The sequence below is a fragment of the Terriglobales bacterium genome (assembly GCA_035651995.1).
Taxonomy (GTDB): domain Bacteria; phylum Acidobacteriota; class Terriglobia; order Terriglobales; family Acidobacteriaceae; genus DASRER01.
The window spans coordinates 57,672-115,342 of record DASRER010000038.1; the positions used below are offsets into that span (position 1 = coordinate 57,672).

Here is a 57,671-nt window from a genome sequence, read left to right on the forward strand (position 1 = left end):
CGGTCGTGTTCGGCTGCACGACCGGAATCGTGTTCGACCCCAGGCTCCGCGTTCCCAGGGGCCCGGTCAGGGAGCACGCGAACGTGTCAGCTGCGTTCGAGGGCACGTTCCCCGTGTTGTGGACCTGGAACGTCACCCCGCGGTTCTGACCCGCCAGGAACGGCGGACCGCCGGCGGCCGTGAAGGCCAGGTTCACCATCGAGAGGTCGATCTGCGCCGCCGTCAGCGTGAGGCTGGCGGTCAGCGTGTCGTTGGCGGCGTTGTTGTCGAATTGCGCCGCCGGAGTGATGCGCACCTGGAAGTTGTGCGTTCCCGAACCGTTCGGCCAGATCACCGGAATCGGCGCCACCACCGACTGGCCCGAAGGGATCGCCGGTATGCCGGCGCTGAATTGGAACCCGGGGAAGTCAGCGCTCGTCACCACCAGGTTGTTGCTCGAGGGCGACGATCCCGTGCTGCCAAGGTTCCGGATCGTGACGTTCACCACGCCCGCTAGCGTCCCGATCAGGTTCGTCGCCGTGAAGCTCTGCACCGCCAGGTCAACGTTGCCGATCACCACCGGCACCACGTCGGTGCTCGTGGTTCCGCAGCTCGCCGTCTGCACCACGCATCCCGGATTGCCGATTCCGACCAGCTGCCCGGGCGTGCCCGGCGTCAGGTTCGGCACGGTGATGCGTCCGCTCACCTGCACGCTTTGTCCAGGCGCGAGCGGCGGCGCAACATCCACGTCGGTCCCGCCAATCTCTGTGCCGGCGCTGTCGGTAAGAGACAATCGCACCTTGACGGTCTGCGTCAGCGGCGCTTTGCCCACATTCGTCACCGTCGCCGTCACCTGCACGCTGCCGGTCGGGATCGGCGTGGGATCGTTGCTTGTTGTCGCCGGGCCGCGGCTCGCCTGCGCGCGCGCTCCTTTCACCGGCACTGCCCCGCTCACCGACGTCACATTCGTGATCTGCACTTCAATGTCCGGCAGCGCGGCGTCGCTGGTCTGCGGTCCGGGCGGCAGGCCCTGCACCGTGCCGTTGTCGCCCTGGAAGTCCACAATGCGCCAGCCGTCGCCCGATTCCCGCGACATCCGTACCGAAAGCTGTTCCACCTGGTGGTAGACCAGGTTGGGATTGTTCTGGAACGAGTAGTTTTGCTCCCAGTCGGCGCGCACCGTGGCGTCGTTGCAGTTCACCTGCGCCTGCGAGATGCGCAGGTTGATGTTCATCGAGGCCAGCGTCTGGAACGTGCGCCGCACGTTCTCCTGCAGCTGCGTGTAGCCGGAGAACTGCGTCGCGTCGAAGTACCCGAGGAAGCGCGAAGACTGCAGGGCCACGTACGCGTCAGCCAGGTTGCGCAGCGTGGTCGGCGGATCGTCGTACGCCGTGGGCAGCACGTGCAGCGTCGTATCCGTGGTGTTCTTGTTGCCCGAAGCGTCCGTCGTCACCAGGCGCACGCGGTAGTCGCCCGGCTGCAGCGAGCAGGTCACCGCCGTGAAGTCCGGCGCGCTCGAGGTAAAGCCCGGCAGCGGATTGCACGATCCGCTCGCCGCGCACAGCGACCACTCATAGCTGGTGATGTTCGCGCCGCCGCCACTGGGCGCCGTGTATCGGAAGCTGTTCCCCACTTCCACCGACTGCTCGCCCAGCGCCCCGCCGCCCGCCGGGCTGCCGCGCAACTGGTCGAGCCAGTTCTGCGTGATCTGCGCAATGTTGCCGCTGGCATTGTTCGCGGCCCCGCCCAACCCTTCCCCGGCCGCTCGCAGCGCGCCCTGCAGCGTGCCGTTCACCTCGTTGAAAGCGCCGGCCAGGGCTTGGTTGAATGCCTCATCGGGCGCGCGCCCGTTGAGCGCCTGCTGCGCCGCGTCGAAGCGCGCCTTCAAGTCCGACTGCGCCGTGCCCGCCGCCTGCTCGATCGCCGAGCGCGCCCGCTCGGCCGCCGAGCGCACCGCGTCCACCTGCGCCTGCAGGTCGGAGTCGGCGCGGCTCACGTCGCGGTTCTGCTTGTTGGCGCTGTCAATTTCCGATTTCGATTGCGCTGCCTGGTTGGCAATCTGGTCGGCCACGCCGCCCAGCGCTGTCAGCGCCGACGTTCGCTCCTGCTCGATCAGGTCTTCGTAGCCCTTGCGCAAGGCCGCAGCGTCCCCGGTCGGCGCACCCTGGATGTTGATGACCGCCACCACGTCAGCGCCCTTGGAGCGGCTGAACGTGATCGTGCGCGGGCCCGGCGCCGCATTCGCATCCGCCGCGATGTGTACGTTCACCGCCGTGTTCGTGCCGCCCGGATTCAATCTCGCCTGCACGCCGCCGCCGGCAACCGTGACTTTGTTCACGCCGCCCAGGTTCGAACCCGTCGCGACCGCGTCCACCGCCGTGCCCACCAGCAGCGCTCCCGGCGCCAGCGCGCTTAGCACGCCCGCGGCGGTTTCCTGCAACGCCTCCTGCATCTCCTGCGGGGTGGCTTTGCGCTTCGACGGCGCCTTGCCGCCCGGCACGCTCACGAAGTCGCCCGCGCCGCAATGCTCTTCCCCGCCCACGCTCGGATCGGCGTTGCCGATCTTCGTATCGCCGTCAAAGCAGACGAAGTCGGTGTTCGACGCCGACGCGTTCGACGAAAAATGCGTTCCGATGACGCCGGCAACCGCCGTCGGCGTGCGCAACTGGAAGCTGCCGCCGTCGCGCGTGATCTTGGTGACCTCGGCCCGCATTCGCCCGTACGTCAGCGCCAGCGACGTCTGCTGCGAGCGCGCATCGTGCTGCACGATGCGCAGTTCGGCCTGCGACCCGACCGAGAGAATCGATTCATCCAGCAACTGGATGCGCGCCCGTCCGCCCTTCTCCGTGCGCACCAGGTCCTGCCATACCAGTTCCGAGCCCTTCTTGGCGTCCGTCGACGTCTGTGCCTTGCCGCTGCCGCGCACAATGTGCGCCACCGGGAGCAGCGCCGTGATGCTGCCCGCCTTCGTGTTCACCGTGGGCTTAGGGGGCGGAGCGGCTTCCAGTGGCTGGACTGCCGCCAACAACACGCCCAGAAGGCAACCGACGACCGGACGACGATTCATAGTTCCTCTGTTCCCCTCTTCAACAGTCCCGGTCCCGCCCGATTCGTCCCCCGCGTTCGCGTCGCGTCTTCGGCGACGCTGACGTGGGTTAAGCCCGTCTCGCGTTCAGCTCGCCAGCCCGCGGACACACTTCCGCCCGCGCCCGCCGTCAGCACTGAACTACGCCGGAAACCGGGTACAAGTACGCTGGCACCTTGCGCTTGGAACCCCCCACACGCCCGCTTTTGGCGTGTTGGGGACTGAGTTACGCCTGCTTTTCTCTGGGGAAGGCTTCGGCGCGAATTATTTGATTAAGAGTTTCACCTGTCAAGAAAATTGCGAGTTGCTGAAGCCCTCCCCGCCGATTTCCCTTGCGCTCGGGCGATTACCTTAAGTGCTTTTGCCATGAGCCTTTTGCCTCGAAAACTCACTTGACAGCGCCGCCCTATGACCGCACCATCTATGGACGCCAATCGGCGCGGCTTCTCGCGCCGAGTCTTCAGTCGCCCTGTCAACCAGTCACCCCGCCGGGCTGCCCCCGAATCCGGGCAGACCGTCTCGGACTGGCCGCGCCGTTTTCTGGCGCTGTGGAGGGCCTGAGGTAGATGCTTGTTTTTTCTGGAAGATGTCGCGCAGTTGGTGCTCTGGCTGCTCCTCGGCCTGACGTGGGTCAACCTCGTCTTCTTGTGTTTCGTCTTCTACCGCCGCCTTTCGCGCAAACGCTACTTCGCGGCCAAGGACGCCGCTCGTGAGCACTACCGCCCAATGATTTCGCAGTTTGCCGCCGGCCACATACCCGTCGAGGCCGCCGCCGCCGTGCTGCGCAACGCTCGCACCGTCCCCGAACAGGACGCCGTCCGCGACGCGCTCTTCCTCGAAGCCGCGCCCGCCGATCGCGAGCGCACTACCGAATTGCTCTTTGCCCTGGGAATGGTGGAAGCGTGGGCCAAGCAAGCCTACGGCAAGCGCCAGGCACAGGACGTGGTCCGGCGCGCCCTGCGCCACGAGGCGGCGCCGCTGGCGCCCGCCAACTCGACCGCCCGGCGCGCCACCAGAAGCAGCCTGCGCATGCTGGCCGTCCCCCGCGCTCTGGCCGTCAATCGCCTCGCTCACCTTCGCCCCGAGGTGGCCCAGGTCTTCGCCGCCGAAGCGCTGAAGGATCCCTCGCCCGAGGTTCGCCGCGTCGCCGTGCGCGCCCTTGGTCGCACCCGCCATCCCGCTGGCGTTCCCTTGCTCGCCGCCGAGATCGAGCGGTCCTTTGCCGCCGGCAACGACATTTCCCTGCGCACCGCCAAGGCGGCGCTGGTCGCCTACAACCTTGAGGACCTGCACCTGTTCGTCCCGCTGCTGCGCCACCCCAGCCGCCGCATGCGCTTCGTCGTTGTCGACACCGTCCGCCAGATCGCCGAGCGCGCCGCCCGCAAGGCCCCGCTCAACCGCAACGACTTCCCCATCGAGATGCACCAGCTCCTGCTCAACGAGCTGGCGCGCGACGAGTTCGCCGACGTGCGTGCCCGCACCGCCTCCGTCCTGCGCCACTTCCGCGACGCCGCCGCCGTCGAAGCCCTTCGCAAGCTCACCACCGACGAAGACGAGTTCGTGCGGCTGCACGCCGTGCGGGCCTGCGGCGACCCTTACCTGCCGCAGCTCCTGTCCGCCGTCACCGACCGCCTCGGCGACCCGCGCTGGCGTGTTCGCGAGGCCGCCGTGAAGTCCATCACCGCCTTCGGACAGGCCGGCGACCAGGAACTCTACCGCTACTTCATCCAGTCGCCCGACCGCTACGCCTGCGAGCAGCTCGCTGAGGAAATCCAGCGGCGCGGCCTGGTGCTGCAACTCATGGACCTGCTCCAGGCTTCCACTTCCGGCCGCGCCTCGCCGGGCAGCTCGGCGCATCACGGCGCGCAGCTCGCCACCGCCGTCTTCCAGAAGCTGGTCATGCTCGGCAAAGGATCGCTGCTGCTGCACGCCGCGCAGTCGCCCGAGCTCGATGCCAACACCCGGCTGAAGCTGCTCGACCTGGTGGCGGCCCAGCCCACCCAGCTGACCCTTTCCACCTTCGCCTATCTGGCCCAGACCGATCCCGGCCCGGTCGGCGAACACGCCGCCGAACTGCTGCGCCATATCAGCGAAGCGTCGCGCGCGGCCGCCGCGGGGAGCGACCATGCATAGCTTCATCCTCAAGCTCTTCGACTACGCCAACGCGATCATCCTGCTCTACTTCATCGCCGCCAACGTGATCTACACCATCCTCATGTTGGTCTCGCTCTACAGCGTCACCCTGCACTCGCGCCTGGCCGGCCACTACGGCCACGACCACCTCGCCGCCTCGCCGGTTACGCCGCCCGTCGCGCTCATCGTTCCCGCTTTCAACGAACAGGACGGCATCGTGCAGACCGTCATGTCGCTGTTCGACCTGAACTATCCGGAAAAAGAAATCATCGTCGTTGACGACGGCTCGACCGACAGCACGCTCAACCGCCTCATCGAGAGCTTCCAGCTCCTGCCGCTCGACCTCGTGTATCGCCCGGTGCTGCAGGCCAGGCACCCGTACGCGCTCTACTACAGCCGGCAGTATCCCGAGCTGCTTGTTGCCTCCAAGCAGAACGGCGGTAAGGCCGACGCCGTCAACGTCGGCATCAACCTCGCCCGCAGTCCCTACTTCTGCACCGTCGACGCCGACTCCATCATCGAGCGCGATGCCCTGCTGCGCCTGATGGCGCCGGTCTTCAACTCGCACGTGAACACCGTCGTCTCCGGCGGCATCGTCCGCATCTCCAACGGCTGCCGCATCGTGAACGGCCGCGTGCACGAGATTGACCTGCCGCAGGGCTGGCTGGAACGCTGCCAGATCGTCGAGTACATGCGCACTTTCCTCTTCGGACGCCCCGCCTGGAGCTTCCTCCATGCCACCTTCATCGCCTCGGGCGCTTTCTGCATGCTGCATCGCGAGACCGTGATCGCCTGCGGCGGCTTCAAGCTCGACACCGTCACCGAAGACATCGACATCATCGCCAGCATTCACCAGTACATGCGCGCCCGGAAGTGGAAGTACCAGATGGCCTTCACCACCGACCCGGTCTGCTGGACCGAGTGCCCGCGCACCGTCAGCATGCTTGCCCGCCAGCGCCGCCGCTGGCAGCTCGGCCTCATGCAGACGGTCATGAAGCACGAGAAGATGATCTTCAATCCCCGCTACGGCATGCTCGGCATGCTCAGCATGCCGTTCCACGCTTACGTGGAAGCCATCGGCTGCGTGATCGAAGCGGCCGGCACCATCCTGGTTCCCTTCTCCTTCCTGGTCGGCGCCATGCCTTTCTCGCTCTTCCTGCTGCTGGTGTTCCTCGCCATCGGATACGGCACATTGCTTTCGATCGCGTCGGTCTTGCTCGAAGAAACGACGGTCCGGCGCTATCCCACGATTCGCAACGTCATGACGCTGGTCGGCTACGCCATCCTTGAAAACCTCGGCTATCGCCAGATGGTGACCTTCTTCCGCGCGCAGGGCGTGCTGCGCTTCTTCACCTTCGGCAAAAAAACCTGGGAGGTGGTCACCAAGAAGGGCGTGGCCGCCGCGGGAGCGCGCTCGTGATCGGCTGGATCTGGCGCTGGATCAGCAATCGCGTGATCGCCGGCGTGATCATTCTGTTCGTCGCCGTCGGCGTGTACGAGTTCCGCTTCAAGCCGCAGTACAAGCCCATCTACGAGCAGGGCGTCGCCGACTACCGCGCCGGCCGCTACGCCGCCGCGCTCACCGAGCTGCAGCGCGCTTACGAGATCGCGCCCAACGCCGTAGACGTCATCATGATGATGGGCTGGACCGAGCTGAAGCTCCGCCACTTCGAAGAAGCGCGCTTCTACTTCGACCGCGTGCTCCGCATTGATCCGCGCCTCGAGGAAGCCCGCATCGGCGCCTCCTTCGTCGCTATGGAGACCGGCAAGGGCGAGCTCGACGCGCGCCTGCTCGCCAAGGTCCTCGACCGCCGCTCCGGCGATCCCAACGTGCGCATCCTCATCGCCGCCGCGCTGGTCAACGAAGGAAAGAATTTCGACGCCGCGCGCCTGTATCGCGACCTCTCCGGCGATCGCCATTACGGCAACGCCGCCCGCCTCGCCCTCGAGCAGATGTACGGCATGAAGGGCTTCACCGACAAGATGGCGGAAGAGCTCCCCCCCGCAAATCGCCCCGCGCAACTCCAGTTCCGCTATCGCGCCGATGCCGGCGGCTTCTTCGAGCAGCAGAAGGGCGACGCCTGGGCCCCCTTCTACATCGCCGGCGTGAACCTCGGCCCCGCCGCTCCCGGCTATTATCCCGGCTCGCCGCCCACCGACGGCGACTTCTACGCCGCCTGGATCAAGCAGGCCGACAATCTCTCCGGCAACGTGCTGCGCGCCTACACCCTGCTGCCTCCGGGCTTCTACCGCGCCTATCGCCACTATGTCGCCAACGGCGGAAAACTGAAGCTGTTCCAGCAGGTGTGGATCGGCGAGCCGCCCAACAACGATCTTTACGATCACGGCTTCGTGGAAGAAACGCGCGCCGAAATCCGCTACGTGGTTGACTCCATCCACGGACGCGGCGACGTGCCGCCGCGCCGCACCCGCGGCAGCGGCATCTATGACAGCGACATCTCCGGCCACGTCGCCGCCATCCTCTTCGGCCGCGAAATCGAGCCCTCGATCGCGATCCGCACCAACGTCATCAACCTCGGCCGGAGCTCCTACAACGGCCAGTACATTTCAATTTCCGGCGCAACCGCCACCGAGGTCTGGTGCGCCGAAATGCTCGACTACCTCGTCCGCTACGAGACCGACACCTACAACTGGCAGCATCCCGTCGCGATGGTGAACTGGCCGCCGCTCGATCCCATCGTCCATCCCACCGAGGCGCCCACCAGCGAAGAAGTCCGCTTCCGCATCCGCCGCGGCGAGCAGTTGGCCGCCCCCAAGGAACTCGAAGACGACACCGACGTCGTCTCCATCGACGAAGCCAGGTTCCGCGTTTCACCCGCTTTCCGCGCCGGACTCTTTGCCTCATACCACGTCTATCCGTTCTTTCCCGATTTCCTCCTCCTCGACCCCAAGTACCTGCGCGCTCGCGACTCCATCGGTCCCAACCCGGTGTTCGGCTACCTGCAGGAGCTGCGCGGCCGCATTCCCTATCCGCTGGTCATCACCGAGTTTGGTCTGCCCAACTCGATTGGCATCTCGCACTTCCATCCTTACGGCTGGCACCACGGCGGCCAGACCGAGCAGGACCAGGCCGCCGCCCTCGTCCATTTGTGGCGCGGCATTCGCGAGTCCGGATGCGCCGGGGGCGTGGTTTTCGAGCTGATGGACGAGTGGTTCAAGCACAACTGGCTCACCGTCGACTTCGAAAAGCCGCTCGAACGCGCCAATCTGTGGCTCAACGACCTCGATCCGGAAAAGCGCTTCGGCCTGCTCGGTTTCCATACCTCCAAGTGGAAGCTCTTCGCCGCCGCTGACGACGCCGCCTGGCAGGCCGAGCAGTTGCTCTACACCGGTTCCGGCAACCGCGCAGACGAATCGGGCCCGCGCTTGCGCAGCCTGCGCTTTGCCAGCGACGAGGGCTACCTGTATTTGCGCCTCGATGTCACCTGCCTGGAGTGCCGCGGCCGCGCCGCTCGCGGCAAGACCGCTGGCGCGCTCGCCGATCGCGCCTACGTCGTCGCCATCAACACCACGCCCAACCTCGCCGGCATCCGCCAGCTTCCTTTCTCGCGCCTCGACCTGAAGAGCGGCGCCAACTTCCTGCTCTTCCTCGGTTCCCCCACCGAATCGCGTCTGCTGGTCGCCGACAACTACAACCCGTTCGCGCTCGTTCCCAAGCCCGGCGTGCCCGGCGAAACCGCGCTCATCTATCGCCGCAACTACACGCCTGCATTGCAGCTCGCCGGCTCCTTCGGCGAGTTCGTCGTCGAAACCAACCGCCGCCGCTTTGGACGCGACGGCACCGCCTACCCTGCGCACCGCTACAGCCGCAGCGTGTTGCGCTACGGCAACCCGAATCCCTCGGCGCAGGACTATGATTCGCTTTCCGAGTGGTACGCCGACGCGAAGCGCAACCTCATCCTCGTCAGGATTCCCTGGGGCAAGCTCGTGCTCACCGATCCCTCGAGCCGGCAGGCGTTTTTCGGCTACGATGCCGAAGCTCACGTCCGCTCCATCCTTACGCCTGCGATTGAGCTTTCCGTTTACGAGCTGGCAAACGCAACCACCGCCGACAAGCTCTCATCGGCGCGGCTCGTGGCCAGCTATCCCCCGGCCAGCGGCGGAGTAGTGCAAAATGTGCAGCGCGTCGGCTGGAAGGATTGGCAGGCCGTCGCTGCCGATCCCTATGTGAAGAAGTCTTACTATGCGATCCAGAAGGAATTCTCGGCCGTTACCGGTCGCGCGCCTGCCGTGGAAAATCGCGGCTTGCGCGCTGACCGCGCTGCTGCTGATGGCGGCGGCCCCCCCGGCCGATAAAGACGACCTGCTCCGCGACGCCGACGCCTATGCCGACCAGGGCCGGCTCGCTCAGGCGCGCAGCGCTTACGAGCGCGCCATCGCCGCCGGCGCCCGCCTGGACAACGATTTCCCCCGCGCCTACAACCTCGGCCTCTGCTACCTGAACGGCAAACCGCAGGATTTCGGCAAGGCGGCGCAGTGGCTCGAAAATGCCGTCCGCGCCAACCCCAGGCATGACGACGCCCGCATCAACCTCGCCCACGCTTACGCCTGGGGGCGCCGCTTCGACCGCGCGCTCGAACAGTTCCGCATCCTCTACGCCGCCCACCCTGACTCGACCGCGCACATCAACAGCATCCTCGAGACCGGATACGCCGCCAATCGCATGGACGAGGTCGCTCCCATCGTGCAGGAATACCTCGAGCGCCGCCCCAGCGACGTCAACACGCGCCTCGCCTACGCCCGCATTCTCGGCTACCAGCGCCATTTCCCCGAGGCGATGGCGCAATACCAGTCGGTCCTTGCCGATGACCCTTCGAACCTGGCCGCGCAGATCGGCCAGGCGCGCATCGCCTCCTGGCAGGGCGATTTGGCCAACGCGCTCGAACTCTACGCCAAGGTCCTGCGCCGCAATCCCAATCTGTACGACGCCGAAGTCGGCCGCGCCTTCGTCCTGCTCTGGATGGGCAAGAAGGAAGAGGCCCGCCCGCTGTTCGAGGCCCTCGCCAAACGCAATCGCAACGACAAAGACGTCGCGGCTGCCCTGAAGGAGATCGGCCCGCCCGCGCCGATCGTGCTGCCCTCGGAGTCGCGCGACGCCGCGGCCGCCGGAAGAACGCCCGCGCCTTCCGAGGTGTCAGCCGCTATCGCGGGCGAGAAGCCTGCCGCTCCTGCCAACGTGCCGCCCGATCCCGCGCTCGTCCTGCGCGAGCTGATGTTCAAGGCCGAAGGCGCCGCCGCGCGCGCCGACTACGTCGAGGCCATCCACTTCTACCATCAGGTGCTCGAGAAAGACCCGTCGCGCACCGACGCAGCGCTGCAAATCGCCCGCGTGCTCTCCTGGTCGCGGAACTACGCCGCCTCTGTCGGGCAGTACGACGAGCTGCTCGCCAGCCATCCTGAAGCGCTCCTTGCCCGCGTCGAGCGCGCCCGCGTGCTCTCCTGGTCGCACGAGTTCGAAAAATCAACCGCGGGCTACGCCGAAGTCCTCGAGCAGATCGAGAAAGATCCCGAAGCCGCCGCGAAAGCGGGCGTCGCACCCAATGACGTTCGCCTCGAGTACGCCCGCGTGCTCTCCTGGTCGCGGAAATACGACCAGAGCCTCGAGCAGGTCGCGAAACTCCTCCCGGAAAAACCGGAGGCGAAAGACTTCGACGCCGTCCTGCTGAAGGCGCGCGTGCTCTCCTACGCCAGGCGCTACGACGAGTCCCTCGCCGCTTACGACGTCGCGCTCTCCCTCAAACCCGGCGACGTGGAGGCGCTCACCGGAAAAGGCCAGGCGCTCTACTGGTCGGGCAACCTGCCGGCGGCGGCGGCGGTCCTGCGGCCGCTCGTCGTGCAGCAGACGGAAGAGAAAAAACCAAACACCGACACCAGCTTCACCCTCGCCGCCATCGAGCACGGCCTCGGCCACAACGCCAGGGCCCTCACCTTGCTCTCGTCGGTGCCCGCCACCGCCGACGCCAGGCAGCTTCGCGGCAGCATCGCGCAGGCCATGCGCCCCGAGCTGCGCCTGCGCGTGGGCATTGAAGACGACGCGGAAATCGCCGCCTCACCCGCCATCCCCACCACCGGCATTCGCGCGTCGCGCTACTCGGCAGCCTTTGAGTTCAGCCTCACGCCCGACCTGCGCGCCGAAGTTTCCAATGTCGTCTCCACCACCATCAGCAGCAATCCCCTGCTCGCCAGGCACGGCAGCGAAGCCACGGTGGTGGAAACCATGGGCCGGCTCATCTTCCGCCCCATGCCCTGGATGCAGATGGCCGTCGCCGCCGGCAGCGCGCAGACCGGCGGCGGCGCTTCGGGCAAGACGTCGCAGTTCATCTACGAACTGCACCCGGCGTTTGTCTGGAAAGACCTTCGCCTCGACGTCAGCTCCACGCGCCACGCCGCCGACTACACGCCGCTGGCCGCCATGGACAACGTGGTCGTCCGCCGCGAAACCGTCGCCCTGAGCTACAACCTGCGCAAGCGCTGGATGATGGGCGGCGAGTACTGGCACGGCGCCTACGGCGCCCGGATTCCCGCGCAAACGACGCCCCTCAGCACCAGCGCCGACGGCGGCGCGCTCTTTTTCAGTCCCACGGTCTACCGCAACGACCGTCTCTCAGTCGAAGCCGGCGTCCGCTATGACATCTTCCGGTTCGCCGATAGCGCCGCCGCCTTCGCGCTGACGCCCACCGTCGGTTCAGCGGGCTTCTTCACCCCACGCCTCTACCAGCGCTACTACGGCACGGGACGCGTGAGCTGGGACGCGCACAAGCGTCTGCACGTCGACGTCAACGGCACCTTCGGACCGCAGCGCGTCTTCAGCTTCGACCCGCAGGCGCCGGCCGCGTTTTTCGGACGCACCGGCAGCGTCGGCACGCTCCTGAGCATGCCGTTCCCGCGCCTGCGCCCCTTCCTCGCCTGGGACTACTTCTACACAAATACCGCCAGCTCCCCCGGCCAGCGCGACGGCAGCTATCGCTCGAATGTCGTCTCGTTCGGGCTCTCGACTCGCTTCTGATCACAGCTTTGAATTGTCATCCCGGGCGCATCCCGGGCCCCAGCACGCCCGATTTTGGCGTGCTGGGGCGGAGGAGCGAGGGATCTGCATTCGGGTTGCAGCGACGCCCGCCGGCACGCCGCCACACACTGGGTGACCACCACTTCTGTGGCGCCGACGCCCTCGTCCGCGTGCTCGCGCCTCCACTGCTTTGCACCATGTAGCGGCGGGTGGCCTCTCAAAGCCTTCCTTTGGCTTGAGTGGCGCAGTTCAAGGCTCTCCTTCGTGACATTCGGGGTTTGCCTTCCTTTCCCTCACAACTCTGTCAACCCCCTTCTTGCTGACCTTTTCGCGCAACCGCTACAAAACGCGCACGATAAATTCCTGCGCCGCCTTCCCATTCTCCCCACCCAATCTGCTACGCTGGAAGCAGGCCCGCGCACACGCGCGGGCTTTGCTCTTTGACAACTAACTCCTTGCGGCGGCTGTATATGCCTGCAACTTCTTTAGATCGGCTGTATTGGCGGGAATTTCCCGCTAAGTTCGTGATCTGTAAAGACCGGGGGAGGGGGAGGGTGCCGGGGTCGCGTGCGCCCCTATTTGTTTTGCAAACCCGCCGTTTCCGACTAAACTTACGGGCACACTTTTTCGCACATCCCCACAGTGTGCGCGTGAGGCGCAGCCATGGACGAAAATTCTGTCCTCGGGGCCTACCGTCTTGAAGAGAAGCTCGGCGAAGGAGGCATGGGCGTGGTGTATCGCGCCTGGGACACCGAGCTCGACCGCCAGGTCGCCATCAAGACGCTGATCTCGCACATGGTCTCCGACCCTGAGGTCCTGGAACGTTTTTCGCGCGAGGCCAAGGCCGCATCGCGGCTCATGCATCCCTCGATCGTCACCATCTACCACGTCGGCGCCCACGGCGAGACGCGCTTCATCGCCATGGAGTACGTGGAGGGCAAGACGCTGAAGAAGGCCATCGGCGGCAAGCCCATGCCGCTCACGCAGATCTGCTCCATCGCCATCCAGCTCGCCGACGCGCTCGTGCTCGCGCACGAAAAGAACGTGGTGCATCGCGACCTGAAGGCGGAAAACGTCATGCTCACGCCGCGCATGACGGCCAAGATCCTCGACTTCGGCCTCGCCAAGCTGAAAGAGCCCGAGAGCCAGGCCGCGACCGACGCCACCGTTCTCACGCAGGTCGGCGTGGTGCTCGGCACCGTGAGCCACATGTCGCCGGAGCAGGCGCTGGGCCTCGAAGTTGACGGCCGCACCGACATCTTCGCCCTCGGCGTCATGCTCTACGAGATGACCACCGGCCAGATGCCCTTCACCGGGCCCAACGCGCAGGCCGTGCTCGCTCGCGTCCTGAACCAGGAGCCGGCGCCGGTGGCGCAGCTCAATCCCGACGCGCCGCCCGAGCTGGCCGAGCTGGTCCACGCCTGCCTGCGCAAGGACCGCAACATGCGCCCGCTGGCGGCTGAAGTGCTCGCCAGGCTGAAGCGCATCGAAGCATCGCTGAGCGTGAGCAAGATTTCCTCGATGGAGATCCGCTCTGCCGGTCCGGCCATCACGCCCTCGTCGCCGAACCTGACGCCGGTCATGCCCATTCCGCAGGCCGTAGCCGTCCCCACGGTCACGCCCGTCGCTCCCGCCGCTGCCACTTGGGAAAAAGCCGCGCCCGTCCGCGGACCGCTGGTGGATGCCGATCCCGCCAAGCTGAAGACCGCAACGCTTGTCTACCGCGCGGTGCACGGCCTCAAGATCGCGCTCTCGCTCGGATTGCTCACGGTGCCGCTTGCGTTCCTGTCGCACTTCTTCATCAGCGGCAACGTGATCAAGCCCGAGGTCGTTCAAGGCACCCGGTTCCTGAGCGTTGTGAGCGCCATCGTGGAACCTGCCCTGGGATGGGCGCAGCGCGTCTTCAACTTCAACTACCAGGTGCAGGGTTGGAACTTCGTCACGCTGGGGTTCTTCGTCGCGGCCTTCATCGTGCGCCACCTCATCCTGGTGTGGTTCAGCCGCGTCGACAGCGCCGCCAAGAACAGGATGGTCGCTTACCAGACCGCGCTCGCCTCCAGCCCCAAGGCGCTGGCCGATCGCGCCTCCGGACATCGCCTGCAGATGATGCGTGAAGCCGCCGGCTCGGCCTCGGACCGCCGCCGTCTCGCCTTCCTCGCCGCGGAAGTTACCAACCTTGAGCAGCGCCGGCAGAATGAAGACGCCAACACGCTCGCCCGCTGTCTGGGCGAGTACCACAAGTTCGCCGAAGGCATCCTGCGCAAGAACAACGCGTGGAAGTCCGGCTGGACAGGCGATGCGCTCCAGGCCGCGTTCAACACCCCGGCCGACGCGCTGAACGCCGCGCAGGAACTGCTCACAGGCCTGGCGTGGTTCAACCAGGGATTCCAGCACATGCGCGAACCGCTGGCGGTCCACGTCGGCCTGAGCGCGGGCGAAGTCACCTTCCCCGCCGACTCGGCCATCCAGCAGCTGCGCGATCCGCAGCTGGACCTGGCCGGCCATCTGGAACAACAGGCCCCCGCCGGCGCACTTCGGCTTACGCGCGAGCTGCACTCCGAGCTGGGCGCTCCCGCGGGATTCACCGAAGTGGAACCCACATCCGGCGGACGCGCCGCCCTCCAGTGGCGCGCGCCCGGCAGCTCGGCTGCGAGCGCCGGCTAGCCGCTGTCGCTGCTCGCAAGCTCGATCAAGCATCTCGGCCCGCGCTGGCATCCAAAGCAACCGAGGCACGACTGCTTGGAGCTGAACGAGAACCTGATCTTTGCTCGCGCCTTTTTTCGCCAGCCGCGGATGCTCGGCTCGTTGGTCCCCAGCTCACGCTTCCTGGTGAACCGCGTCCTCGACGGCGCCGACCTGGCCAGCGCCCGCCTTGTAGTCGAGTTCGGGCCCGGCGTCGGCGCCTTCACCCGCGAACTGCTGCGCCGCCTGCCGGCGTCGGCCACCCTGCTCGCCATCGAGAGCAATCCCGACCTGGTGCTCTACCTCCGCCAGTCACTCACGGACCCGCGCCTGCTGCTCGCGCCGGCTTCGGCGCAGTCGGTGGTTGCCCTGCAGCGCCGTTTCGGGCTCCCGGAAGCCGACGTCATCATCTCCGGCGTGCCCTTCAGCGTGATGTCGCCATCCAAGCGCGACAAGATCGTCCGCAATGCCTGGCGCGCGCTTCGTCCCGGTGGCCGTCTGCTCGTCTATCAGTTCAGCGGCGCCGTGCTGCCGTCGCTGCGGCATGCCTTCGGCGAAATCCACCAGGAGTTCGAGCCGCTGAACATCCTGCCGGCGCGCATTTTCCGCTGCACCCGGAACGGCAAACGCGGCCTGGCGCCGCGCGCCGCCTGACGCTGGTTCCCTTCAGACAAAGTCCTATCTCACCACGAAGCCACGAAGACACGAAGTCGATCCAGCACTTTGCATCTTCGTGTCTTTGTGGTGACAGGGTCTTTTCGTCAAACGGGAAACGTGAAACGGCCGGTCACACTGGCTTCACCGCCACCTGCCCGGTCCGCTCCTGTTCGAACACGTAGGCCGGCGCGGCCACGCGGCGCAGCGGCCAGATGTACACCTTCAGTTCTCCCGCGTAATACAACAGCGGCGCGGCATCCGGCAGCTGAATTCCCGCCGCCGACGCGACCGTGTTGCGCTCGATGGAGGCGGTCGCGTCCTCCAGCGGCCACGGCAGGTGATGGATATCGGCGCGGTACAACGCCCCGCGCGCGCCGACGCGGTACAGGCAGTAACGCTCCGTCAGGAAATGCTCCAGCGATCCGCGCTGCGGGTTCCGCGGATTGCCGGCCGGCGCGTAGCGTGCCAGGAATTCCGCCTCGGCGCCGTAGCGGCGCGACCAGTATTTGAACCCGCCCTCCTCCAGCTTGATGCGCATCGCGGCGTGGAAGTATGGCAAGCCGTAGCCCAGGCGCGCTCCCAGCGCCGCCAGGAAGCTGCCCGCATCGAGGCTGAAGAAGTAAACTCCCGGTTTGCCGTCGAACGTAACGTAGGTCCGCACGTTCAACTCGGGGAACGAAGATGTGGGCGGCAGCGGCGGCAGCAGCCGCGCCCGATTGCCCGCGATCTGGAACGGGGTGACCGCAACCCAGGCCTGTGCGTTGTAGGTATCGAGGACCAGCGGTTGCGGCACCAGGCTTCGCAGCGCCGCCGGCGCCACCGGCCAGTGCGCAAACAACAGGTTGTGCCACCGCTGGGTGAGTACCCACGGGCCTTCCGGCAGCGGCCATGGCCGGTGCGCAACCGAACTGAGGATGGGGTCCACTCGCGCCTCGTGCCGGGCCGAATGTTACGGGGAGAAGCCACGCGCCGTCTAGCTTCTGAACCCTGAGTGCAAACCGGTGTGAGCGCAACCGGGCGCTCCCTCTTCGTTCGCGCTGTTGCGCGGCCGCATTCGCGCACTTCCGCCTCCTCCGCTAGAATCAGACCACCGCCATCCGGTGAACGACGTTCTCCATTTCGTTTCGCGCCACGGCTACACCGCCATCGCGCTGGTGGTGTTCTTGGAGGCCGTGGGCCTTCCCATTCCGGCCGCGCTGGCCCTGCTGGCCGGAGGCGCCGCCATCGCCCTCCACCAGCTCCGCATCGACATTTTGCTCGTCACCGCCACGCTGGCCATGCTGCTCGGCGACGTGCTGCTGTTCGTGCTCGGCCGCTACACCGGCTGGACGCTGCTTGCCGTCCTCTGCCGGCTGGCCGCCAATCCTGAGAGCTGCATCCTGCGCTCGGCCGAATCGTTCTACAAGCGAGGACGCACCACGCTGGTCCTGGCCAAGTTCATTCCCGGCATCAACACCATGGCGCCGCCCCTGGCCGGCAGCATGAAGATGCGCGTGGGCCAGTTCCTCTGGCTCGACCTGGCGGGCTGCTTCCTTTACATCTTCGCCTTCGCCGGCATCGGCTTCGTGTTCAGCGGCGTGGTTGAGATGCTGGCCAGCACCTTCCACCGCTTCAGCAGCGGCGTCACCTGGCTGCTTGCGTTGGGCGTCCTCGCCTGGGCGTCCTACCACGCGTATCTGTACTGGAAGCATCGCGTGTACCGCGTGGTGCCGCGCGTACAGGCCAGCGAACTGGCCGCCAAGCTCGCGTCGCAGCAAGATGCGGCGCGCCTCGTCATTGCCGACGTTCGCAGCCACGGCTACTACGACGCCGGCGCGTCACGCATCCGCGGCTCCATCCGCATCGAGCCCAACCGCCTGCGCGATGTGCTCAACGATCTGCCGCGCGACAAGGAGATCTACCTCTACTGCACTTGAGTGCGCGAAGCCACCAGCGCCCGTGTGGCGCACATACTGCGGGAAGAAGGATTTGACGCGTACGTGGTGGTCGGCGGCCTCGCCGCCTGGCGCAAAGCCGGACTTCCGCTTGAAGTTGTGCCGCAGAGTGACCTGGTGATGCTGCCCACGTTCAGCTGAGGGGCCGCCGCGTCGCATTTCGCATCCGCCTCCTGGAGACGTCGCTTGCTACGTCTCGGGCAGCCGCTCTTCCCCATACAGCCGCGCGGTGTGCCGCACCGCCGAAATCGCGGTTGTCGCCAGCAGCCCGGCTGCGGCGATCGCGCCGGCAAAATCGTAGAGCTGCCAGCGATGTCCGAGCAGCGCCACTTCGGGCCGCCCGAGCAGCGCAAAGTTTCCCGCGATCAGCAGCAGTCGCATTTCGGTCGGCCCAATCCGCCAGAAGGAAATGCGGAACGCGCCGAAGACATACGTCGCCAGGTAGACCTCAATCGAGATCATGAAGAACGCCGCCAACACCGCCAGCGCGACCACCGGATGCATGGTTCCGGAAACCGCCAGCCCGCCCAGCAGCGCGGCGGCCCCGAATGCGTCTACGATGTGGTCCACGTAGAACCCATACCGCGGGCGCTGCCGCTCGCGCACCCGCGCCAGCGTGCCGTCCAGGCTGTCGCCGAACCAGTTCACCGCCAAGAAGAAGTTGGCCCCGATCAGCGCGTTCGGCCACCAGCGCGACAAGGCGCAGCACACGCCGCAAAGCAACATCGCCGCCGACCCGAGCGCCGTCAGATGGTCCGAGTTCACCCAGCGCGGCATGCGGCGCGCCATCCACACCAGCGCCCGCTTCTCCACCCCAGCCAGCAGGCTGCCGTGCACGCGTGTCGCCGCCTGGAACTCCGCTGCTCCGCCCGACGCCGGCCTCTTCCCTCGCCTGTCGATTTCCCGAATCGTCTCCGCCAGCGACATGTCCGCCTCCGTGGACCAATCTGACGCCCTCGGCCGGCTCGCGGCAATGCACCGGTGCTCAATTGCGGCTCAATCGCTAAATCGCATGGAGTGTTAGGGATACGTGCTGGGCTAACTAGGTCCTGCAGCGGTCTTCTTCCCCCTCGCTGCAGGAAGGGGCCTATAGCGCGGTCACGCGCCGCTGCAGCTCGCGCGCGATCTGCCCGGGATCGGTTTCCGGGCTGAAGTGCACCGGCACGCCGATCTTCACGCGCACCGTGCCGGGTTTCGCCCAATGCTTTCCGGCGGCGGCCAGTTCGTGCAGTCCTTCAATCTTCATTGGGAGCACCGGCAGCCCCAGCCGGTTCGCCAGCAGGCCGATGCCGCTGCGGAACGCCGCCATCTCGCCCGTCCTGCTGCGCACGCCTTCGGGAAACACGACCACGCTGTAGCCGCGGTCCACCGAGTCGCCGGCGAAGGCAAAGCTCTGCCGGAACCCGCTCTGCTGCGGCAGCGGGAACACGTTGAACAGCCCTGTGACCAGCCAGTAGTCGAGCCGGTCCAGCCATCGCCGGAACCAGCCGACGCCCCTGGCCGGATGCCGCAGCGCCCGCACCTGTTCACCGGCCATCGCCACCGCCAGCCGAGTGCGATAGCGCGCTGGCAGCGCCGCCATCAGGAAGCCGATGTCGATGTAGGTCAGGTGATTGCTCACCATCAGCATGGGCGCCTTCATGCCGCGCAGGTTCTCGCGCCCGGTAACCCGCGGACGCGCCATGATCATGGTGTACGGATAAGTAAGCGCGTAGTACACCAGCGGACGTATCCACGTCATGGGCCAGCGCTGCGCCCAGCGTGGAAACACGTAGCCTCGCGCCGGCTCGGTTGGCTCGGCCCCGCGCAGGGCCTCGCCGGCGGGCGCCTCAGCCTGGCTCGCGCCGTGCAGCACCTGCTCCAGTTCGCGCACCGTTGTTGCGGCTGAGAACTGCGCTTCATCGAGGTCGATCTGGTAGCGGTCCTCCAGCGCGCTCATCAATTCCACGCGATCGATCGAGTTCAGCCCCAGGTCCGTTTCCAGCCGCGCATCGGGATTCAGTTCGCCCGCCGGACGCCGCGTGATCCGCGCAATGATTTCCGCCAGCGTGCCGGCTGCGGCCGGCGCGCCACCGCCCGCGCCGAGCTGCCGCTGGACCGCGTCCTGGATCACGTTCGTCCGCGGCTTCTGCGTGGGCGTGCGGGGAAAATCTTCCTCCGGCCATACGTACCATCTCCGCATGTGCTGGAACTCGGCCAGCCGCGCATTGGCGCGCTTCACCACGTCATCGGCCGCCGCTTCATCGCGCAGCAGCAGCACCGCCACCGGCTCGGCGTTTCCGCCGCGCGCCAGGCCAACCACCACCGCGTCGCGCACTTCTTTCTGCTCGCGCAGCGCCTGCTCCAGGTCCTCCGGATGAACATTCAGGCCCTCCGGCGTGACGATCACGTTCTTGCGCCGGCCCTTGAAGTAGAGGTTCCCCTCGGCATCGAGCGCGCCCAGGTCGCCGGTGCGAAACCAGCCCTCTTCGCCCAGCACGGGTTTGAGTTCGCGCCCCTGCCAGTATCCGCTGGCGATATTTTCCCCGCGCACCAGGATTTCGCCGGTCGCCTCATCCAGTTTCAGTTCGCGCCCGGGCAGCACCTTGCCGATCGAGCGCCGGCCCATCTTGAACGGATGCTGCACGCTGATCAGCGACGTCGTCTCGGTGAGGCCGTATCCCTGCACCGCCCCGTACCCGAGGAGCCGCCAGAACTCGGCGGTCGCCGCATCCAGCGCCGCGCCGCCCGAGATGAACGCCCAGAACTTCCATCCGAACATGCGATGAATCCGGCGGAAGCGCCACCAGCGCCACAGGAATTTTTCCTTGTCGGCGGCCTCCAGGTTCCGCGCCAGCCATTCGGCGCGGCCCTGGCTCTGCGCGTCGCGCTCCAGCTTGTCTTTGAGCGCGTCCAGCAGGCGCGGCACCGTCACCACCGCCGACACGCGCTCGCGCTTCACCGTGCGCACCACCTCGCCCGGGTTGAGGTTCTCTTCGAAGATCACCGTGCCGCCGATCAGTTGTGGAATGAAGATCCCGAGGAACTGTCCGAAGACGTGGCTGAGCGGCAGCAGGTTCAGGAAGCGAATGGGATGGAACCAGCGCTCCCACTTCCGGTATTTCGCGATCTCTCCTTCGAATGGGACGAGGTTCGCCAGGATGTTGCGGTGCGAGATCACCACGCCCTTCGGATCAGCCGTGGTTCCCGACGTGAAAACAATTTCGACCGTGTCGGCCGGCTCCGCTCGTGCGGCGAGCGGACCGGCCGAACGCGACGCCACAACATCGCGCAGCGACTCCAGGGGGACCACCGGGACGTTCGCGCCCACCAGCAGCGGCGCCTGCTCGCGGCCGGCGACCGCGAGCTTCGCGTCCACTTGCTCAGCCACGCGCCGCGCAAAATCGGGCGCGGCAATGCGGTCCATCGGAACGGCCACGGCGCCGCGCGCCGCGCATCCGAAGAAGGCCGCCACCCACTCAGCGCAGTTCGGACCCCAAATCAGCACGCGCTCGCCCGGCGCCACGCCGCGCGCGTCGAGCTCACGCGCAAAGCGATATGCGGTGGCCGCCACGTCGCCGTAGGACCACCGCTGATGGCGGTAGCCGCGGCGCTGCACGTAGGCGGTCTCCGCTCCCAGCTGGCGGAAAGTCTCCAGGTACTCGGTGATGGAGTTGCGCTCGGTAGCCAACGCTAGAGTTTCCCATCTGCCGCGTGTTTTGCGAAGCGCTTCCGCGCCGGCCCCGGCCCGGACAACAAATCTTGCTTCCAGTTCCTCTAAACTAGCTGGTCGCGCACGCCTTACGGACCGGGAGCGCCGCAATGCCCAATTGGAAGAAAGCCTTGCTGGTGGGATCGTTTGCCGCCGGCGCCCTGCTGGCCCTTCGCGGCTATCGGCGCGCCTCGCTCGCCGCCGCCGGAGTCGGCGCCGCCGTCCTTGCTTCCCAATATCCGGACGAAATCCGCGACCTGTGGGACCGCGCCCCCGAACTCCTCGAGCGCGGCGCGCGCATCGCCGCCGTCGTCGCTGCCATCCGCAATCGCTGCCGCGATCGCGAAGTGGAGGACTACGAAGCCGCCATGCTCGGCGCCTAGGCCCTATTGTCCCTTCTTCTTGCCCGGCAGCCCGGTGGGGCTGTCGTGCGTGCGCTCACGATACTTCCCGCGCATGGCGCCGCCCAGCGACACCGCGTCTTCGCCAAACTTGTCGCGCAGCCGGTCGGCCGCGCTCAGCGCCTGCTGCCAGCGCTCGGCCTTCGCCGCATCGAGCAGCGACATCTGCCCTGCCTTCTCCTCCAAACCCGCCGCCTGCACTCCCAGCAGCCTGACCGCGGCGCCGCGCTTCCAGTTCCGCCGCAGCAGGTCGCGCATGACCCCGGCAATCTCCACGTCGAGCTGGGTCGATTCGGTCAGCGTCCGGGCGCGCGTGATCGTGGAAAAATCCGAGTAGCGCAGCTTGAGCTGCAGCGTCCGCGCGTGCAAGCGCCCCTCGCGCAACCTGCGTCCCACCTGCTCGCTCAGCCGCGCCAGCGTCGCTTCGAGCCGCGACACATCCGCCGTATCTTCGTTGTAAGTGTGCTCGTGGCTGATGGACTTTGGCCCCTCGCCCTCGCCCACCGGCGCGTCGAACCATCCGCCGGCGTCTTCGCCGCGCGCCTTGCCGGCCAGCGCAAGGCCCCACTTTCCGAAGCGTTCTTCGAGGAACGCGGCATCCAGCTTCGCCAGGTCGCCGATCTTGCGAATGCCGAGCGCGTTCAGCTCCGCTTCCATCACTTTGCCTACGCCCGGAATCTTGCGGACATCGAGCGGCGCCAGCAGCTCCGCTTCGTGTCCCGGCAACGCCAGCAGCACGCCGTTCGGCTTCGCCAGGTCAGAGCAGATCTTGGCCACCAGGCGCGACCGTGCCATCCCAATCGAGCAATTCAGCTTCGTCTCAGCGTGCAGGTCCTGATGCAGCGCGTGCGCCGCTCGCAGCGGCGGCCCGTGCAGCCGCTCGGTGCCCGTCAGGTCGACGTAGGCTTCGTCGATCGACGCCATTTCCAGCTTGGGAGAGAACCGCTGCAACACCGCGTGCACCCGGTGCGAATACTCGCGGTAGCGCTCCGGATGTCCCTCCACGAAGATCGCATGCGGACACGCGCGCGCCGCCCAGCGCAGCGGCATGGCCGAATGCACGCCGAACTTGCGCGCCTCGTACGACGCCGCCGCCACCACGCCCCGCTCGTTCGGCCGTCCGCCCACCACGACGGCCTTCCCTTTCAGCGAGGGATCGAACAGCTCCTCCACCGAGACGTAGAAGGCGTCCATGTCGACATGCGCGATCATGGCAGATGCCCATTATGCGCCTCGACCCGAACCTCGGGCTCGTGACCGCTCACACCGGCGCGCGCCCCGGTCGGACAGCCTCGGGGCCAGGCATGCCGCGATTGCTATAATTAACGTGTACCCGCCGCGAACGCGCGCCCGTAGCTCAGCTGGATAGAGCGATTGCCTCCGGAGCAATAGGTCGGGAGTTCGAATCTCTCCGGGCGCGCCATTCCTCCAATCACTGCGATTGTTCCGCTTTCGAGTGTGACACGATCGGAAGTGTGACCGTGTGTCCTGGCGCGTCTTCGATTGCGGCCTTGTCTCCTTTGATCTTGATCGCGACCAGGCGCCCCTGCTGCAGCGTTTTCTCCAGATTGGCCTCCCAGGTGTCAACCCCGAGAACGTAAATCTTGTCTCCAACTCTAACGGTTGGGTTAGGGCCGCGCTGTTCCGGTGACGCACCGGTCTCCGTGGCGGTCATCGCTGCCCGAGTTTCATCTACTTTCGGGCTGCTCACGACCTTCCCAGTTTCAAAATCAAATGCGCGCTGCCGCTGCTGCGGTTGTTGCTCCTGCTGTTGCTGCTGTGCTGCCAGCAAGGCCGTAAGTAGGACGACAACCGCTACGCAAGACAATGGCTTGATGGACGTCATGGCGAACCTCAACGAAGAAGTGTGTCGAAAAGCGCCCAGGCGGCGACTATGCATTTCGACGCAGGAACGCGGGCGGTGCAAGCAGGGGACCTGCGGGGCCGGAATACCCAGGAAACTACGGGCCTTTCGCCGGCCCCGCCCGGCCATGAATTGGCTGCTACTTTTGCGCCTCGAACCGGTAGCCGGCGCCGCGCACCGTCTTCAGATATCGCGGGCTCTCCGGATCGCGCTCGATCTTCTCGCGCAGCTTGCGCACGTAGACGTCCACCGAGCGGGGCGTTACGTACTGCGTGTCGCGCCAGACGGCGTCGAGCAGTTGGTCGCGGCTGAACACCTGCCCCGGATGGCGGGCGAAGTAATCGAGCAGGCGAAATTCGGTCGCCGTGGTGGTCACTGCGCGTCCTCGCACCTGCAGCGTCATCGCCCCCGAGTCGATTTCCAGGTCTCCCGTCTTCATCAGCGCCGGCGTCAGCGGACGCTCGAATCGCCGCAGCACCGCCTTCACGCGCGCCACCAGTTCCCGCGGACTGAAGGGCTTGGTGATGTAGTCGTCCGCGCCCAGTTCGAGCCCCGACACGCGGTCGGCCTCCGAGGCGCGCGCCGTCAGAAAGATCACCGGCGTGGAAGAGAGCGCGCGGTTCTGCCGAATGTGGCGGCACAGGTCGAGCCCGTCGCCGCCGGGCAGCATGATGTCGAGCAGGAACAGCGCAGGCCGGTTGCGCTCCGCTTCGCCAATCACTCCCATGGCGCGCGAGAAAACCTGCGCTTTGTAGCCGGAGAGGGAAAGGTGATGCTGCACCAGGCGCGAGATATCAGGGTCGTCCTCGACGACGAAGATTGTCAGGGGCGGCTTCACGGGCTCGTATTTCTTCATCAGTCTAGCCGCCGAATATTAAGGAGAGATGAACGTCGGTCGTGGTTCGGGCCGCCCGGGCGCCTCACTCAGGCCGGCTTTCGGCGTGAGCGGGCCAAACCAGCTACCGTCCCGCCAGCACCGCCGCAGCGTTGTTGACCGGCAGGCCCTCCTTCTGCCACGCGTCAAATCCGCCGCACACGTTGATGACGCGCTCGAACCCGGCGCGCTCCAGCAAACTCGCCGCGATGATCGAGCGGTAACCGCTCTTGCAGTGCACCGCCACCGGCCGATGCCGGTCCAGCGCGGGCAGGCCCGCGGAGAACACGTCGAGCGCGCGCCAGTGCGCTCCCGGGATGTGTCCCGCCTGCCACTCCGCCTCGCGCCGCACATCCAGCACTTGAAGCCGCCGGTCGCGCTGCATGCGCGCGTTCAGTTCGGCGGCGGTGATCTGTTCGACGCACGCCACCGGGAGTCCCGCCGCGCGCCAGCCCTCCACGCCGTTTTCCACGTATCCCAGCACCAGCTCGATGCCCACGCGGGAAAGCCGCATGCGCGCTTCACTGGCGCGCGCCTCATCCGCCGCCACCAGCACCACGCGCGTCTCGATGCCCAGCACCGTACCCGCCCACGACGCGAACTGCCCCGAGAGCCCGATGTTCAGCGAGCCGGGAATGTGAGCGGCGGCAAAGTCTTCGGCCGGGCGCACATCGAGCACCACCGCGCCCTCCTGCTCCAGCGTTGTGACGCGCTTTGCCGGGACCGGCTCCAGCGGCGGCAACTCGGCCAATGCTCCCGCGCCGGCACGATTGATGGCGGCGTCTTTGGCGAAGTATGCCGGACGCGGCGGCAACTGCTCCGTCGTCAGCCGCACGAACTCGTCGCGCGTCTTGATCTGCAGCGCCGCGTTGGTCAGCCGCTCCCTGCCGATGGTGGAAAACTTGTCGGCGCGCATGTTGCGCCCGCAGAGCGACCCCGCTCCGTGCGCCGGATACACCAGCGTCGAGTCAGGCAAACTGAGCAGCTTGCCGTGCAGGCTGTCATACAGCATGCCCGCCAGCTGTTGCGGCGTGTGCGTGGGCGAAAGATCGGGCCGCCCAACGTCGCCGATGAACAGCGTGTCGCCGGTAAACACCGCCCACGGCGCGTCGCCCGCCGGCTTTCCGTCAGGCAGTTCGCGGTCCGGATCGGTCGCCACCAGGCAAAGACTCTCCGGCGTGTGTCCGGGTGTGGCCAGCGCGCGCAAATTCAAGCGCCCGACTCGCAGCTCGAAGCCGTCGTCCACGTCCACGTGCGGAAACTCCGCGCCGGCCGCCCGGCCAATGTAGATCTTCGCCCCGGTGCGCTCGGCCAGCTCGCGATGCCCGGAGACAAAGTCGGCATGCAGGTGTGTTTCGAAGATGTGCGCGATCTTGAGGCGGTGCTCGGCGGCGGCCTCCAGGTAAATCTCCACGTCGCGCTGCGGATCGATCACCACCGCCACGCCATCGGAGCCGAGCATGTAGGAGGCGTGCGAGAGGCACGCCAGATAGAACTGTTCGAAGTACATCCGCTTACCCCCGCAAACGGTCGTAACTTCGTTTTTCCCGGACGCGGCTCACCCTTCGAGCTTCGCGTCCATGGTGATCTTTGCGTTCAGCAGCCGCGAGACCGGACAGCCCGTCTCGGCCTTGCCTGCGAGCTCCTGGAACTTGGCGTTGTCGATGCCGGGAACACGGGCGCGCACATCCAGGTGCGACCGCGTCACCGTCCATCCCGCATCGAGCTTCTCGAATGTTACCGTGGCTTCGGTGGCCAGGCTCTCGGCCTTGTGACCGGCGTTCTCCAGTTGCGCCGAGAGCGCCATCGTGAAGCATCCCGCGTGCGCTGCCGCCACCAGCTCCTCGGGATTGGTGCCCGCGCCCGACTCGAAGCGCGACGTGAAGCCGTACTGGGTGTCTTTCAGCACGCCGCTGCCGGTTGAAATCGTTCCCTTGCCGTCCTTCAGGCCGCCATTCCACTTCGCGCTTGCCTTGCGTTGCATCGTCTGCGTCCTCGCCTGGGATGAGTAACCCGTCATTGTAAACGAGCGGTGCTTTCGGCGCGCCCCAGTTTCACATCGCTCAAACGGCGAGGCTGCGCTTACCTGCCTGTGCCGCTCACTTCTCCACTTGGCTTCGCGAAACGTGAAACGGGAAACGTGAAACGGTTTTTTGCTTTTCTGATATGCTCGCGCCGGCGCCGTGTCCATCGGCGTCAACCTGCTCAACGGAGACCGTAATTGTCAGCCGCCACACCACCGGTAGCAGCGCCAGCATCCGCCCCCGCAGCCGGCTCGACCGTCCCCACCGACGCCATCGTGACGGCCATGGTGAACCACCACAAGGGCATCAGCGACCTGATTTTTTCTCCCGGCCGCCCGCCCCAGGTCGAAGTCAGCGGACATCTGGAGGGCGTCGAAATTCCAGGCGTCGGCACGCTTTCCGCCGCCGACACCGAGCGCGTCGCCAACGACCTGATCGGGCAGAACAACATCGCCCGCCAGCAGCTTCGCGAAGAGGGCTCCTGCGACATCTCCTACAGTGTGACCGGCGTCGCCCGCTTCCGCGTCAACATCTTCCGCCAGCGCACTTCGCACGCCATCGTGATGCGCGTCATCCCCAACAAGATCCCCACGTTCGAGGAGCTGCGCCTCCCTCCCGTCCTCGCGGAGATCGCCGAGCTGAAAAACGGTGTTGTGCTGGTGACCGGGCCGACCGGCTCCGGCAAGTCGTCCACGCTCGCCGCCATCATTGACCTCATCAACCAGAACAAGGCCGAGCACATCATCACGATCGAGGACCCGATCGAGTTCCTCCACCGTCACAAGAAGGCCACCATTCACCAGCGCGAGCTGCACAACGACACGCCCAACTTCGCGCTCGCGCTCCGCGCCGCCCTGCGCCAGGCGCCCAAGGTGATCCTGGTCGGCGAGATGCGCGACCGCGAGACCATCGAGATCGCGCTCACCGCCGCCGAGACCGGCCACCTCGTCTTTTCCACACTGCACACCATCGACGCGTCGAAAACGGTGGAGCGCATCATCGGCGCCTTCCCCATGTCGGACCAGCACGTCATCCGCCGCCGCCTCGCCGCCGCCATGCGCTTCTTCGTCTCGCAGCGCCTCCTGCCGAAAATCGGCGGCGGACGCATTGCCGCCGTCGAAATTCTCAAGGGCACCATGCGCACCAAGGATTACGTGGAAAAAGGCGAAAGCGAGGGCAAAACGCTGCTCGACGCCATGCGCGACGGCGGACTCGACGGCATGCAGGACTTCGACACCGTCATCGAGCACTTCATCCGCGAAGGCCTGGTGGAAATGGAAACCGGTCTGCTCTACTCCACCAACGCCGGCAATCTCCGCCTCGCCCTGGCCGACTACGCCGAAGAACGCCGCCAGTCACAGCCTGAGAAAAACGGCGAGTTCGAAATCGAGCGCTGAAAAACAAACTTGCCACGCATGAAGCCCGGTTCACGCAGGTCGAGAAAGGTCCGTGCCCGTTACCTGAACATCACGCAGGCCAATCCTCGTCATCCGCGGTGTGGTCCTTACTTCCTCTTCACCACGCGCCGCGCCGCCTCGGCGATATAGGGCGCCGTCAGGCCGTACTTCTCCATCAGCTGCTCCGGCGTGCCTGACTCGGCATACGTGTTGTTGATGCCCACGAACTCCATCGGCACCGGGCGCGACCTGCCCACGGCGGCGGCCACGCGCGAGCCCAGCCCGCCGTCGAGCACGTGCTCCTCTGCGCAGACAATCGCGCCGCACTCGCGCGCCGCCAGCTCCACCGCCGCTTCGTCCAGCGGCTTCAATGTGTGCATGTCGATCACGCGCGCGGCAATGCCCTCGGCCTCGAGTTCCGCCTGCGCCTGCAGCGAATACCCGACCTCGAACCCGCACGCAATGATGGCAACGTCGCGCCCGCTGCCGTGCACTTTCGCTTTGCCGATCTCGAACGTGTCGCTCGCGCCGTAGATGATCGGCGCCTTGGCCCGCCCCGTGCGCATGAAGCACGGGCCGTCGTGCTCGGCCATGCGGTGCACCAGCGCGCGCGCCGCAAACTCATCGGCTGGCGAGAGCACCACGAATCCCGGCAGGGCGCACATCAGCGCGTAGTCTTCAATCGCCATCTGGCTGGGGCCGTCTTCGCCGATCGAAATGCCGCCGTGCGATCCGCAGAACTTGGCGTTCGTACGCGGATACGCCGCGCCCACGCGCAGCTGGTCGTAGCCCTTGTCGCAAAGAAACACCGCGAACGACGAAGCGAACGGCAGCTTGCCGCTCAGCGCCAGCCCGCAGGCGATTCCGACCAGGTTCGCCTCGGCGATTCCCACGGTGAAGAAACGCTCCGGAAATTCCTTGTGGAACTTGTTCGACATCGTGGACTTCGACAGGTCGGCGTCGAGCACGACCATGTTCTTGTTCGCGCGGCCCAGCTCCACCAGGGCCTGTCCGTAGGCTTCGCGTGTGGCCGCGCCCATCTTCAACTCAAGCTTCGCCGGTGTTGTGCTCATAATTTGATCGCCGGACTGCCGAATTGCCGGACTGCGGAATGGAAAACCGCTGGGCCGGCGCCGTCAATTCGGCGATTCCGCGCTTCGGCAATTCCGCAATTCACTGCAGCTCCTTCAACTGCGCTTCCAGCTCCTTCACCGCCGCCGTCACCTGCTCCGGCTTGGGCGCCACACCATGCCACTCCGGATTGTTCTCCATGAACGACACGCCCTTGCCCTTCACCGTGTGCGCCACCACCGCCGTCGGCTTGCCGCTCTTGCCGCTGCGCGCCTCGCTCAGCGCGCTGATGCACTGCTCCAGGTCATGCCCATCGATTTCGATCACCTGCCAGTTGAAGGCCTTGAACTTGTCCACTACCGGCGCGATGTCGAGGATGTCTTTCAGGAACCCGTCGAGCTGCTGCCGGTTGTAATCGAGGATGCAAGTCAGGTTGGCGAGCTTGTGGAAGCCGCCGTACATCAGCGCCTCCCAGTTCTGTCCTTCCTGGAACTCGCCATCGCCGATCATCACGAACGTGTGGTAATCGAGCGCATCCAGCCGCGCCGCCAGCGCCATGCCGATGCCGAAGCTCAGCCCGTTTCCCAGCGAGCCGGTCGACGCCTCCAAAACCGGCAGAAAGCGCCGGTCCGGATGCCCTTGCAGCGGCGAACCCAGCTTGCGAAGCGTGGGATACAGCGCGCGGTCCATGTATCCGGTCTCCCCCAGCGCGACGTACAGCGCCGGGCATGCGTGTCCTTTGCTGAGGACGAACCGGTCGCGGTCGCGCCACTTCGGGTTTGCCGGATCGTGCCGCATCACCTTGAAGTAGAGCGCCACCAGCAGCTCGATTTCGCTCAGCGACCCGCCCGGATGCCCCGAGCCGGCCGCGCCGATCATCTTGATGGTCTCGATGCGCATGCGCGTGGCAATGCGCTTCAACTCGGTCAGCGACCTGGTTTGCGTGTCCACCGTGGTCATGCGTGCGCTTTTTCTCCTCGGGGAATGCCGGATTCAGGCTTTTCCGATTGCGGCTGCGGCCGCGGCGTGCTGGCCCGCGGCGCCGGAACTTCCAGCCCGGCATCGCGGCGCGCGCGGCGCACAATGTAGCGTCCGCGCCCGGCCAGGAAGCGGGCCACGTCCGCCGCCACCTGCTTGGCCAGGATGCGCTCTTCTTCGCCGAAGCCGCCAAGCTGGTCGCTCTCCAGGTCCAAAACGCCGAAAACCTGCGTCCCGAGCCGGATCGGCGCAACCAACTCCGACTTCACCTCGGCGAAACACTGCACGTAGGTTGCATCGCGGCTCACGTCCGCACTGACCTTCAGCGCGCCCGAAGCTGCCGCCGTTCCTACGTTCCCGTGACCGAGCTCCATGGCACTGCACGATGTCTGCGGCCCGGCGGCGGCGTACCTCACCGCCTTGTCGCCCAGCACCAGGAAGATCCCAACCCAGAAGTAATGCCGCGACTGGTGCAGGATCTCGGCCACCTGTTCCAGCGCCGAAGGCCCCAACGACGTGGGCGAAGCTGCGTCCAGCGCCTGCCGTGCGCGTGCTGCGACTTCGCGAGTGGAACGATAAGTTTTCACGGGCGAATCCTGGTGAGGGGAACAAGGGCAAGTCTATCTGCGCACCCGGCAGGGGTCAATGTGACTGCGGACCATTGCTTGCAATCCGCGTTCATCGTAGGTCCGCAATGGACCGTTGCTTTTCGCTTGAAACTTGAAACCCGAAACTTGAAACTGCCTCCATGGGCCGCATCCACGTGCTTTCCGAGACGGTCGCCAACAAGATCGCCGCCGGCGAAGTCGTCGAGCGCCCCGCTTCGGTCGTCAAAGAGCTGCTGGAAAACTCGCTCGACGCCGGCGCCACCCGCGTCCGCGTGCAGGTCGAGGCCGGCGGCAAACGGCTCATCCAGGTCACCGACAACGGCAGCGGCATGCTGCGCGACGACGCCCTGCTCGCCTTCGAGCGCCACGCCACGTCCAAAATCAAGAACGCCGACGACCTGCTCGGCATCTCCACGCTCGGCTTCCGCGGCGAGGCCCTGCCCTCCATCGCATCGGTCTCGCGCCTGCGCCTGGAAACCCGCGCGCCCGAGGAGCCCTCCGGCAGCATCGTCGAGATCGCCGGCGGAAAAATCCTGCGCGTCGAGGAAGCCGGTTTGCCCCAAGGCACGGCCATCACCGTCCGCGACCTCTTCTTTAATATCCCCGCGCGGCGCAAATTCCTGAAGGCGGAGACGACCGAGCTTTCGCACATCGCCTCGCTGGTCACGCACTACTCGCTGGCCCATCCGGAGAAGCACTTCGAGCTGCACTCCACCACCGGCGCCATGCTCGTCGCCGCGCCCGTCGCCTCGCACGCCGAGCGCATCTACCAGATCTTCGGCAAAGACACGCTCGACTCGCTCCTGCCCATCGCCGCCGCGCGCCCCATCGAGCATTCGGGACTGCCCGCGCCGCCGCCCTGGGCAACAGAAAAACAGCGCGCCGCCTGCGAAGCCGCAACCGGCCTCAGTCGCCGCGAAGACGCCGATCCGGAAGACGACGCGCCCGCCGGCTCGCGCTCTCCCGGCGACATTCGCCTGCACGGCTTCGCCTCGAAGCCTGCGATCCAGAAGCTCAACCGGAATTCCATCTTCGTCTTCGTCAATGGACGCCTCATCCGCGACCGCCTCATCCAGCACGCGCTGACCGAGGCCTATCGCAACATCCTGCCGCCCACCGTTTTTCCCGTCGTGCTGCTCTTCCTCGAGCTGCCCAACAGCGAAGTGGACGCCAACGTCCACCCCGCCAAGACCGAAGTCCGCTTCCGCCAGCAGAACTTCGTGCACGACTTCGTGCGCGACGCCGTGCGCGACACGCTCATGAAGGCCCGGCCGGTGCCGCACTTCACCAGCGAGATCCGCGCGCATCCCACCGCCTCGCAGGCGCTCAGCCCCGGCGCCCTCCCGCCTTCGGGCTTTTCTTCGGCGGGAGAAGGCGGCTTCGCGCTGCGTCCGCCTGGGCCGCCTCCGATGTCGCAGCGCTTCTCTTTCGACGCCGGGACCGCCATCGCCGTCGCGGCCGACGCCTCGCGCGCCGTCGCCACCGTGGACTTTGCCGCGCCCCTCGCCGCCGGCGATCCTGCCGCCGGCGATCCTGCCGCCGTCACCGCCGCCTTCCCTGCCGAAGCCCACGGCTGCGCGCCGGAAATTGCGCCCGCGCCTGAAGCCGATGTCGAACCCGCTCCCGACGCGCTCGCCCTCGCCACGCTCAAGCCGCTGGGCCAGGTTCGCGATTCGTTCATTCTCGCGGTGAACGCCGGCGGCCTGTGGATCATCGACCAGCACGTCGCCCACGAGCGCGTGCTCTTCGAGCGCATCCTGCGGCAGCGCGCCGCCGCCCGCGTCGAGTCGCAGCAGATGCTCATGCCGCTCGTCATCGAGCTCACGCCGGGACAGCAGGCCGTCTTCGCCGAACTTTCCGGCGAACTCCAGCTCAACGGCTTCGACGTGGAGCCCTTCGGCGCCCGCACCGTCGCCATCAAGACCGCGCCCGCCGGCGTCGACGCCGCCCAGGTCGAGCGCATGCTCCACGAATTGCTCGACCAGTTCTATCGCGAGGACCAGGCGCTCAACCTGGAGAAGGCGCGCGCCCGCATCGCGGCTTCCATCGCCTGCCACGCCGCCATCAAGGTCAACATGCCGCTCGAGCAGCAGAAAATGGAGTGGCTGCTCTCCGAACTCGCCAAAACCGAGTGCCCCATGAGCTGCCCGCACGGCCGGCCCGTCGTGCTCCGCTATTCGCTCAAGGACATTCAGCGCGCGTTCAAGAGGATCTAGTCTCTCAGTCTGTCAGTCGGTCCGTCCGTCAGCCACTCCCCTTCAGAAGCGTTAGCTGACCGGCTGACAGACTGAGCGACAGACAGACTCTGATAACCTGACATCACCTTGCCCCACGACCTCCACAATCTTCGGCGGGAACGCTGGCGGCTGAACGGACGTCCGCTGTCCGGTTTCGACGACGCGCGCGAGTTCGTTGAGTCGGCAGGGCTGGTGCTCCTCGCGCCGGCATCGCCGCCCGTCGCGCTGCCGACCATGGTTGGCGCAACGCTTGGCGGCGACGCCCAACTCCCCGACGCGCGCCGCCTACCGACCGACCCTCGCGGACAGCAGGCCCGCGCCCTGGCCGACGAACTGGTGCGCCGCAAGGCCGCCGTCGAATCCAACATTTTCCCCGACAACGGCGTGCTGGTCGCGCCCTCGCTCTTCCCCTACTTCTACACGCTGCTGGCTGACCGCGAAGGCGGCGCGCGCCGCGAGCCGCTCTCGCGCCTTGCCGATGCCGCCGGCAAGCTGCTGGAGCGCGAAGGGCCGCTCACGACCGCGCAGCTGCGGGAAAAACTCGGCGCCGAGGTCTCCACCGCCGCGGTAGACCGCGCCATGACCGAATTGTGGACACGCCTCCGCGCGCTTCGCATCGGCCGCGCCGCCGACGGCGCGCTCTGGGAGACGCCGCAGCGCTGGCTGCCCGAGGGAACTCGCCAGGGCGCGCACACCTCGGCTGGCGTGGCGCTGTCCGCGCTCATCTCGCGTTATCTCGATAGCGCCGTCGCGGCCGAGCAATCGGAACTGGAAGACGTCTTCTCGCGCTTCGCGCCGCGCTCGCGCGTCCGCGAGAGCGTGAACGCGCTGCTGGCTGCGCGCGAACTCAGCCTGCGCAATCTGGGCAAGCACACGCTGCTGGAGATCACGCCCGCGCGCACCGCGCCCTCGCTCGAGCGCCGGCCGGCGAAGGAAAGGCCGCCACGACGCGCATGAGCCCGACCCGTCGCCGTCTTGTCATCGCCATCGACGGGCCCGCGGGAGCGGGCAAGAGCACCATCGCCGCCCATCTCGCGCGCCGCCTCGGCTACCTCAACATCGAAACCGGCGCCATGTACCGCGCGCTCGCCCTCAAGGCGCTCGAAACCGGCGCCTCGGTTGACGACGGCGCCGCTCTCCAGGCCCTCGCCAAAAATTCCGACATCAAGCTCGTCCCCGCGCCCGAAGGCAACCGCGTCCTGCTCGACGGCCGCGATGTCTCCGCGCGCGTGCGCGAGCCCGACGTCACGGCCGCCGCCTCGCGCGTCTCCATGCATCCCGGTGTGCGCGCCTGGATGGTCGCGCGCCAGCGCGAACTCGGCGCCCAGGGCGGCGTCGTCATGGAAGGCCGCGACATCGGCACGAAAGTTTTCCCCGACGCCGACGTGAAAATCTTCCTCGACGCCCACCCGGAAGTCCGCACCGAACGCCGCGTGGTCCAGCAGCGCAACGCGGGCAAGACCGTTTCGCCCGACGCGGTCGCCGCCGAACTCCTCGAACGCGACCGCCGCGACGCCACCCGCTCGGTCTCGCCTCTGCTTGCCGCTCCCGACGCACACGTCATCGACTCCACCCGGCTGACCGTCGAGCAAGTGATCGCCGAGGCGGAGCGCATCGTGGGTAAAGCGGTGGATAGTGGATAGCGAAAAGGTCAGCCCCGACGCGGATGAGTTCAACGTTACGGAGATTCTGGTTTGAGTTCGAGCCGTCGATGCGGCCGAGCACACGCGGTTACGGCGTGACGGCGTTCGACTGCGACGATGCGCTGGGCCTTTTGCGAAGGTCAGTCTTCACAAGCGGATCGCTGCCTCGCGTTCAAAGAGTTGTCGAGGATGTAGACATCCCGCGGCTTGGTCCAAACACGTGTTGCCCAATGTGGGCATTGTCAGCGAACGCGGCATTTGGTTTCCATTGAACCGGTCGTGCCATGAACAAAAGCCGCGCGACATTCGCGCGGCCCTTTGCCTTCGACGATCCACTAACCACTATCCACTTTTCCTCACGGTTATCCCGCCGTACTCGTTGTTGATCTGCAGCCGCGGCCCGCCGCTGCCCACTGTGCCTTCGGCGGTGGCTTCGCCATGCTCGTTGGTCTGGCGGACTCCCGGGAGCTGCGACGTATCAATGTCGCCGCGCCGCGTCTTGGCCTGGATCGAGAACCCGGCATTCGGCGGCACCGTCACCTGGATCTCTCCCTTGCGGTTGTCAATCTCGATGTTCCCCAGCGGCAGTTTGTTGGCGTGCACCTCGACTTCGCCGTTGGTGTTCTCGATCTTCACGTCGCCGGAAACGTCATCCAGGTGGATGTCCTTCGACCGCGTGGTCACGCTGAACGGGCCCGCGAATGAACTCACGCGCAGCTCGCCCAGGTCCATGCTCATCTCGCCGTTGAGCGCGCCAAAGCGCAGGTCGGTGCGCTCGGAGTTGAAGCGGACGCTCTTGGCGATGCTGTTCAGCTTCATCTGTCCGGTAAAGGTGCCGCTCAGGCTCAGCCCGCCGCCCACGTTGCGGATGCTGGTATCGCTCACGCGCCCTTCCAGCGAGACATCGCCGGTCACGTTTTCCGCCCGGATATCGCCGCCGCGCATCGTCACCGCCGCGTCGCCCTTCACGTCTTCCAGCGTCACGTCGCCGCGCGATGTGGCGATCTTCAAATTGCCGTCGCGCCCGCGCACCACCACGTCGCCATGCCGCGTCGCCAGGTCGAGCGCCGCGTTCCGCGGAATAAAGATTTCCAGGTCGCTGGCCACCGGATGGTCCCCCGCGCCGTTCGTGTTGGCGTTGAGCACCAGCTTCTTGTCGCCCGGCGTCAGCACCGGCTTGGTCTGGCCGTCGATCTTCTTCGCTTCGTCCTCGCTGCCGGCCACCACGCGCTTGTGGACGACCACCTTGATCTTCGGCTCCTCCCACGCCGTCACCGTGATGTCGCCGTGGTCCGACATCACCTGCAGCGCCGTACCCGGCGTGAACGCCTGCTCGATCGTGTCGCTATAGCTGTAGCTGTTGCCGAACAGCGAAACAAAGTCCTGGTCCAGGTCCAGTTCGCTGCCCACCCGTCCCCAGTTCACGCGGTATGCCGACGTCGCGCTCAGCCCGAACAGCACCAGGAAAATGAGGAAGCACACGCCGCCGGCGCCTATGCCGGAGGGCGTGTAGCCCTCCTGCCGCGCGCGGAAGTACTCCAGCAGCTTCACCACCCCCCAGATGATGATCAGCACCGGCCAGTAGTGGGCAAACCAGTAGCCCAGGCTTGGCCACGTGATCAGGCGCATGTTGGCGAGCAAGAACACCACGCCGACGATGATCAGCACCACCGGTCCTGCCAGCGAGCGCCGCGGATACGCGCGTATCGGCTGCGGGCTAGACATGGTTCACTCCTCCCGTCCCTCCTCCACTGCTGCTCCCCGGGGCAATGCCCGCCGGCGGCGGCGCAGCCGGCGGCGGTGGCGGCGCCGGGGCCTGCGGCGCGCGCGACGGGAAGATCGGCTGGATGTGCCCTTCCGTCGACGCGTTGTGCTGCAGCACCTGCACCACGCCGATCACGATCAGCAGCACCGGCCAGGTGTAGTGGAAGCTGCGCACGCCCACCGTATCCAGCATGAACAGCACTCCCAGCGTGATCAGCACGGCCGGCCCCATCACGCCGCGCATCCGGCAGCGCGCGCACGGACAGTTGCGATTTCGGTAGTAGCGGTCCTCGTATGCCATCGCTCTCCCTCAGCCCTGCACGGGACGCCGCTTCATCCACGTCCACACACCCACAATGATCAGCACCAGCGGCCACATGCGGCCCACGTAATGCCACGGCCACAGACCCATCGTGTTCAGCAGAAAAACGATGCCCAATCCGATCAGGATGATCGCGCCCACCGGCGCGTGCGGATACGCCGGGGCAACTTCCGGCGGCGCCGCGTTGACCTGCGCCGCATTGCCTTGTCCCAAATCAGCGGGCGTCCCCGGCGCCGCCGCAGCCGTCGCCGCCGGACGCGGAGCGGGCGCGGGCGCGTCGGGCGCCCACATCCGGTTCAGCCCGAACGGATCGGGGACCGGCTCGCCGGTGCGCCGCGATTGCGCCGTCTTGTACGCATCGAACACCATGTAGAAGATCCAGAACGGAATTCCCAGCCCGAAGAAGACCTCCGCCGGTCCTGCGTGATCGGCGCCCCAGCACAGCGTGGCGAAAATCAGCACGTGGATGAGCGCCTTGGCGAACTGGCCGTTGTACATGGCGCCCACGCCGGGAATGAATCCCAGCACCGCCGCCAGCGCCGGGCTCGGCAGGTTGGCCGCCGCCGGCTGCGCCGGCCCGGCCGCCGCCACGTTGGGCGGCATGGTGTCGTAGATGCGCGAGGCCAGGCACTCCTCGCAATAGATGACACCCCGCACGTCGCGCCGGCACGCGGCGCACAGGCCCTTGCCGCACGTGCGGCAATAGGCGACTGCGGCAGTATCGCTATGGATGGCGCAATTCATCAGTTTTCCTCGTTCGCTACCGCGCCCCTTCTTGTCCCTGCGGACTTGCCGGCGCGTTCAACATGGCCAGCACGTTGCCGGCAAAGTCGAAGCTGTAGCGCTCTTGCTTGTCTCGGTCCGGACGCTCACTCGTCTTTTCGTTGATGTTCTTGTTCTTCTCATCGCGCTTGTTGTCGTCCTGCTGCTTGGGCTGCTGTTTCCCTTCGCCCGCGCTGCGCAGGTCACGCACCCGCGACTCGATCTCGTACACCAGGCGAATGTTCTCGTAGTACTTCACCACGCGGGCCTGCGTCTCGTAGTAGGTGCGCACCGCTTCATCGCGCAGCGACGTGGGCCGCAGGTCGGCCTTGCGCAGGTCGCGTGAGGTGATGCCCGCCAGGTTGAACACCATGGTGAGCGAGAAGAACGCCATGGCAAGGCTCATGCCGAAGCGCGCCTGCAGCACCGGATGCAGCGCCGGCGGCAGATATCCGCGCAGCCGCTCCGCCCAGCTCGGGCGCCCCGCCGCCACTACGTCGCGCGTCGGCTCGCGGCCCGTGGTCGCCGCCAGGATGCGGTGCACCATCATGCGCGGCGGCTCCACTTCCTCCAGGCCCTGCAGCAGCTTCATCCCCTGCTCGGCCTCGGCGAACATCGGCCCGCACGCGGCGCAGTTCTGGCGATGCGCCGCAAAGCGCTCGGCGCCGGCTTCGGCCAGCGTGCCGTCCAGTGCCTCGCTCAGCAGCGCCTCAAACTCGCTGCAGGCCATCTCGCGTTGGATTTCGGCTGCCATCAGGTCGCCTGCCTATAGGTACGTTGCAAAAGGCGTGCCAGTTCCGTCCGCCCCCGGTTGAGCCTCGACTTCACCGTCCCCTCGGGCACTTTCAGCGCCTGGGCGATCTCCCGGTAGTCCATGTCCTGTAGGTCGCGGAGAATAACGGTTTCGCGCAGTTCCGGGGAGAGTTTTTTTAGGGCTTCCTGCACCATGGCCTGCCGTTCGCGGCTCAGGACGCGGGCGTCCGGCGCCGGCCCCTGGTCGGCCAGCTGCTCGCTCAGCGGCTGCGCTTCCTCGCCCGACTCGGAGGCGCTCACGTCCATCGAGTCGGTCATGCGCTCCATCTTGGACTTGCGGAAGTGGTCCACCAGCAGGTTGCGCGTCATCGTGGTCACCCAAGTCATGAAAGCGCCTTTTTCCGCTTCGTAGCTGCCCAGCGTGCGGTACATCTTGATGAAGACCTCCTGGGTCAGGTCTTCCGCGTCCTCCGCCGAGCCCGTGAACCGGTAGCAGATGTTGTAGATGCGCCGGTTGTGCATGCGGACAATTTCCTCCCACGCATCGGCGTCGCCGCCAATGCAGCGACGGATCAGCGATGCAACGGCTTGGGGATCGTCCAACCGGCACTCCTGTGCGAACTCCCGGCTCCATTTCCTCCCGGCAGATACGCGACTCGTACCCTGAAAGTTCCGTGGAATCAGTGAGGTCGGCTGCATTGTAGCAGGGGCAGCAAAGGCTGATTTCGGGCGAAGACGGAGCGAAACCCGCCTCTCAGGTGCCCGATCTTGAATGACCGTTCGCCGCAATGGGCTTGCCATCGCGCACGATTACATCTGGGCGACGATATACAGCCTTGCCCCGGAGCTTCTCAGCCGGATTCTTCACTCCGAAGGTATGCGTACGGCCGCCGCCTCCTACGCCTGCCGTACTTCCTTCGTATTTCCAGTCGTCCTTGCCCAGAAAAACCACGTCTACTCGCCAGATTATGACCGGTTTCTTCTTCTGGATCGATTCGGTTGGATCAACAAGATAGCGCCAAACGATATACCAACCCGGATGATCGTAGTGTGATTGTATGGCCCACGGTCGTTTGCTCGCTTTGCTTTCCAGGCAATCGTTCGCAGTCGGAGGACGTTTGCAGCCTCGCCTGCAAAGATCCGGAAAGCGCTGCTGTGCGGTGTACGTATGACGGTGCTTCTCCCAGTTGCTGACAGCGTCGAGCGCTTTCGTGCCGAATATGCCTACGAGGGCACTGAAGACATTCGCCTGTTCGAAGTAAATCTCGGCCAGGTCGGCCAACTCCCGCTCCATGTAATCAATAGCGCGCCGAATCGCACCGACTCCACCAAATCCGGGCGGTAGCGGCACCGATGGATCGAACCACGCATCGGTGCTATTTCTTCGAGCCATTTGGCTCCGCACCATCAATTGGAATCTTAGCGAGCGCTGGAATAGAACGCCTGGCCATCAGAAAGTACTCGCGGTTCTTTTCGACGCCGATGCTGCGCAGCCCGCACGCCGAAGCGGCGGCAATGGTCGACCCAGAACCCATGAACGGGTCCAGGATCACGCCCTCCCCAAGGGGCAGCGCGGCCCGCGCAATCTGACGCAGGAATGCCTGAGGTTTTAGTGAGGGGTGCGGCGCCAGTCGACGCTCCAAACCCCGAGCCGGGACGGATTTGATCAAATCTTTAAAAGGCATGTCGGCGGATATTCGCCGCAGCCCACCTGTCTTCCATTTTCGAAGATTGTCCTGTACGCGCCCTTCACAGGGCTTCCGCAGGAGGGCCCATGGCTCCCAACACGACTTCGGCATGACCGTGACTTCTGGAAACTCGGAATGAGCGTTCTTCGGCCTGTCACCGCCACGCAACGTGTGCACGACTCGAATGATTTCGCCCCGCTTCTCAAACCCATTCGCCAGGAACGGCTCATACACAAGGTGGGAAACAAGCGGATTCGTCGCCACAAACACGTGAGCGCCGGGAACCAGAACGCGGTGCAGTTGCTTGCTGAGATTGCTGAAAAACTGTCGCAATGCCTCGTGGTCGCTCTTCGTGAGCGTGGTAAATCGCGGTAAGGGCTTTCGCTTGCACCCATCAAACGCTGGCGGTATTCGCCAAACGCCACCTTTGCCTCGACGAAGCTTCTCCAGTTCACGCTGGCTGTACTCAACCAGCCCATACGGGGGATCGGTTACCACCGCATGGATTGAATTCGCAGGCTGCAATTCAAGCCAGGAGAACGCATCATCATAGAAAATTTGGAACGAGCCCAGGTCCTGGTCCCGCTTGATCGGCGCCGGTTCTTCGTTGCGCCGATGAAAAAGATACGCTTGAGGTGTTTGTGACATTCGGGAAACTGAGAGTTGATTATGGAGACAACGCGGCGAGTTTTCCAGAACAAAGTGAGGTTCTTACTCCGACGTGAAGTAGTCCACGCTCACTGGGCTCTCAAACAGCGAATAGTCGCGCGTGACCACCGTGATGCCGCTGTCGGTCACGAAATACCGCTGCCGGTCGGCCTCCTGGTCGTAGCCGATCACCGTGCCCTCGGGAATGTGCACGTCGCGGTCAATGATGGCCCGCCGGATGCGCGCGTGCCGCCCCACGTTCACGTGCGAGAAGATGATGCTGGCGTCCACCTCGGCGTAGCTGTTCACCCGCACGTCGGGCGAGACCACGCTGTTGCGCACCACGCCGCCCGAGATGATGCAGCCCATCGACACGATCGAATCAATCGCCACGCCCATGCGCTTCGGTTCGCCGAACACGAACTTGGCCGGCGGATACTGGTGCTGGTGCGTGCGGATGGGCCACTCCGCGTCGTACAGGTTGAACACCGGCGACACCGACACGATGTCCATGTTCGCCTCGTAGTACGCCTCCAGCGTTCCCACGTCGCGCCAATAGAGCGCTTCCTTCTTGTTCTCGTCCACGAAGTTGAACGAGTACACCTTGTACTCATCCATCATGCGCGGCAGGATGTCGTGCCCGAAGTCGTGGCTCGACTGCGGGTCCTCGGCGTCCTTCAGCAGCACCGGGATCAGCACCTCGGTGTTGAACAGGTACACGCCCATCGAGCCTGACACCATCCGCGGGTTGTAGGGTGAGCGGATGTCGGTCTTCTCCGGCTTCTCCACGAAGCCCACGATGCGCCCGTCGCGGTCAATGTCCACCACGCCAAAGCGGCTCGTTTCCTCCGGCGGAATCAGGATGGTCGCGATCGTCACGTCGGCGCCCGAGTCGTTGTGCTGCCGTAGCATCAGCTCATAATTCATCTTGTAGATGTGGTCGCCGCTCAGCACCAGCACGTGCCGCGGCTGCTCGCTGCCGATGGAATAAATGTTCTGGTACACCGCGTCCGCCGTCCCCATGTACCAGTTGTCGGAAACGCGCTTCATCGGCGGCAGGATCTCCACGAACTCGCCCATCTCGCGCGCCACGATGTTCCACCCTTCGCGAATGTGCCGGTTCAGCGAGAGCGCCTTGTACTGCGTGAGGATGTACACCCGCCGCAGGTCGCTGTTGATGCAGTTGGAGAGCGTGACGTCAATGATGCGGTAGATCCCGCCGAACGTGACCGCCGGCTTGGCGCGGTCGCGCGTCAGCGGATACAGGCGCTCGCCCGCGCCTCCGGCCAGCAGGACTCCGAGGGTGTCTTTCATCGCAGAATAGCGTGTTTCGCGGGACTAGGACGCGCCGGCCGCACGGAAGGTTTCACCGGCCGCGGCCCAAACCAAAAATGTTAGCACACGAAAACCAAGCACTCAGCAATCGGCCGTCAGCATTCAGTCCCTGCACGTGATGGGCAAGAATCTTCACCGAGTCATCCTGAGCGAAGCCCGCCGCGGCGGGCGAAGTCGAAGGACCCCGCGACCGATGGAGGCGCCCAGATGACCCAGGGAATCTCTGCCACGAACGCCCGTAATTCCGCAGTTCGGCAATCCGGCAATCGGTCTCACGGGCTGAGTGCTGAACGCCGAGTGCTTATTTCACCGCCGCCGCTCCCGGCCTGATCTTCCGCGCCAGGTCGCCATAACCTGCCTGCGCCAGCGTCTCCAGCCCTTGCTCCGGCACGTCGCCCCATGTGGCGCTCAGCCCGCCATCCACCACCAGCGTCGTCCCGGTCACAAAGCTCGAGGCATCCGACGCCAGGAACAGCAGCGGCGCCACCAGTTCGTCCGGCTCGCCGGTGCGCCCCATCGGCGCCGACTTCCTCACCCACTCGCGGAACACCGTCACGCCGAATACGCCCGCCGTCATCTCGCTCGGGAACCATCCCGGCGCGATGGCGTTCACGCGCACGCCACGGTCGCCCCAGCTCGCCGCCAGGTTCCGCGTCAGGTTGATGACCGCGCCCTTCGTCGCCTGATACGCCGGCGGAAACTGCCCCAGACCGCCCAACCCCGCGATGGACGCGATATTCACGATGGACCCACCCTTGCCATCGCGCAGCATCCCCTGCGCCGCGTAGTAGCAGCAGTTCCACACACCCAGCAGGTTCACGCGCACCGTCTGCTCGAAGACCTCGGGCGTCACGCGTTCCGGCACGAATCCGTCGTTGATCCCGGCGTTGTTCACCACGATGTCCACGCGGCCAAACCTATTCACCACGCGCTCGAACAGCGCCGCCACCTGCGCCGCCTCGCTCACGTCGCACGCCACCGCCAGCGACTTTGCGTCGCCCAGCTTCGCCGCCAGCGCCTTCAGCTTGTCCACGCTGCGCGCCGCCGCCGCCACGTTCGCGCCCTGCATGGCCAGCGCTTCGGCAAACGTCACCCCCAGGCCGTACGACGCGCCGGTCACAATTGCGGTCTTACCGCTCAGATCAAAAAGCTGCTGGATGGATTTCATGAACCTGACTCCATTGAGATTGCGTCCGGGCCGTAGCGAGGGACCTGCGTCTGCTGCCCGCCCCGTTTTCAAGCCGTAGCCTGCACCGAATCGCCCGCATCATTCAGTTCTGCGACGCTCCTCCCGCTGCTGGCGCAACTCTTCCATCACGCTGGCGATCAGCTCCTTCGCCCCGGTGATGTTCTGCATGATGATCTGCACGTCCATCGCCGGCTTGCCCGGCTGCCGCGCGCTCTGGCAATAGACGCCGTGTTGCCCTGCGAACGCCAGCGCGTCGGTAAGCAGGTCGAGACTCACCGCCAGCCGCCCCCGCTCCGGCCCCATCATGAACTCGTAACGCTCCAGCTCTTCCTGGCGGTCGTCGAAAACGCTCATCGCGCGATTGTACGCCGCGCCACTTTCCCCGATAATGTCGGGTTCTACCTGCGCCGCCGCGCGCGCCTGCGGCAACTCGCTCGTCGAGACGTAGCTTGCTGCGTCTCGGTTCCCAAGTTAGAGACGCAGCTCGCTGCGTCCCAATTCATTCGTCGAGACGTAGCTTGCTGCGTCTCCCAGGAGAAAGGAACACTATGCCCAAGCTCACCGTTTCACTCGCCCTTCTCGCCCTCGCCGCCACCACCTTCGCCCAGCAGCGCCCCAGCCCGCCGGGAACAGCCGAGACCACGCTCAAAGGCAAGAAGATCACCATCAACTACAGCCGTCCCAGGATCAACGACCCGCGCACCGGCCAGCCGCGCAAGATCATGGGTGGCCTGGTGCCCTACGGCGATGTCTGGCGCACCGGCGCCAACGAAGCCACCACCTTCGTCACCGAAGCGCCCGTAACGGTTGGCGGCAAGGATGTCCCCGCCGGCAGCTACACGCTCTTCACGTTGCCCGAGCAGGACAAGTGGACGCTCATCATCAGCAGGAAGACCGGCGAGTGGGGCATTCCCTATCCCGGCCAGCAGGACGACTTCGCCCGCATCCCGATGAAAGTCGAAACGCTCACCAGCACCGTGGACCCGTTCACGATTTCATTCGACAAAAAGAGCGACACCGAGGCGGCCCTCAAACTGGCATGGGAAAAGACGCAGGCCAGCGTGGACGTGAAGGCGAAGTAGCGTCCCGGGGCTTGAACGCTGAGGACGCTGGGGCACGCAGAGGAGCGCTGAGGAATGCAAATCAATCCGATCAGCGGCACGATCATCGAGTGCGCCATGCCCGTGCACTCGGCACTCGGCCCCGGTCTGTTGGAGAGCGCTTGCGAAGCGTGCCTCGTACACGAGTTGACTCGTAAAGGCTTGCGTTGCTCGTCGCAGGTCCCAGTCAAACTGCGCGACGACGGACTTGTGCTCGACTGTCGCTTATCGGCTCGATCTGGTCGTCGAAGATCGGGCCGTCGTTGAACTCAAGTCCCTCGAGGCTGTGCTTCCAATTCACAAGGCCCGGCTTCTCTCCTATTTGCGGCTGAGCGGAAAGAAGCTGGGCCTTCTGATCAACTTCAACACCGTTCACCTGCGGCGCGGCATTGACCGCGTTGTGAATGGACTGGAAGGAGATCGCTCGGCAGCAGCTGGATTGGAATGAAGTAGTTTGCCGTTCTGCGCCCTCAGCGCCCCTCTGCGTCCTGCGCGTTGAAGGCCTGGCTTTTCTTCCACCGCAGCACCGGCTTCCGCGCCGCCATCACCTCGTCCAGCCGCGAGACGCGCGTCGTATGCGGCGACGTCAGGATGGTGTCGGGCTCGTGCTCGGCTTCTTCGGCGATGGAGCGCATCGCCTCCACGAACTGGTCCAGCTCTTCCTTCGACTCGCTCTCGGTCGGCTCCACCATCAGCGCGCCCGGCACGATCAGCGGGAACGACACCGTGTAGGAATGGAATCCGTAGTCGATCAGCCGCTTGGCGATGTCGCCCGTCTTCACGCCGTGCCGCGTCTGATTGCGGTCGCTGAACACCACTTCGTGCATCGACGGCGTGCGATACGGCAGGTCATATACGTCTTCCAGTTTCTTGCGCAGATAGTTGGCGTTGAGCACCGCGTCTTCGGTCGTCTGCCGCAGTCCCTCCGGCCCATTCGCCATGATGTACGCCAGCGCGCGCACGTGCATGCCGAAGTTTCCGTAGAACGCTCGCACCCGGCCGATCGCCCGCGGACGCTCATAGTCAAAACCCAAAGCGCCGTCCGGTTTCTCGACCACGACCGGCACCGGCAGGAACGGCTCCAGGATGCTCTTGCAAGCCACCGGGCCCGACCCCGGCCCGCCGCCGCCATGCGGCGTGGAAAACGTCTTGTGCAGGTTCAGGTGCATCACGTCCACGCCGAAGTCTCCGGGACGCGTCTTGCCCACCAGCGCGTTCATGTTCGCGCCGTCCATGTACAGCAGCCCGCCCTTGGCATGCATCAGGTCGGCAATCTTGTGGATCTCCTGCTCGAACACGCCCAGCGTGTTCGGATTTGTCAGCATCAGCGCGGCCACATCTTCATTCATCTGCGCCGCCAGCGCCGCCACGTCCACCATGCCCTGCGCATTTGACTTGAGATTTTCGACCGCGTAGCCGGCAATCGCCGCCGTCGCGGGATTCGTGCCGTGCGCCGAGTCGGGAATCAGGATCTTCTTTCGCGGATTTCCTTTTGACTCCAGGTAGGCGCGCGCCAGCAGGATGCCGGTCAGCTCGCCGTGCGCGCCCGCCGCCGGCTGGAGCGTGATCGCGTCCATGCCGGTAATGTCGAGCAGCGCGTCACTGAGCACCTTCAGCACCCGCATCGCGCCCTGCGAAAGCTGCTCCGGCTGATAAGGATGCGCGCCCGCCAGGCCGTCCATCCGCGCCGCCGTCTCATTTACGCGCGCGTTGTACTTCATCGTGCACGACCCCAGCGGATACAGCCCCGTGTCCACGCCGTAGTTCCAGGTCGAAATGCGCGTGAAGTGCCGGATGATCTCGATCTCGCTCACTTCCGGCATCACGCCCAGGTCGGCGCGCGCCGCCGCGCCCAGCACCTCCGCCGCGTCGATCTCCGGCACATCCAGCGGAGGCAGCTTCCACGCCGCTTTTCCCGGCGACGACTTCTCGAAGATCAGCCCTTCGTTCTGCGTGACGTGCGGCCGCGCTTTCTTGATCCGATCAGCCATTCCGCCTTCGTGTCCTTTGTGTCCCGCTGTTGACTTTGACTTTGACTTTGACTTTGACTTTCGGCGGCTCAGCGCCCAACTTCCTGCGGCCTCTCCGCCAGCCGTCGCGCTTTCCCGGCCGCGCCCGCCGCCCGGTCAATCGCCTCGCGCGCCGTCATCTCCGTGCAGCACCACAGCGCCGCGTTGCCCAGCTCCGGATAGAACTTCCGCAGCGGAAATCCGCCGATGATCTTCTCGCGCACCAGCCGCTCATTGAGCGCCTTGGGATCTTCATCCGTCACGACAACGAATTCGTTGAACCGAGGCGCGCCGCCAAACAGCACCTCCGCGCGCTTTCTGAACTCGCCGGCCGCGTAGTGCGCTTTCGCCAGGTTCTGCTTCGCCAGCTCCTTGAGCCCCTCGCGCCCGTACACCGTCATGAAAATGGTCGCCATCAGCGCCACCAGCGCCTGGTTGGTGCAGATGTTGCTCGTCGCCTTCTCGCGCCGTATGTGCTGTTCGCGTGTTGAGAGCGTGAGCACGAACCCGCGCCGCCCCTGCTTGTCGCGCGTCTCACCCACCAGCCGCCCCGGCATCTGCCGCACGAATTTCTCTTTGGTCGCGATCACGCCCGCATACGGACCGCCAAAACCGAGCGGCACGCCGAACGACTGCGCTTCCATGCTCACAATGTCGGCTTCCGCCGGCGGCTTCACGATCCCCAGCGACACCGCTTCGGCGATCGCCACGATCAGCAGCGCGCCGCGGCTGTGCGCCAGCTCAGCCAGCGCCGCCACGTCCTCGATGGTTCCGAAGAAGTTCGGCGACTGGATCAGCACGCACGCCGTGTCGTCGGTGATCGCCGCCGCCAGCTTCTTCGCGTCCACGCGACCGTCGGCGCCGAAGCCGGCCTCGCGCCACGGCATGCCCTGGTGCTTCGCGTACGTGCCCAGCACCTCGCGATACTCCGGATGCACGCTGCGCGCCACCACCGCCGAGCTGCGCCCGGTCACGCGCACCGCCATCATCACCGCTTCGGCCGCCGCGGTTGAGCCGTCGTACATGGAAGCGTTCGCCACCTCCATGCCGGTCAGCTCGCAGATCATCGTCTGGAATTCGAAGATCGCCTGCAGCGTTCCCTGCGCGATCTCCGCCTGGTAGGGCGTATAGGCGGTGAAGAACTCGCCGCGCGACACCAGCGCGTCAATCACCACCGGCCGGTAGTGGTTGTACGCGCCTGCGCCGAGAAAACTGGCGTAGCCCAGCGCGTTCTCCTGCGAGCGCTGCCGGAACCACTCCACGATCTCCGACTCGGCCATCGAACGCGGGACCTTGAGGTCGCGCTTCAGCCGATACTCGGCCGGAATCGGCGCAAACAGCTCTTCGATTGTGCCGCAGCCGATCTCGCGCAGCATCTCGGCGCGTTCAGCAGGACTCTTGGGTAGATAACGCATTCGCCTCAATTCGCAATTGGCACTTAGCGCTTGGCATTTCACCCTCGGGGCCCTTGCCGCGCGGAACAAAGCCCCCCGCGTGCCCCGCTCAAGCCCTCTTTGGGCTTGAGCGGGTGAACGGCCGGACCATCACGACCTTCCACGGCCAAATGCTAAGTGCTGAGTGCCCAGTGGCGGACCACCACTACTTCTCTTCCGCCACAAACTTCTCGTAATCCGCCGCGCTCAGCAACCCGTCGGCCTCTTTCGGATCTTTCAGCGCGACCTTGATCATCCACGCGCCGTGCGCATCGGAGTTGATCTTCTCCGGCGACGTGGCCAGCGCCTCGTTCACCGCCGTCACCGTGCCCGACACCGGCGCGTACAGCTCCGACACCGCCTTCACCGACTCCACCGTGCCGAAGCTCTTGCCCGCCGTCACCTCGGCGCCGACCTTCGGCAGCTCGACGAACACAATGTCGCCCAGCGAATGCTGGGCGTAGTCGGTGATGCCGATCGTGCCCGTGTCGCCGGCCGTCTCGACCCACTCGTGTTCTTTCGTGTACTTGTACTTCGCCGGATACGACGCCATCTGCGTCCTCGCTTATGCCTTCTTTGGCTTTTTGTAAAACGGCGTGGGAACAACCTTGGCGCAGACCGCAATGCCGCGAATCTCGACCTTAACGTCCGATCCGATCTCGGAAAGCTGCGGCGGCACATAGGCCAGGGCAATGTTTTTCTTTAAATAAGGGGAATGTGAACCGCTCGTAACATGACCAACGCGATTCCCTGAAGAATCGAGCACCGGATACCCGTCCCGCGCGATCCCCCGCTCGGTCATCTCCAGCCCCACCAGCTTCCGCTTCAGTCCCGGTTCGCGCGCCTTGACCAGTGAATCTTTCCCGATGAACTCCGCCTTCTCCAGCTTGCAGAAGCGGTCCAGCCCCGCTTCCCACACGTTGATCTCCTCGGAAATCTCGTGTCCGTAGAGCGGCAGCCGCGCTTCCAGGCGCAGCGTGTTGCGCGCGCCCAGCCCGCACGGCAGGATGCCGAACTCGCGCCCCGCCTCCAGCGCTTTCTTCCATACCATCGCGCTCGTTTCGGGATCGGACGGGATGTAGATCTCGAATCCGTCTTCGCCCGTGTAGCCGGTGCGCGCAATCATCACCTCCGCGATCCCGCACACCGTGCCGAACGTGAACGTGTACGGCTTCAGTGACGCCAGCGGCGCGTCCGTCAGCTTTTGCAGCGTCGCTTCCGCCTTCGGCCCCTGGATGGCGAGCTGCGTGTACTTGTCGCCCTCGTCGGTTACGCGCGCGTCGAAGCCGCGCACCGCCTCGCGCGCCCAGTGGAAGTCCTTCTCGCGCGTGCCGGCGTTGATCACGATCAGGTAATCGTTGTCGCGCACCTTGTGCACGATCACGTCGTCCACGAACGTGCCCTGCGGATACAGCATCGCCGAGTATTGCGCCTTGCCGTCCACCAGCAGCCCCGCGTCATTCATCGTGGCGTGCTGCACCGCCCCGAGCGCCTGCGGCCCTGCAATCCGCAAATCGCCCATGTGCGAGACGTCGAACAGTCCCACACCCGTGCGCACCGCCATGTGCTCGTTGATCAGCCCCGCCGGACGGCCTTCAAACGCCGGATACTCGACCGGCATGTCCCATCCGCCGAAGTCCACCATCTTGGCGCCCATCGCGCGATGCAACGCGTTCAGCGCGGTCTTGCGCAGGGCGGATTGCGTGGCTTCGACAGACATGAACAGAAAAACAAGAAGGACCTGTTACGGTATCACGCGCTTTTTTCAGCGGTCAAACGCGGAAAAACCGCAGTTAGCACTTGGCATTTGGCATTTGGCCCTTCAGCACGGACCTCGACGGCCAAATGCTAATTGCTAAGTGCTAAAGGCCGTTTCCCTCGAAACTCGAACCTGCTAGAGTTCCGCGCATGGCCGACCCGTTCATCTGCCTGCAGTGCGACGAGACCGAAGACAAGTGCAAATGCGACAAGTACTGCTGCCTCTGCCAGGGCGAGCACCAGGTCCGCCTCGTCCAGGACGGCAACTACTATTGCCTCGAATGCCGCGAGGCCTGCGACTTCCAGGCCCAGGTCTGACAATCAGTTTCGAGTTTCCCGTTTCACGTTCCCGCGCGATTTTGAAACTCGAAACCTGCAACTCGGAAACTTCGCCCCGGCTGCTCAATCAGACGACCACCGTCTCCTGATACTCCCCAAACACCTTCCTCAGCGCATCGCTGATCTCGCCGACCGTGGCATACGCTTCCACCGCCGCAATGATGCGCGGCATCAGGTTCTCGCCCGACCTCGCCGCGTCTTCCACGCCCGCCAGCGCCGCCGACCACGCCTTGGCATCCCGGCGCGCGCGCAGCGCCCGCACGCGCTCAACCTGCCGCCGCTCCAGGTCTTCGTCAATGCGCTGGATCGGGATCGCCTTCTCGTCCTCCAGCGTAAATCGGTTCACGCCGACCACCACCTGCTCCAGCCGGTCGATCTTCTGCTGATACTCGTAGGCGGCGTTCTGGATCTCGGCCTGCACATACCCGCGCTCGATCGCCTTCAGCATCCCGCCCATCGCCTCGATCTTGTCCAGGTACTCCTGCGCTCCGCGCTCCACCTCGCCGGTCAGCGACTCGACGTAGTACGACCCCGCCAGCGGGTCCACCGTGTTCGGTGCGCCCGACTCATACGCCACGATCTGCTGCGTGCGCAGCGCCACCCGCGCCGCCTGCTCGGTCGGCAGCGACAGCGCCTCGTCGTAGCTGTTGGTGTGCAGCGACTGCGTGCCGCCCAGCACCGCCGCCATCGCCTGCAGCGCCGTCCGGACAATGTTGTTCTCCGGCTGCTGCGCCGTCAGCGTCGAGCCCGCCGTCTGCGTGTGGAAGCGCAGCATCCACGACCGCGGACTCTTCGCCCGGAACCGCTCGCGCATGATGCGCGCCCACAGCCGGCGCGCCGCGCGGAACTTGGCCACTTCTTCGAAAAAATTGTTGTGGCAGTTGAAGAAAAAGCTCAGACGCGGCGCGAACGCATCCACGTCGAGCCCCGCCTCCATCGCCGCCTGCACATACGTCATGCCGTTGGCCAGCGTGAACGCCACTTCCTGCACGGCGGTCGACCCTGCCTCGCGCATGTGGTAGCCGGAAATCGAGATCGTGTTCCACTCCGGCGCCTCGCGGTTCGCGTACGCGAAAATGTCGGTCACGATCCGCATCGCCTGCCGCGGCGGATAGATATAGGTCCCGCGCGCGATGTACTCCTTCAGGATGTCGTTCTGCACCGTGCCCGACAGCTTGCGGACATTCGCGCCCGCCCGCTTCGCCACCGCCACGTACAGCGCCAGCAGGATCGCCGCCGTCGCGTTGATCGTCATCGAGGTGGAGATCTTCTCCAGGTCGATGCCGTCGAACAGCCTCTGCATGTCTTCGATGGAGTCAATCGCCACGCCCACCTTGCCCACTTCTCCCGCCGCCATCGCGTGGTCCGAGTCCATGCCGATCTGCGTCGGCAGATCGAAGGCCACGCTCAGGCCCATGGTGCCGTGCCCCAGCAGGTACTTGTACCGCTTGTTCGACTCCTCGGCGTCGCCCATGCCGGCGTACTGCCGCATGGTCCACAGCCGCCCGCGATACATCGTCGCCTGAATGCCGCGCGTGAACGGATACTCTCCCGGATACCCAACATCGCGCTCGTAGTCCCATTCCGCCAGATCAGCAGGCGTATATAGAGGACGCGTCGCCTCGCCCGCCCCGGCCTCCGGCGCCGCCATCGCTTCCGCGTTCCTGGTTTTCTCAGCCATGAAGAATCGGCGCCCGGCTCTCAGCGCCTGGCGCTTGGCGTTTGGCGCGTGGCGTTTGGCCCATGCACCGATCCCGTTGACGGCCAAATGCTGCTTGCCAGGCGCTCATTGCGTTGTTGCGAACGACCAACGACTAACGACGCGTCTTCCTCGACCTCCAGAACGAACTCACCGCAAACCAGCCGAACATCCCCGTGAAGCCCAGCGCCAGCAGCGCGCGTCCCGGCCCCATGCGGCCCGCCGTCCACGCCTGGTACTCGCGCCAGGCGGCGAAGCCGCCGACCACGGCGAACACCGCGAACACGAACCCGGTCACCTCCAGCCAGAGGACCTGCAGCGCGCGGCTCACCGCCACGAGCGTGGCCTGCGCGCCTGAGGCAAGCGCCGCCACGATTCGCCCCTGGCGCGTCCTTCCCGCCACCCGCGCCAGGGCTGCCGCTCGCATGCCCCATTTTGCCGCGTTCGAGGCCTCGGAGGGTTCGGTCACGTGCTGATTGTAAACCCCGCTTTCCGCTCCTTCCCGCGAAACTCGTCGCCGCGCAACCGCATCCAATTGGTATAGCGAAGCAGCGTTCGGCCTTATAGAATGACGGAATTCCAGGGTCGAATCTGGGCCGTGCCTGTCCGGCAGTAGGGGGAGCACACCGTGAACCAGCAGCTGAAGCAGCTCATGAAGGAACTGGGAGAGGCCATCAACGAGTCGCTCTCTGAATCGGAACAGATTGCCGAAGTCATCTCCAGGATCAAGGCCGGCGGATACGACGTCTTCCTCGTCCTTGAAGCCACCATCGGCTTCAACAAGCGCGACGAGCAGCAGGCGCCCGCGGCCGTGGCCAGCGCCACCCGCGGCGGCAATCCCGAGTTCAAGGTCAACGCCCAGGACCTGAAATTCCTCAAGTCGCTGCGCATCAAGCTCGACGGCGAATAACCGCGCCGCAACCCAACTATCGTGAGGAGCAGCCGCGAGCTGCTCCTTTTTCAGTTCAGTCCAACGGCGCGTCGGCAGGTTTTTGCGACCATCATCACTCTGCTGCATCTAAGCCAGGCATTCCAACAGCCGGCCTTCTACAATCAACTGTTTCCCCAGACCCCCAGAGAGCGAGAATGGCGAAACCGATTCTGTTAAGCGTTGATGACGATTCAGACGTGCTGCGCGCCATCGAGCGCGATCTCCGCTCGCAATACGGCCGCGACTACCGCGTCATCAGCAGCGACTCCCCGGAAAGCGCGCTCAACCTGCTGCGCCAGCTCAAACTCCGCAACGACCGCGTGGCCCTCCTGCTCGCCGACCAGCGCATGCCCATGATGGACGGCGTCGGCTTCCTCCAGCAGGCGCGCCAGATTTATCCCGAGGCCAAGCGCGCCCTGCTCACCGCCTACGCCGACACCACCGCGGCCATCAGCGCCATCAACGAAGCCAACATCAACTACTTTTTCATGAAGCCGTGGGACCCGCCGGCGCTGCACCTGTATCCGCAGCTCGACGACATGCTCGATGACTGGAAGGCCTCCTCTCCGCCGAGCTTTGAGGGCATCCGCGTGCTCGGCACCCGCTGGTCGCCGCGATGTTATGAGCTGCGCGAGTTTCTCGCCCGCAACCGCGTTCCCTACCAGTGGATCGACGTTGAGACCTCCGCCAACGATCCGGAAACACGCCAGCTCCTCAACTCCCTCGGTCCGGAGGCGTCCGAGCTCCCGGTCGTGCTCTTTCCTGACGGCACCAGGCTGCTCGAAACGCTTCCCGCCGCCATTGCCGAGAAAGTCGGCCTGCGCACCCGCGCGCAAACCAGCTTCTACGACCTGGCCATCGTTGGCGGCGGACCCGCCGGCCTTGCGGCCGCCGTTTACGGCGCCTCCGAGGGCCTCAAAACGGTGATGATCGAGCGCGAAGCGCCCGGCGGACAGGCCGGCATGAGCGCGCGCATCGAAAACTATCTCGGCTTCCCCGTCGGACTCAGCGGCGCCGACCTGGCGCGCCGCGCCGTCGTCCAGGCCGAGCGCTTCGGCGTCGAAATCCTCTCCCCCCAGGAAGCGGTCGGCGTGCGCGTCGAAGACCCCTATCGCTTCATCAGGCTCGCCGACGGCAGCGAGATCTCCTGCCACGCGCTCATGATCGCCGCCGGCGTCCAGTGGCGCCGCCTCGACGCGCCCGGCGTCGATCGCCTGCAGGGCGCGGGCGTGTACTACGGCGGCGGCGCCACCGAAGCCATCTCCTGCAAGGACGAAATCGTCTACGTCATCGGCGGCGCCAACTCCGCCGGACAGGCCGCGCTCAACTTCGCCAAGTACGCCGAGCGCGTCGTCATGCTGGTGCGCGGCCCCTCGCTGGCCGCCACCATGTCGCAGTACCTGATCGACCAGGTGAAGAGCGAGCCCAAAATCCAGCTCTGGACCCATGCCAGCGTCCAGCAGGTCCACGGCGAGACGCGCCTGGAAGAAATTTCGGTGCTCTGCTCCGACAGCAACAAGGTCGAGCGCGTGCCCGCCAACGCCATGTTCATCTTCATCGGCGCTCTGCCGCGCACCGATTGGCTTCAAGGCGTCGTGGAAAGAGACGACCGCGGCTTCATCCTCACCGGGCCCGATCTGCTTCGCTCCGGCGACCGCCCCAAGGGCTGGACGCTCGACCGCGATCCCTATCTGCTCGAGACCAACGTTCCCGGCATGTTCGCCGTCGGCGACGTGCGCCACGGCTCGGTCAAGCGCGTGGCCTCAGGCGTAGGCGAAGGCTCGGTTGCCGTGCAATTCATCCATCAGTACCTGAGCAAGGTGTGAATGGAGCAGTTCGAGCATCCAGTTTCCAGTTTCGAGTGGCCGGACTTGATTGGAACATCCCCTCAGGGTCGGGCCTGGTGAAACTGAAACTCGAAACTTGAAACTCGAAACTTGAGTGAACATGGTCACCAAAGACGAACTCCGCAGCGTTCCCGCCTTCAACGATCTCCCCGACGACGTGCTCGACTGGTTCCTCGCCAGCGCGCGCGAGCGCACCTTCGCCGCCGGTGAAGTTTACTGGCGTCCGGGCGAGCCCATTGACCACATGATCGTCATCCTCAACGGCCAGGTGGAGGCCCGCGGCGATATTGGCGGCGAACTCATGTCGATCGGCTTCGGCACCGGCCAGATCAGCGGCGCGCTCCCCTTCTCGCGCCTGCAGCAATCGGTCGTGACCGGCCGCGCCCTGGTCCCGACCCGCGTCCTGGAGTTCCCCTCCGCCCTCTTTCCCGAGCTCACGCAGCGCTCGCCCCTGCTCACCCAGCGCCTGGTCAACATCATGTCCGACCGCATCCGCGAGTTCACGCGCATGGAGCAGCAGCGCGACCGCCTCGTCGGACTCGGCAAGCTCTCCGCCGGCCTCGCCCACGAACTGAACAACCCCGCTTCTGCGGCCACGCGCGCCGCCTCGCAGCTTCGCGAGATGCTCTTCCGCATCCGCAACGTGAGCCACGAACTCGGCCGCCGCGAACTCACCCAGGAGCAGAAGTGCCAGATCGAGAACCTGGAGAACACGCTCATGCAGAGCGAGCCGCCGCCGCCCGATCCGCTCTCCATGAGCGCGCTGGAAGACGAGCTTGACTGCATCCTGCGCAGCCACGGCCACGACGAACTCTGGCAGATGGCCGGCGACCTCGCCCGCCGCGACGTGAAGCCCGAGGTGCTCGAATCGCTCTACGCCTCGCTCGGCCCGGACACCGCCAAGGCCGCGCTCGTCCGCATCGCTTCGCTGACTCAAGTGGCCGACCTGCTCCGCGAAATCGAAAGCGCCACCGGCCGCATCTCCGAACTGGTCCGCGCCATGAAGGACTACACCTACATGGACCAGACCCCGGTGCAGAACGTGGACATCGTCAGGAGCATCGAGACCACGCTCACCATCATGAACCACAAGCTCAAGAAGGGCGTCACCGTGAAGCGCGAGTATTCCAAAGACGGCCGTCTCTCGGTCGACTCCTTCGGCAGCGAACTCAACCAGGTCTGGACCAACCTCATCGACAACGCCATCGCCGCCATGGCCGGCAAAGGCGAGCTCCGCATCCGCGCCTGGCGCGACGAAAAGTGCGTCTTCGTCGAGATCGGCGACAACGGCGCCGGCATCCCCCCGCAAAACCTCTCGCGCATCTTCGAACCGTTTTTCACCACGAAAGCAGTCGGCGAAGGCACCGGCCTCGGCCTCGACACCGTCCAGCGCATCGTCCGCAAACACCGCGGCGGCGTCAGCGTGACGTCGAAGCCCGGAGACACCAGGTTCACCGTGAGCCTGCCGGTGGCGGGCGCTCAATAGGGCCGTGCGGCGCAGACGCCCTCGTCGGCCGGGTGCCCCATCCTTTCCTCCGCGCTTTCTGCCGGGTGCCCCATCCTTTCCTCCGCGCCTTTTGCGGAGCAAAGGTGGGAGCTGGCCACCACTAAATTCCTGTCAAGCCCCACTCGCACTTAAATTTCGCGCAACCCTCTCTAGACACTCACACTAAATTCTTTCCGCGCCTTCCCATTTTCCCCATCGAAACTGTTAAGCTGGAAGCAAGGCGTGCTGTGTCTCACCGGCGCAGCGCGCCTCAGTTTCTCCGGCCACCGCTCTTTGACAATCAAACGAGGTCAAACCTTGCGCTAAGTCCTTGTGTCGCCCGTATTTGCCTCTAACTCCTTTAGATCGCCTGTATCAGCGGGAATTTCTCGCTACAGTGATGATTCTTAAACACCCCAGGGGGTGGGGGGATACCCACGGCCGCCGAAAAACAAGTTGCCTTGTCCTCCCGCATCTGGGAGAACAAGGCGTTCGATGGTGCCCCAGGTTCGCGCCGCGCTTTTCGGCGCTAACGTGGGAATCGGTGGAAGCACCGGGCCCGGTAGGCCAGGGCTTCAGCCCTGGACGCGAGTGGAACGAGCGCCCGGTGGACCACCGCGGCATAATGGCCGCGGGGCTTCAGCCCCGGCGTCGGGATCAGAAGCCGCGCCGAATGTCAGGTCATGGTCATCGGATCCAATGGCCCGATGCCCCGATGGCCCGATATTCAATCAAGACCATGGACTCCGTCCGGCTCGACAAGTGGCTCTGGGCCGCGCGCTTCTTCAAGACGCGGGCGCTGGCGGCGCGCGCCTGCGCACTGGGGCGCGTCCTGGCGAATGGCCAGCCGGCCAAGCCCGCGCGCGAGGTCCGCGCTGGCGACATGCTGCGCGTCACCAGCGACAGCGGAGAGTTCGAAGTCGAGGTGCTGCTGCTGAGCGCGGTGCGCGGCCCCGCTTCCCTCGCGCAGACGCTCTACCGCGAGACCGAAGCCAGCCGCCAGCTGCGCGCCAAGCTCGCCGCCGAGCGCAAGGCGATGCAGCAGTTTGAGCAGTTGCCCGCCGGCCGCCCGTCGAAGCGCGACCGCCGCAGGATGATTCAGTTTCGCGGCAGGGGCTGAAGGCGCGCCGCTGCTGCTTTTTCCGCCTTAGGCGATTCTCTTTTCGACGGCTACGCCGTCACGTAGCGGCCCGCGTCAATCACCTTCGACGCGATCTCCTGGCGCAGGCCGATGACGTTGGCCGGCTCGTGCTTGCCGAGGCGGCGCAGAATCGCGAGCTGTGTGCGCAGCACGTCGCCTTCGGCGACGGCGGCGATGACGCGCTTGGAGGCTGCCTCAATCTTCGCCATCGCGCCGTCGAGATAGACCTGCGTCATCTTCGCGGCGTGCGCGGCCGCCGCCTCGCCCTGGCGCGCCATGAGTTTCTGCGCGCGCAGCACGCACGACTCCATCGCGTACGCCTCGATGAGCACGTCGGCCAGCGCCGCCAGGATCTCCTGCTGGTCGGCGAGCGCGGTCATGTACTTCTGCGAGGCGGCGCCGGCGGCGAACAGTCCGATCTTCTTCGCGGCCGCGACCATCTTGCGCGCGGCGGCGAGCGGCGCGCCGTCGTCTTCGCTCAGCGACGGGCCGGCCATCACTTCGTCCATGATGCGTTTGATGGCTGCCATGAGCGGGAGCTGCCCGGTCATGGCGCGCTTGAGCAGAAAGCCGGTGGTGATGAGCCGGTTGATTTCGTTCGTGCCCTCGAAGATGCGGTTCACGCGCGAATCGCGATAAGCGCGCTCGGCCGGATACTCTTCGACGAAGCCGTAGCCGCCGTAGATTTGCACGACCTCGTCGACCACGCGGTCGAGGAACTCCGAGCCCCAGACCTTGATCATGGAGCACTCGACGGCGTACTCCTCGATGGCCTTGCAAACCTGCCTGGCGGCTTCGGGGCTGGACTTGTCGACTTCGGCGAGCGCCGCGTCCATCATGCCGACGGTGCGATACACCATGGCTTCGCCGGCCCACACGCCGACCGCCATCTCGGCAATTTTTTCGCGGATGAGGCCGAAGTCTGCGATGGTCTTGCCGAAGGCCTTGCGCTGTTTGGCATAGGCAATGGCATTCGCCAGCGAGTTGCGCGCGCCGCCCACGCACGCCGCGCCCAGCTTGAAGCGGCCCACGTTGAGGATGTTGAAGGCGATCACGTGTCCTTTGCCGATTTCGCCCAGGACATTTTCCGCCGGGACCTTACAGTCGTTCAGGATCAATGGACATGTGGACGAGCCGCGAATGCCCATCTTGTGCTCTTCGGCGCCGACGGCGAACCCGGGA

General features: G+C 65.6%; 48 protein-coding genes and 1 tRNA gene (2 of these 49 cut by a window edge). 20 read left to right on the plus strand and 29 right to left on the minus strand.

What is annotated here, in order from left to right:
- Positions 1 to 3,046: the beginning of a CARDB domain-containing protein gene (locus VFA60_12980; GenBank protein HZQ92702.1), read on the minus strand. The gene continues 4,025 nt to the left of window position 1, outside the view; 3,046 of the gene's 7,071 nt are visible here — the first part of the coding sequence; its start codon is at positions 3,044 to 3,046; its stop codon lies off the left edge, out of view.
- 588 nt (positions 3,047 to 3,634) lie between these two features.
- On the opposite strand from VFA60_12980, the gene VFA60_12985 reads away from it, so the two are divergent.
- The 6 genes from VFA60_12985 to VFA60_13010 all read left to right on the plus strand — a co-directional run bounded on the left by VFA60_12985 (position 3,635) and on the right by VFA60_13010 (position 15,560).
- The gene (locus VFA60_12985; protein ID HZQ92703.1) at positions 3,635 to 5,197 is read left to right on the plus strand and encodes a HEAT repeat domain-containing protein; all 1,563 of its coding nucleotides are present in this window, start codon (positions 3,635 to 3,637) and stop codon (positions 5,195 to 5,197) included.
- Positions 5,190 to 6,617, plus strand: a complete 1,428-nt coding sequence (locus tag VFA60_12990) for a glycosyltransferase (GenBank protein ID HZQ92704.1) — start codon at positions 5,190 to 5,192, stop codon at positions 6,615 to 6,617. The genes VFA60_12985 and VFA60_12990 overlap by 8 nt, the downstream gene beginning before the upstream one ends.
- Positions 6,614 to 9,514, plus strand: coding sequence for a tetratricopeptide repeat protein (locus VFA60_12995; protein HZQ92705.1), 2,901 nt, complete (start codon positions 6,614 to 6,616; stop codon positions 9,512 to 9,514). The genes VFA60_12990 and VFA60_12995 overlap by 4 nt, the downstream gene beginning before the upstream one ends.
- Positions 9,489 to 12,224 carry a tetratricopeptide repeat protein gene (locus VFA60_13000; GenBank protein ID HZQ92706.1) on the plus strand — a complete coding sequence of 912 codons (2,736 nt, stop codon included), beginning with the start codon at positions 9,489 to 9,491 and terminating at the stop codon, positions 12,222 to 12,224. The genes VFA60_12995 and VFA60_13000 overlap by 26 nt, the downstream gene beginning before the upstream one ends.
- A 663-nt stretch (positions 12,225 to 12,887) precedes the next feature.
- On the plus strand, positions 12,888 to 14,888 hold the full coding sequence (locus VFA60_13005; GenBank protein HZQ92707.1) for a protein kinase: 2,001 nt from the start codon (positions 12,888 to 12,890) through the stop codon (positions 14,886 to 14,888).
- Between the two features lie 75 nt (positions 14,889 to 14,963).
- On the plus strand, positions 14,964 to 15,560 hold the full coding sequence (locus tag VFA60_13010; GenBank protein HZQ92708.1) for a methyltransferase domain-containing protein: 597 nt from the start codon (positions 14,964 to 14,966) through the stop codon (positions 15,558 to 15,560).
- Between the two features lie 133 nt (positions 15,561 to 15,693).
- On the opposite strand, the gene VFA60_13015 is transcribed toward VFA60_13010, so the two are convergent.
- Entirely contained in the window at positions 15,694 to 16,488 is a 795-nt protein-coding gene (locus VFA60_13015) for a DUF2071 domain-containing protein (GenBank protein HZQ92709.1), read from the minus strand.
- Between the two features lie 175 nt (positions 16,489 to 16,663).
- Here VFA60_13015 and VFA60_13020 point away from each other — a divergent pair, with 175 nt between their 5' ends.
- Positions 16,664 to 17,479, plus strand: coding sequence for a VTT domain-containing protein (locus VFA60_13020; protein HZQ92710.1), 816 nt, complete (start codon positions 16,664 to 16,666; stop codon positions 17,477 to 17,479).
- Positions 17,480 to 17,638: a hypothetical protein gene (locus VFA60_13025; GenBank protein ID HZQ92711.1), complete on the plus strand. Its 159-nt coding sequence runs from the start codon at positions 17,480 to 17,482 to the stop codon at positions 17,636 to 17,638.
- 48 nt (positions 17,639 to 17,686) lie between these two features.
- Here the strand turns inward: VFA60_13025 and VFA60_13030 are convergent, their stop codons facing one another.
- Positions 17,687 to 18,424 (minus strand): CDP-alcohol phosphatidyltransferase family protein, encoded by a 738-nt coding sequence (locus tag VFA60_13030; GenBank protein HZQ92712.1) that lies wholly within the window; start codon positions 18,422 to 18,424, stop codon positions 17,687 to 17,689.
- Between the two features lie 160 nt (positions 18,425 to 18,584).
- The gene (locus tag VFA60_13035; protein HZQ92713.1) at positions 18,585 to 21,167 is read right to left on the minus strand and encodes an AMP-binding protein; all 2,583 of its coding nucleotides are present in this window, start codon (positions 21,165 to 21,167) and stop codon (positions 18,585 to 18,587) included.
- A gap of 131 nt (positions 21,168 to 21,298) precedes the next feature.
- Here VFA60_13035 and VFA60_13040 point away from each other — a divergent pair, with 131 nt between their 5' ends.
- Complete coding sequence (locus tag VFA60_13040) at positions 21,299 to 21,571, plus strand: hypothetical protein (GenBank protein ID HZQ92714.1); 273 nt, start codon at positions 21,299 to 21,301, stop codon at positions 21,569 to 21,571.
- Between the two features lie 3 nt (positions 21,572 to 21,574).
- Here VFA60_13040 and dinB read toward each other — a convergent pair whose 3' ends face one another.
- On the minus strand, positions 21,575 to 22,801 hold the full coding sequence (gene dinB / locus VFA60_13045) for a DNA polymerase IV (GenBank protein HZQ92715.1): 1,227 nt from the start codon (positions 22,799 to 22,801) through the stop codon (positions 21,575 to 21,577).
- A 134-nt stretch (positions 22,802 to 22,935) separates the two neighbouring features.
- On the opposite strand from dinB, the gene VFA60_13050 reads away from it, so the two are divergent.
- Positions 22,936 to 23,012 (plus strand) — tRNA-Arg (locus tag VFA60_13050).
- Positions 23,013 to 23,021: 9 nt separating this feature from the next.
- Here VFA60_13050 and VFA60_13055 read toward each other — a convergent pair.
- The 4 genes from VFA60_13055 to VFA60_13070 form a co-directional block, all read right to left on the minus strand.
- Positions 23,022 to 23,435: a hypothetical protein gene (locus VFA60_13055; GenBank protein ID HZQ92716.1), complete on the minus strand. Its 414-nt coding sequence runs from the start codon at positions 23,433 to 23,435 to the stop codon at positions 23,022 to 23,024.
- A gap of 157 nt (positions 23,436 to 23,592) precedes the next feature.
- Positions 23,593 to 24,309: a response regulator transcription factor gene (locus VFA60_13060; protein ID HZQ92717.1), complete on the minus strand. Its 717-nt coding sequence runs from the start codon at positions 24,307 to 24,309 to the stop codon at positions 23,593 to 23,595.
- 103 nt (positions 24,310 to 24,412) lie between these two features.
- Complete coding sequence (locus VFA60_13065) at positions 24,413 to 25,837, minus strand: MBL fold metallo-hydrolase (protein HZQ92718.1); 1,425 nt, start codon at positions 25,835 to 25,837, stop codon at positions 24,413 to 24,415.
- A 48-nt stretch (positions 25,838 to 25,885) separates the two neighbouring features.
- Positions 25,886 to 26,311: an OsmC family protein gene (locus VFA60_13070; GenBank protein HZQ92719.1), complete on the minus strand. Its 426-nt coding sequence runs from the start codon at positions 26,309 to 26,311 to the stop codon at positions 25,886 to 25,888.
- Positions 26,312 to 26,548: 237 nt separating this feature from the next.
- On the opposite strand from VFA60_13070, the gene VFA60_13075 reads away from it, so the two are divergent.
- Entirely contained in the window at positions 26,549 to 27,748 is a 1,200-nt protein-coding gene (locus VFA60_13075; protein HZQ92720.1) for a PilT/PilU family type 4a pilus ATPase, read from the plus strand.
- A gap of 107 nt (positions 27,749 to 27,855) precedes the next feature.
- Here the strand turns inward: VFA60_13075 and VFA60_13080 are convergent, their stop codons facing one another.
- The 3 genes from VFA60_13080 to VFA60_13090 all read right to left on the minus strand — a co-directional run bounded on the left by VFA60_13080 (position 27,856) and on the right by VFA60_13090 (position 30,384).
- Positions 27,856 to 28,821: a transketolase C-terminal domain-containing protein gene (locus tag VFA60_13080; protein HZQ92721.1), complete on the minus strand. Its 966-nt coding sequence runs from the start codon at positions 28,819 to 28,821 to the stop codon at positions 27,856 to 27,858.
- Between the two features lie 100 nt (positions 28,822 to 28,921).
- Positions 28,922 to 29,779 carry a transketolase gene (locus VFA60_13085; GenBank protein ID HZQ92722.1) on the minus strand — a complete coding sequence of 286 codons (858 nt, stop codon included), beginning with the start codon at positions 29,777 to 29,779 and terminating at the stop codon, positions 28,922 to 28,924.
- Positions 29,776 to 30,384 carry a GAF domain-containing protein gene (locus VFA60_13090; protein ID HZQ92723.1) on the minus strand — a complete coding sequence of 203 codons (609 nt, stop codon included), beginning with the start codon at positions 30,382 to 30,384 and terminating at the stop codon, positions 29,776 to 29,778. Before VFA60_13090 ends, VFA60_13085 begins: the two co-directional genes overlap by 4 nt.
- A 161-nt stretch (positions 30,385 to 30,545) precedes the next feature.
- On the opposite strand from VFA60_13090, the gene mutL reads away from it, so the two are divergent.
- From mutL to cmk, 3 genes are all read left to right on the plus strand, one after another.
- Positions 30,546 to 32,621 (plus strand): DNA mismatch repair endonuclease MutL, encoded by a 2,076-nt coding sequence (gene mutL / locus VFA60_13095; GenBank protein HZQ92724.1) that lies wholly within the window; start codon positions 30,546 to 30,548, stop codon positions 32,619 to 32,621.
- 108 nt (positions 32,622 to 32,729) lie between these two features.
- Positions 32,730 to 33,599 carry a hypothetical protein gene (locus VFA60_13100; protein HZQ92725.1) on the plus strand — a complete coding sequence of 290 codons (870 nt, stop codon included), beginning with the start codon at positions 32,730 to 32,732 and terminating at the stop codon, positions 33,597 to 33,599.
- Positions 33,596 to 34,285, plus strand: a complete 690-nt coding sequence (gene cmk / locus VFA60_13105) for a (d)CMP kinase (protein HZQ92726.1) — start codon at positions 33,596 to 33,598, stop codon at positions 34,283 to 34,285. Before VFA60_13100 ends, cmk begins: the two co-directional genes overlap by 4 nt.
- A 342-nt stretch (positions 34,286 to 34,627) precedes the next feature.
- On the opposite strand, the gene VFA60_13110 is transcribed toward cmk, so the two are convergent.
- The 10 genes from VFA60_13110 to VFA60_13155 all read right to left on the minus strand — a co-directional run bounded on the left by VFA60_13110 (position 34,628) and on the right by VFA60_13155 (position 43,100).
- Positions 34,628 to 36,010, minus strand: a complete 1,383-nt coding sequence (locus VFA60_13110; protein ID HZQ92727.1) for a DUF4097 family beta strand repeat-containing protein — start codon at positions 36,008 to 36,010, stop codon at positions 34,628 to 34,630.
- Positions 36,003 to 36,350, minus strand: a complete 348-nt coding sequence (locus VFA60_13115) for a DUF5668 domain-containing protein (GenBank protein ID HZQ92728.1) — start codon at positions 36,348 to 36,350, stop codon at positions 36,003 to 36,005. The genes VFA60_13110 and VFA60_13115 overlap by 8 nt, the downstream gene beginning before the upstream one ends.
- A gap of 9 nt (positions 36,351 to 36,359) precedes the next feature.
- Entirely contained in the window at positions 36,360 to 37,115 is a 756-nt protein-coding gene (locus tag VFA60_13120) for a DUF5668 domain-containing protein (protein ID HZQ92729.1), read from the minus strand.
- Between the two features lie 16 nt (positions 37,116 to 37,131).
- Positions 37,132 to 37,887 carry a zf-HC2 domain-containing protein gene (locus VFA60_13125; GenBank protein ID HZQ92730.1) on the minus strand — a complete coding sequence of 252 codons (756 nt, stop codon included), beginning with the start codon at positions 37,885 to 37,887 and terminating at the stop codon, positions 37,132 to 37,134.
- A complete protein-coding gene (locus tag VFA60_13130; GenBank protein HZQ92731.1) occupies positions 37,887 to 38,489 on the minus strand; it encodes a sigma-70 family RNA polymerase sigma factor in 603 nt (200 codons plus the stop codon). The genes VFA60_13125 and VFA60_13130 overlap by 1 nt, the downstream gene beginning before the upstream one ends.
- A 151-nt stretch (positions 38,490 to 38,640) precedes the next feature.
- Complete coding sequence (locus VFA60_13135) at positions 38,641 to 39,168, minus strand: hypothetical protein (protein ID HZQ92732.1); 528 nt, start codon at positions 39,166 to 39,168, stop codon at positions 38,641 to 38,643.
- A 94-nt stretch (positions 39,169 to 39,262) separates the two neighbouring features.
- Positions 39,263 to 40,222, minus strand: a complete 960-nt coding sequence (locus tag VFA60_13140) for a DNA methyltransferase (protein ID HZQ92733.1) — start codon at positions 40,220 to 40,222, stop codon at positions 39,263 to 39,265.
- 63 nt (positions 40,223 to 40,285) lie between these two features.
- Positions 40,286 to 41,536 (minus strand): glucose-1-phosphate adenylyltransferase, encoded by a 1,251-nt coding sequence (gene glgC / locus VFA60_13145; GenBank protein HZQ92734.1) that lies wholly within the window; start codon positions 41,534 to 41,536, stop codon positions 40,286 to 40,288.
- Positions 41,537 to 41,858: 322 nt separating this feature from the next.
- Positions 41,859 to 42,725 (minus strand): glucose 1-dehydrogenase, encoded by an 867-nt coding sequence (locus tag VFA60_13150; GenBank protein ID HZQ92735.1) that lies wholly within the window; start codon positions 42,723 to 42,725, stop codon positions 41,859 to 41,861.
- Between the two features lie 99 nt (positions 42,726 to 42,824).
- The gene (locus VFA60_13155) at positions 42,825 to 43,100 is read right to left on the minus strand and encodes a hypothetical protein (GenBank protein ID HZQ92736.1); all 276 of its coding nucleotides are present in this window, start codon (positions 43,098 to 43,100) and stop codon (positions 42,825 to 42,827) included.
- Between the two features lie 194 nt (positions 43,101 to 43,294).
- On the opposite strand from VFA60_13155, the gene VFA60_13160 reads away from it, so the two are divergent.
- On the plus strand, positions 43,295 to 43,828 hold the full coding sequence (locus VFA60_13160) for a DUF2911 domain-containing protein (protein ID HZQ92737.1): 534 nt from the start codon (positions 43,295 to 43,297) through the stop codon (positions 43,826 to 43,828).
- Between the two features lie 488 nt (positions 43,829 to 44,316).
- On the opposite strand, the gene gcvPB is transcribed toward VFA60_13160, so the two are convergent.
- The 4 genes from gcvPB to gcvT form a co-directional block, all read right to left on the minus strand.
- Positions 44,317 to 45,837 carry an aminomethyl-transferring glycine dehydrogenase subunit GcvPB gene (gcvPB, locus tag VFA60_13165; GenBank protein HZQ92738.1) on the minus strand — a complete coding sequence of 507 codons (1,521 nt, stop codon included), beginning with the start codon at positions 45,835 to 45,837 and terminating at the stop codon, positions 44,317 to 44,319.
- A gap of 68 nt (positions 45,838 to 45,905) precedes the next feature.
- Entirely contained in the window at positions 45,906 to 47,270 is a 1,365-nt protein-coding gene (gene gcvPA, locus VFA60_13170; protein HZQ92739.1) for an aminomethyl-transferring glycine dehydrogenase subunit GcvPA, read from the minus strand.
- A 184-nt stretch (positions 47,271 to 47,454) separates the two neighbouring features.
- Positions 47,455 to 47,841 (minus strand): glycine cleavage system protein GcvH, encoded by a 387-nt coding sequence (gcvH, locus tag VFA60_13175; protein HZQ92740.1) that lies wholly within the window; start codon positions 47,839 to 47,841, stop codon positions 47,455 to 47,457.
- A 12-nt stretch (positions 47,842 to 47,853) separates the two neighbouring features.
- Positions 47,854 to 49,008, minus strand: coding sequence for a glycine cleavage system aminomethyltransferase GcvT (gene gcvT, locus VFA60_13180; protein HZQ92741.1), 1,155 nt, complete (start codon positions 49,006 to 49,008; stop codon positions 47,854 to 47,856).
- A gap of 188 nt (positions 49,009 to 49,196) precedes the next feature.
- On the opposite strand from gcvT, the gene VFA60_13185 reads away from it, so the two are divergent.
- On the plus strand, positions 49,197 to 49,364 hold the full coding sequence (locus tag VFA60_13185) for a hypothetical protein (GenBank protein ID HZQ92742.1): 168 nt from the start codon (positions 49,197 to 49,199) through the stop codon (positions 49,362 to 49,364).
- An 88-nt stretch (positions 49,365 to 49,452) separates the two neighbouring features.
- Here the strand turns inward: VFA60_13185 and VFA60_13190 are convergent, their stop codons facing one another.
- Complete coding sequence (locus VFA60_13190) at positions 49,453 to 51,036, minus strand: methylmalonyl-CoA mutase family protein (protein HZQ92743.1); 1,584 nt, start codon at positions 51,034 to 51,036, stop codon at positions 49,453 to 49,455.
- A 163-nt stretch (positions 51,037 to 51,199) separates the two neighbouring features.
- Entirely contained in the window at positions 51,200 to 51,553 is a 354-nt protein-coding gene (locus VFA60_13195; GenBank protein ID HZQ92744.1) for a hypothetical protein, read from the minus strand.
- A gap of 159 nt (positions 51,554 to 51,712) precedes the next feature.
- Between VFA60_13195 and VFA60_13200 the strand changes: the two genes are divergently transcribed.
- The 4 genes from VFA60_13200 to VFA60_13215 all read left to right on the plus strand — a co-directional run bounded on the left by VFA60_13200 (position 51,713) and on the right by VFA60_13215 (position 56,468).
- Positions 51,713 to 51,994 (plus strand): hypothetical protein, encoded by a 282-nt coding sequence (locus VFA60_13200; GenBank protein ID HZQ92745.1) that lies wholly within the window; start codon positions 51,713 to 51,715, stop codon positions 51,992 to 51,994.
- 176 nt (positions 51,995 to 52,170) lie between these two features.
- Positions 52,171 to 53,841: an FAD-dependent oxidoreductase gene (locus tag VFA60_13205; GenBank protein HZQ92746.1), complete on the plus strand. Its 1,671-nt coding sequence runs from the start codon at positions 52,171 to 52,173 to the stop codon at positions 53,839 to 53,841.
- A 121-nt stretch (positions 53,842 to 53,962) separates the two neighbouring features.
- On the plus strand, positions 53,963 to 55,348 hold the full coding sequence (locus VFA60_13210) for an ATP-binding protein (protein ID HZQ92747.1): 1,386 nt from the start codon (positions 53,963 to 53,965) through the stop codon (positions 55,346 to 55,348).
- 715 nt (positions 55,349 to 56,063) lie between these two features.
- The gene (locus VFA60_13215) at positions 56,064 to 56,468 is read left to right on the plus strand and encodes an RNA-binding S4 domain-containing protein (GenBank protein ID HZQ92748.1); all 405 of its coding nucleotides are present in this window, start codon (positions 56,064 to 56,066) and stop codon (positions 56,466 to 56,468) included.
- Positions 56,469 to 56,518: 50 nt separating this feature from the next.
- On the opposite strand, the gene VFA60_13220 is transcribed toward VFA60_13215, so the two are convergent.
- Positions 56,519 to 57,671, minus strand: partial view of an acyl-CoA dehydrogenase family protein gene (locus tag VFA60_13220; protein HZQ92749.1) — the 3' portion only. Its footprint extends 647 nt past the window's final position; the window shows 1,153 of its 1,800 coding nt (coding positions 648-1,800); its start codon lies off the right edge, out of view; it ends in the stop codon at positions 56,519 to 56,521.

What these genes read in the sequence shown, in the direction of transcription:
- gcvPA (HZQ92739.1), bottom strand. Translation starts at nt 47,270, where the DNA reads ATGCGTTATCTACCCAAGAGTCCTGCTGAACGCGCCGAGATGCTGCGC.
- gcvH (HZQ92740.1), bottom strand. Translation starts at nt 47,841, where the DNA reads ATGGCGTCGTATCCGGCGAAGTACAAGTACACGAAAGAACACGAGTGG.
- VFA60_13065 (HZQ92718.1), bottom strand. Translation starts at nt 25,837, where the DNA reads ATGTACTTCGAACAGTTCTATCTGGCGTGCCTCTCGCACGCCTCCTAC.
- VFA60_13005 (HZQ92707.1), top strand. Translation starts at nt 12,888, where the DNA reads ATGGACGAAAATTCTGTCCTCGGGGCCTACCGTCTTGAAGAGAAGCTC.
- VFA60_13070 (HZQ92719.1), bottom strand. Translation starts at nt 26,311, where the DNA reads ATGCAACGCAAGGCAAGCGCGAAGTGGAATGGCGGCCTGAAGGACGGC.
- VFA60_13205 (HZQ92746.1), top strand. Translation starts at nt 52,171, where the DNA reads ATGGCGAAACCGATTCTGTTAAGCGTTGATGACGATTCAGACGTGCTG.
- gcvPB (HZQ92738.1), bottom strand. Translation starts at nt 45,837, where the DNA reads ATGGCTGATCGGATCAAGAAAGCGCGGCCGCACGTCACGCAGAACGAA.
- VFA60_13160 (HZQ92737.1), top strand. Translation starts at nt 43,295, where the DNA reads ATGCCCAAGCTCACCGTTTCACTCGCCCTTCTCGCCCTCGCCGCCACC.
- cmk (HZQ92726.1), top strand. Translation starts at nt 33,596, where the DNA reads ATGAGCCCGACCCGTCGCCGTCTTGTCATCGCCATCGACGGGCCCGCG.
- VFA60_13085 (HZQ92722.1), bottom strand. Translation starts at nt 29,779, where the DNA reads ATGACCACGGTGGACACGCAAACCAGGTCGCTGACCGAGTTGAAGCGC.
- VFA60_13190 (HZQ92743.1), bottom strand. Translation starts at nt 51,036, where the DNA reads ATGGCGGCGCCGGAGGCCGGGGCGGGCGAGGCGACGCGTCCTCTATAT.
- VFA60_12990 (HZQ92704.1), top strand. Translation starts at nt 5,190, where the DNA reads ATGCATAGCTTCATCCTCAAGCTCTTCGACTACGCCAACGCGATCATC.
- VFA60_13060 (HZQ92717.1), bottom strand. Translation starts at nt 24,309, where the DNA reads ATGAAGAAATACGAGCCCGTGAAGCCGCCCCTGACAATCTTCGTCGTC.
- dinB (HZQ92715.1), bottom strand. Translation starts at nt 22,801, where the DNA reads ATGATCGCGCATGTCGACATGGACGCCTTCTACGTCTCGGTGGAGGAG.
- VFA60_13030 (HZQ92712.1), bottom strand. Translation starts at nt 18,424, where the DNA reads ATGTCGCTGGCGGAGACGATTCGGGAAATCGACAGGCGAGGGAAGAGG.
- gcvT (HZQ92741.1), bottom strand. Translation starts at nt 49,008, where the DNA reads ATGTCTGTCGAAGCCACGCAATCCGCCCTGCGCAAGACCGCGCTGAAC.
- VFA60_13080 (HZQ92721.1), bottom strand. Translation starts at nt 28,821, where the DNA reads ATGAGCACAACACCGGCGAAGCTTGAGTTGAAGATGGGCGCGGCCACA.
- mutL (HZQ92724.1), top strand. Translation starts at nt 30,546, where the DNA reads ATGGGCCGCATCCACGTGCTTTCCGAGACGGTCGCCAACAAGATCGCC.
- VFA60_13215 (HZQ92748.1), top strand. Translation starts at nt 56,064, where the DNA reads ATGGCCCGATATTCAATCAAGACCATGGACTCCGTCCGGCTCGACAAG.
- VFA60_13155 (HZQ92736.1), bottom strand. Translation starts at nt 43,100, where the DNA reads ATGAGCGTTTTCGACGACCGCCAGGAAGAGCTGGAGCGTTACGAGTTC.
- VFA60_13140 (HZQ92733.1), bottom strand. Translation starts at nt 40,222, where the DNA reads ATGTCACAAACACCTCAAGCGTATCTTTTTCATCGGCGCAACGAAGAA.
- VFA60_13040 (HZQ92714.1), top strand. Translation starts at nt 21,299, where the DNA reads ATGCCCAATTGGAAGAAAGCCTTGCTGGTGGGATCGTTTGCCGCCGGC.
- VFA60_13125 (HZQ92730.1), bottom strand. Translation starts at nt 37,887, where the DNA reads ATGGCAGCCGAAATCCAACGCGAGATGGCCTGCAGCGAGTTTGAGGCG.
- VFA60_13150 (HZQ92735.1), bottom strand. Translation starts at nt 42,725, where the DNA reads ATGAAATCCATCCAGCAGCTTTTTGATCTGAGCGGTAAGACCGCAATT.
- VFA60_13210 (HZQ92747.1), top strand. Translation starts at nt 53,963, where the DNA reads ATGGTCACCAAAGACGAACTCCGCAGCGTTCCCGCCTTCAACGATCTC.
- VFA60_13055 (HZQ92716.1), bottom strand. Translation starts at nt 23,435, where the DNA reads ATGACGTCCATCAAGCCATTGTCTTGCGTAGCGGTTGTCGTCCTACTT.
- VFA60_13110 (HZQ92727.1), bottom strand. Translation starts at nt 36,010, where the DNA reads ATGTCTAGCCCGCAGCCGATACGCGCGTATCCGCGGCGCTCGCTGGCA.
- glgC (HZQ92734.1), bottom strand. Translation starts at nt 41,536, where the DNA reads ATGAAAGACACCCTCGGAGTCCTGCTGGCCGGAGGCGCGGGCGAGCGC.
- VFA60_13185 (HZQ92742.1), top strand. Translation starts at nt 49,197, where the DNA reads ATGGCCGACCCGTTCATCTGCCTGCAGTGCGACGAGACCGAAGACAAG.
- VFA60_13115 (HZQ92728.1), bottom strand. Translation starts at nt 36,350, where the DNA reads ATGGCATACGAGGACCGCTACTACCGAAATCGCAACTGTCCGTGCGCG.
- VFA60_13000 (HZQ92706.1), top strand. Translation starts at nt 9,489, where the DNA reads ATGGCGGCGGCCCCCCCGGCCGATAAAGACGACCTGCTCCGCGACGCC.
- VFA60_13120 (HZQ92729.1), bottom strand. Translation starts at nt 37,115, where the DNA reads ATGAATTGCGCCATCCATAGCGATACTGCCGCAGTCGCCTATTGCCGC.